Annotated in this window: 45 protein-coding genes (1 of these 45 running past the window's edge); 28 read left to right on the forward strand and 17 right to left on the reverse strand. The window is 65.1% G+C overall.

Features of this window, described 5'->3' with window-relative positions; all coding sequences use genetic code 11:
• Nucleotides 1-64: 64 nt before the first annotated feature.
• The gene (locus tag HGB10_03645) at nt 65-3,745 is read left to right on the forward strand and encodes a hypothetical protein (protein NTU70899.1); all 3,681 of its coding nucleotides are present in this window, start codon (nt 65-67) and stop codon (nt 3,743-3,745) included.
• Nucleotides 3,746-3,747: 2 nt separating this feature from the next.
• Here HGB10_03645 and HGB10_03650 read toward each other — a convergent pair whose 3' ends face one another.
• The 4 genes from HGB10_03650 to HGB10_03665 form a co-directional block, all read right to left on the reverse strand.
• Nucleotides 3,748-4,575, reverse strand: a complete 828-nt coding sequence (locus tag HGB10_03650; GenBank protein ID NTU70900.1) for an SDR family oxidoreductase — start codon at nt 4,573-4,575, stop codon at nt 3,748-3,750.
• 38 nt (nt 4,576-4,613) lie between these two features.
• Nucleotides 4,614-5,690 (reverse strand): UDP-N-acetylglucosamine 2-epimerase (non-hydrolyzing), encoded by a 1,077-nt coding sequence (wecB, locus tag HGB10_03655; protein NTU70901.1) that lies wholly within the window; start codon nt 5,688-5,690, stop codon nt 4,614-4,616.
• A gap of 74 nt (nt 5,691-5,764) precedes the next feature.
• On the reverse strand, nt 5,765-7,150 hold the full coding sequence (locus tag HGB10_03660) for a hypothetical protein (GenBank protein NTU70902.1): 1,386 nt from the start codon (nt 7,148-7,150) through the stop codon (nt 5,765-5,767).
• 7 nt (nt 7,151-7,157) lie between these two features.
• Nucleotides 7,158-8,210 carry a polysaccharide biosynthesis protein gene (locus HGB10_03665; protein NTU70903.1) on the reverse strand — a complete coding sequence of 351 codons (1,053 nt, stop codon included), beginning with the start codon at nt 8,208-8,210 and terminating at the stop codon, nt 7,158-7,160.
• Between the two features lie 78 nt (nt 8,211-8,288).
• On the opposite strand from HGB10_03665, the gene HGB10_03670 reads away from it, so the two are divergent.
• From HGB10_03670 to HGB10_03735, 14 genes are all read left to right on the forward strand, one after another.
• The gene (locus tag HGB10_03670; GenBank protein ID NTU70904.1) at nt 8,289-9,065 is read left to right on the forward strand and encodes a glycosyltransferase family 2 protein; all 777 of its coding nucleotides are present in this window, start codon (nt 8,289-8,291) and stop codon (nt 9,063-9,065) included.
• Nucleotides 9,066-9,449 carry a DUF2304 domain-containing protein gene (locus HGB10_03675; protein NTU70905.1) on the forward strand — a complete coding sequence of 128 codons (384 nt, stop codon included), beginning with the start codon at nt 9,066-9,068 and terminating at the stop codon, nt 9,447-9,449.
• Entirely contained in the window at nt 9,446-11,797 is a 2,352-nt protein-coding gene (locus HGB10_03680; GenBank protein NTU70906.1) for a glycosyltransferase, read from the forward strand. The genes HGB10_03675 and HGB10_03680 overlap by 4 nt, the downstream gene beginning before the upstream one ends.
• Nucleotides 11,794-12,549, forward strand: a complete 756-nt coding sequence (locus HGB10_03685) for a glycosyltransferase (protein ID NTU70907.1) — start codon at nt 11,794-11,796, stop codon at nt 12,547-12,549. The genes HGB10_03680 and HGB10_03685 overlap by 4 nt, the downstream gene beginning before the upstream one ends.
• An 80-nt stretch (nt 12,550-12,629) precedes the next feature.
• Entirely contained in the window at nt 12,630-13,904 is a 1,275-nt protein-coding gene (gene leuC / locus HGB10_03690) for a 3-isopropylmalate dehydratase large subunit (GenBank protein NTU70908.1), read from the forward strand.
• 4 nt (nt 13,905-13,908) lie between these two features.
• Entirely contained in the window at nt 13,909-14,871 is a 963-nt protein-coding gene (locus tag HGB10_03695) for a radical SAM protein (GenBank protein NTU70909.1), read from the forward strand.
• A gap of 3 nt (nt 14,872-14,874) precedes the next feature.
• Entirely contained in the window at nt 14,875-16,455 is a 1,581-nt protein-coding gene (locus HGB10_03700; GenBank protein NTU70910.1) for a flippase, read from the forward strand.
• Nucleotides 16,452-17,498, forward strand: coding sequence for a glycosyltransferase (locus HGB10_03705; protein ID NTU70911.1), 1,047 nt, complete (start codon nt 16,452-16,454; stop codon nt 17,496-17,498). The genes HGB10_03700 and HGB10_03705 overlap by 4 nt, the downstream gene beginning before the upstream one ends.
• Nucleotides 17,499-17,713: 215 nt before the next feature.
• Entirely contained in the window at nt 17,714-18,511 is a 798-nt protein-coding gene (locus tag HGB10_03710) for a tetratricopeptide repeat protein (protein NTU70912.1), read from the forward strand.
• Complete coding sequence (locus HGB10_03715) at nt 18,508-19,848, forward strand: PQQ-binding-like beta-propeller repeat protein (protein ID NTU70913.1); 1,341 nt, start codon at nt 18,508-18,510, stop codon at nt 19,846-19,848. Before HGB10_03710 ends, HGB10_03715 begins: the two co-directional genes overlap by 4 nt.
• A gap of 206 nt (nt 19,849-20,054) precedes the next feature.
• On the forward strand, nt 20,055-21,170 hold the full coding sequence (locus tag HGB10_03720; protein NTU70914.1) for a hypothetical protein: 1,116 nt from the start codon (nt 20,055-20,057) through the stop codon (nt 21,168-21,170).
• Nucleotides 21,171-21,379: 209 nt separating this feature from the next.
• Nucleotides 21,380-22,342: a hypothetical protein gene (locus tag HGB10_03725; protein NTU70915.1), complete on the forward strand. Its 963-nt coding sequence runs from the start codon at nt 21,380-21,382 to the stop codon at nt 22,340-22,342.
• A 2-nt stretch (nt 22,343-22,344) separates the two neighbouring features.
• Entirely contained in the window at nt 22,345-23,565 is a 1,221-nt protein-coding gene (locus HGB10_03730) for a hypothetical protein (GenBank protein ID NTU70916.1), read from the forward strand.
• Complete coding sequence (locus HGB10_03735) at nt 23,565-25,439, forward strand: O-antigen ligase family protein (protein ID NTU70917.1); 1,875 nt, start codon at nt 23,565-23,567, stop codon at nt 25,437-25,439. The genes HGB10_03730 and HGB10_03735 overlap by 1 nt, the downstream gene beginning before the upstream one ends.
• A gap of 21 nt (nt 25,440-25,460) precedes the next feature.
• On the opposite strand, the gene HGB10_03740 is transcribed toward HGB10_03735, so the two are convergent.
• A complete protein-coding gene (locus tag HGB10_03740) occupies nt 25,461-26,333 on the reverse strand; it encodes a glycosyltransferase (GenBank protein ID NTU70918.1) in 873 nt (290 codons plus the stop codon).
• Between the two features lie 198 nt (nt 26,334-26,531).
• On the opposite strand from HGB10_03740, the gene HGB10_03745 reads away from it, so the two are divergent.
• Nucleotides 26,532-27,542, forward strand: coding sequence for a radical SAM protein (locus HGB10_03745; protein NTU70919.1), 1,011 nt, complete (start codon nt 26,532-26,534; stop codon nt 27,540-27,542).
• 57 nt (nt 27,543-27,599) lie between these two features.
• On the opposite strand, the gene HGB10_03750 is transcribed toward HGB10_03745, so the two are convergent.
• From HGB10_03750 to HGB10_03765, 4 genes are read right to left on the reverse strand one after another with little or no spacing between them, the layout of a single operon-like run.
• Complete coding sequence (locus tag HGB10_03750) at nt 27,600-28,946, reverse strand: glycosyltransferase (protein NTU70920.1); 1,347 nt, start codon at nt 28,944-28,946, stop codon at nt 27,600-27,602.
• Nucleotides 28,943-30,289: a glycosyltransferase gene (locus tag HGB10_03755; protein NTU70921.1), complete on the reverse strand. Its 1,347-nt coding sequence runs from the start codon at nt 30,287-30,289 to the stop codon at nt 28,943-28,945. The genes HGB10_03750 and HGB10_03755 overlap by 4 nt, the downstream gene beginning before the upstream one ends.
• Complete coding sequence (locus HGB10_03760) at nt 30,279-31,334, reverse strand: polysaccharide deacetylase family protein (GenBank protein NTU70922.1); 1,056 nt, start codon at nt 31,332-31,334, stop codon at nt 30,279-30,281. The genes HGB10_03755 and HGB10_03760 overlap by 11 nt, the downstream gene beginning before the upstream one ends.
• 4 nt (nt 31,335-31,338) lie before the next feature.
• Nucleotides 31,339-32,037 carry a class I SAM-dependent methyltransferase gene (locus HGB10_03765; protein ID NTU70923.1) on the reverse strand — a complete coding sequence of 233 codons (699 nt, stop codon included), beginning with the start codon at nt 32,035-32,037 and terminating at the stop codon, nt 31,339-31,341.
• A gap of 126 nt (nt 32,038-32,163) precedes the next feature.
• Here HGB10_03765 and HGB10_03770 point away from each other — a divergent pair, with 126 nt between their 5' ends.
• The 3 genes from HGB10_03770 (at nt 32,164) to HGB10_03780 (ending at nt 37,715) form a co-directional block, all read left to right on the forward strand.
• Nucleotides 32,164-33,432 (forward strand): hypothetical protein, encoded by a 1,269-nt coding sequence (locus HGB10_03770; protein ID NTU70924.1) that lies wholly within the window; start codon nt 32,164-32,166, stop codon nt 33,430-33,432.
• A gap of 66 nt (nt 33,433-33,498) precedes the next feature.
• The gene (gene leuD, locus HGB10_03775; protein ID NTU70925.1) at nt 33,499-33,981 is read left to right on the forward strand and encodes a 3-isopropylmalate dehydratase small subunit; all 483 of its coding nucleotides are present in this window, start codon (nt 33,499-33,501) and stop codon (nt 33,979-33,981) included.
• A gap of 194 nt (nt 33,982-34,175) precedes the next feature.
• Nucleotides 34,176-37,715 (forward strand): hypothetical protein, encoded by a 3,540-nt coding sequence (locus HGB10_03780; protein NTU70926.1) that lies wholly within the window; start codon nt 34,176-34,178, stop codon nt 37,713-37,715.
• A gap of 85 nt (nt 37,716-37,800) precedes the next feature.
• On the opposite strand, the gene HGB10_03785 is transcribed toward HGB10_03780, so the two are convergent.
• Genes HGB10_03785 through HGB10_03805 form a run of 5 tightly spaced genes read right to left on the reverse strand, consistent with a single transcriptional unit; the run spans nt 37,801 to nt 43,308 of the window.
• Nucleotides 37,801-39,660, reverse strand: coding sequence for a polysaccharide biosynthesis protein (locus HGB10_03785; GenBank protein NTU70927.1), 1,860 nt, complete (start codon nt 39,658-39,660; stop codon nt 37,801-37,803).
• Entirely contained in the window at nt 39,657-40,868 is a 1,212-nt protein-coding gene (locus tag HGB10_03790) for a DegT/DnrJ/EryC1/StrS aminotransferase family protein (GenBank protein ID NTU70928.1), read from the reverse strand. The genes HGB10_03785 and HGB10_03790 overlap by 4 nt, the downstream gene beginning before the upstream one ends.
• 10 nt (nt 40,869-40,878) lie before the next feature.
• Nucleotides 40,879-41,490 carry an acetyltransferase gene (locus HGB10_03795; protein ID NTU70929.1) on the reverse strand — a complete coding sequence of 204 codons (612 nt, stop codon included), beginning with the start codon at nt 41,488-41,490 and terminating at the stop codon, nt 40,879-40,881.
• Nucleotides 41,487-42,113, reverse strand: a complete 627-nt coding sequence (locus HGB10_03800) for a sugar transferase (protein ID NTU70930.1) — start codon at nt 42,111-42,113, stop codon at nt 41,487-41,489. Before HGB10_03800 ends, HGB10_03795 begins: the two co-directional genes overlap by 4 nt.
• 4 nt (nt 42,114-42,117) lie before the next feature.
• Nucleotides 42,118-43,308: a glycosyltransferase family 4 protein gene (locus tag HGB10_03805; protein ID NTU70931.1), complete on the reverse strand. Its 1,191-nt coding sequence runs from the start codon at nt 43,306-43,308 to the stop codon at nt 42,118-42,120.
• Nucleotides 43,309-43,514: 206 nt separating this feature from the next.
• On the opposite strand from HGB10_03805, the gene HGB10_03810 reads away from it, so the two are divergent.
• The gene (locus HGB10_03810) at nt 43,515-44,432 is read left to right on the forward strand and encodes a GDP-L-fucose synthase (protein NTU70932.1); all 918 of its coding nucleotides are present in this window, start codon (nt 43,515-43,517) and stop codon (nt 44,430-44,432) included.
• On the forward strand, nt 44,425-45,390 hold the full coding sequence (locus HGB10_03815; protein NTU70933.1) for a radical SAM protein: 966 nt from the start codon (nt 44,425-44,427) through the stop codon (nt 45,388-45,390). The genes HGB10_03810 and HGB10_03815 overlap by 8 nt, the downstream gene beginning before the upstream one ends.
• Here HGB10_03815 and HGB10_03820 read toward each other — a convergent pair.
• Nucleotides 45,387-46,391, reverse strand: a complete 1,005-nt coding sequence (locus tag HGB10_03820) for a flippase-like domain-containing protein (GenBank protein NTU70934.1) — start codon at nt 46,389-46,391, stop codon at nt 45,387-45,389. The two genes, HGB10_03815 and HGB10_03820, sit on opposite strands and share 4 nt — an antisense overlap.
• A gap of 89 nt (nt 46,392-46,480) precedes the next feature.
• Between HGB10_03820 and HGB10_03825 the strand changes: the two genes are divergently transcribed.
• The 3 genes from HGB10_03825 (at nt 46,481) to leuB (ending at nt 49,640) form a co-directional block, all read left to right on the forward strand.
• Nucleotides 46,481-47,362, forward strand: coding sequence for a decaprenyl-phosphate phosphoribosyltransferase (locus HGB10_03825; protein ID NTU70935.1), 882 nt, complete (start codon nt 46,481-46,483; stop codon nt 47,360-47,362).
• 11 nt (nt 47,363-47,373) lie between these two features.
• Nucleotides 47,374-48,435 (forward strand): NAD(P)-dependent oxidoreductase, encoded by a 1,062-nt coding sequence (locus HGB10_03830; protein ID NTU70936.1) that lies wholly within the window; start codon nt 47,374-47,376, stop codon nt 48,433-48,435.
• A gap of 89 nt (nt 48,436-48,524) precedes the next feature.
• The gene (leuB, locus tag HGB10_03835; GenBank protein ID NTU70937.1) at nt 48,525-49,640 is read left to right on the forward strand and encodes a 3-isopropylmalate dehydrogenase; all 1,116 of its coding nucleotides are present in this window, start codon (nt 48,525-48,527) and stop codon (nt 49,638-49,640) included.
• On the opposite strand, the gene HGB10_03840 is transcribed toward leuB, so the two are convergent.
• Both HGB10_03840 and HGB10_03845 read right to left on the reverse strand, forming a co-directional pair.
• On the reverse strand, nt 49,637-51,013 hold the full coding sequence (locus HGB10_03840) for a glycosyltransferase family 39 protein (GenBank protein ID NTU70938.1): 1,377 nt from the start codon (nt 51,011-51,013) through the stop codon (nt 49,637-49,639). The genes leuB and HGB10_03840 overlap by 4 nt on opposite strands.
• A gap of 97 nt (nt 51,014-51,110) precedes the next feature.
• Nucleotides 51,111-52,466: a hypothetical protein gene (locus HGB10_03845; GenBank protein ID NTU70939.1), complete on the reverse strand. Its 1,356-nt coding sequence runs from the start codon at nt 52,464-52,466 to the stop codon at nt 51,111-51,113.
• A gap of 117 nt (nt 52,467-52,583) precedes the next feature.
• On the opposite strand from HGB10_03845, the gene HGB10_03850 reads away from it, so the two are divergent.
• From HGB10_03850 to HGB10_03865, 4 genes are all read left to right on the forward strand, one after another.
• Nucleotides 52,584-53,498 (forward strand): branched-chain amino acid transaminase, encoded by a 915-nt coding sequence (locus tag HGB10_03850; protein NTU70940.1) that lies wholly within the window; start codon nt 52,584-52,586, stop codon nt 53,496-53,498.
• Nucleotides 53,499-53,540: 42 nt separating this feature from the next.
• Nucleotides 53,541-55,109 carry a citramalate synthase gene (locus HGB10_03855; GenBank protein ID NTU70941.1) on the forward strand — a complete coding sequence of 523 codons (1,569 nt, stop codon included), beginning with the start codon at nt 53,541-53,543 and terminating at the stop codon, nt 55,107-55,109.
• Between the two features lie 79 nt (nt 55,110-55,188).
• Nucleotides 55,189-55,968: a fumarylacetoacetate hydrolase family protein gene (locus HGB10_03860; GenBank protein NTU70942.1), complete on the forward strand. Its 780-nt coding sequence runs from the start codon at nt 55,189-55,191 to the stop codon at nt 55,966-55,968.
• Between the two features lie 147 nt (nt 55,969-56,115).
• Nucleotides 56,116-57,671, forward strand: the beginning of a protein-coding gene (locus HGB10_03865; GenBank protein ID NTU70943.1) for a right-handed parallel beta-helix repeat-containing protein. It continues 2,440 nt past the right edge of the window; the window shows 1,556 of its 3,996 coding nt (coding positions 1-1,556); the start codon lies at nt 56,116-56,118; its stop codon lies beyond the right edge, outside the window.

Raw genomic sequence — 57,671 nt, forward strand, 5'->3', positions numbered from 1 at the left:
CTCAGATCCTGTCATCCCGCCGGCATCCCACACCATCACCGCCAGCTCGGGGGCGAACGGCTCCGTGAGCCCCGCCGGTGCCACGAGTGTCACCGAGGGCACGAGCCAGGCCTACACCATCACCCCTGCTGCCGGTTATCAGATCGCAAACGTCACCGTGGACGGCACGAGTGTGGGAGCGGTGTCGACCTACACCTTCTCAAACGTCACCGCACCCCACACCATCTCAGCGAGCTTCACACCGGTCACCGTCATCGGCTCTGAGATGCCTGTGACCTACGTCAACTGCGACAGCTGCCACATACCGGGCTCGGCACTCGACGAGCACGAGCACCCCTGCGCGAACTGCCATGAGGTCAGCTGGGGTCATGCGGGTACGCCTTCCGACATGCACACCAATGCGGTCGCCTCGACGTGCGTGCCGTGTCACAACGCTGAGATCACCATCGAGCACAACGGACGCACCATTTCCACTGGAGCTCTCATGACATGTGCTACCTGTCATGACACCACCGACCCACTGGTCCGCGCAGCTATCAACGCCGGCAACAGCGAGTGCGCGGCCTGCCACCCCGGTGCCGATCACGAGAGCCTGCACGCCTTCACCGGTGCATCTGATCTCAATGCCGCCGGTGACTCAGGCTGCACCAACTCGGGGGCGGGGTGTCACGGCACGGATGCAACCCATGCGTCGTTCACGCCCTATCACCCGACAGCGGGCTGCCTGTTCGGGGCCTGCCATGCATCGCCCTCCAAGCCCGGATACGCGGGTACCAAGGAGTGCGTCAGCTGCCACGACGGTAGCTACGTTGGCGCCCCGAACACCGCTAACCTCGGCTCACTGCACTACTCGGCCGGCGTGCACACGGCTATCGCGATGACCGCGACCGTGACGAGCGGCGGCAGCGCCTCCGCGACCTGCTCCAACTGTCATGACGCGGCGAGTGGGCTTGTCGGCCAGCACACGGGTGTCAGCGCTGTCGCGGGCTCGCCGTACGGCACGACGGTCTCCTGTGGCGAGTGTCACAGCGACACGCGTGCATCCGGCTCCGCGCAGGTTGTCGCGAACTGGACGAGCCGCCAGTGTGCCGCATGTCATGCGCCGGCAAGCTCTGCCCCGCAGCACGCCACGACGGCTCCGGTCGTCACGGCGACATCGACTGCGGGATGCGCGGCGTCCGGATCGGGCTGTCATGCGACGGCTGACCTGCATTCCCTGCACAAGAACGCGAGCGGGTGCGCTATCACCGGTTGCCACAACTACGGCGCGCAGGCTGAGAAGCCCACCATCAAGACGTGCGGACAGGCTGGCGGGTGCCACCTGGTCGACGGCACGGACTTCCATACAGGCATCGCGACTGCGCATACCTCACCGAGTGTGGGCAGCTGCTTCGGCTGCCACCCGGCCTCTCGTAGCCTGATCGACGCACATGCGCTCTATGCGGGCGCAGGCAGCGAGCGGCCGCAGTACGCGACGGTGTGCGCCCTGTGCCACAACAACGACAATCCATCCCGCATCAACTGGACGACCGCAACGGCACGGTGCACAACCTGTCACCCGGCATATCATGGCGCGCCGGCGGGCACTGAGAAGATCCACTCGAACCGGGACACCGCCCACACGCCCACTGCCGCGAGCACCGAGTGCACCGGCTGTCATGAGGGATGGCTCACCGAGATACACAGCGACCGTATGTACACGTCGCCCACGGATTGCGTGAGCTGCCATGCGGTTCACCCGGATCCGTCCTGTGCACGGTGCCATTCTCAGATCAGCAACTGGAACAAGACCGCTGACTGCGCGGGCTGCCACACCGCGGGCGGCTTCCATCCCGGTATCACGGGCGACGACGCGACGCACACGGCCACGCCGTTCACGGCCCTGGCGCAGGGCACCGGTGTCGACGGTCCGGTTCCCGCAGGCGGCAAGGAGTGCAGCGCGTGTCACTCGGCGACCCTCTTGACTGCTCACGCCACGACCACGGCTTCCGGCGGTTCGGTCACATGCGTCGAGTGCCACTCCGATACCACCCTCGGCTCCAAGGCGGTCATCGCCGCCGGATGGGCCAACTCACGCTGCACTGACTGTCATGACACGGGAACAGCGACGGCGCACAACGCGTACTCGACTGCTCACACGGTTTCGACAACGCGTGGATGTGCAGGTTCGACCGCGCGATGCCACGACTACACCGATCTTGCTCTGCTCCACGAGAAGAGCCAGTCCGGTGGCGCCTTCACCGCGAGCTCTTGCGCGAACACCGGCTGTCACACGACGATGGATGCTCGTCCCGCAACCGTGGGTGCTGACTCGTGTGGCACCGACAGTACCGGTGGCTGCCACGCAGACAAGACCACCACCAATCATGGCTACGATGCCGAGCAGCACGCCGGTTCGGTGACAGACACCATGACCGGCACGTGGACGATGGCGCTCCTGCCGACTCAGATGCACGCTGGTCAGCTCGTGAACCCGGCTTACGCGTACGGGACCGCCTGCTCAAGCTGCCACAGCGGGGATCTGGCGACCGAGCATGGCAAGACGACCTCGGCCCCCGATAACGCGCTCGTGTGTGCCGACTGCCACCCGTCGCCGAGAAGCGACGTCGTGGGAGTCTGGGACAAGTCGTGTGCGACAAGCGGGTGTCACTCGGTCGCCGGTAGGCAACAGCACTCTGCAGAGGCAACACTGGCGCCACATGCGGTCGACGAGACGCTCAAGGTCTCCGCGCCGACTGGGCTCGGCTGTTCCGTCACACCGGGCGGCGCAGGCTACGAGCGCACGACGTGCCACACCACCGACCTCGTCCAGGAGCACAACCGCAAGATCGGCGGATGGGACACGGCGCTCACGCCGCGTATCGAGCGTGCGCTCTCGGTCACTTGCGAGGAATGCCACACGAGTGCGAAGTTCGCCGCGCTCAGCGGGACATGGGACGGAACCTGCGGCAGCTGTCATGACGACAGCCACGCTGTCGTCGGTAGTGCTCGATACACCGCTGTCCGCGCCCGGCACGAGGCGTCACGTCCCTTTGATGCCGGCCGCGTGAGCAGGACCGGCACGCAGATCGCCGGAACCAATGCGATGGACGCCCACGGGCAGGTTCGTACCGCACCAGCAGGCACCGAGATCCCGTACGGTTGCGCGCTCCAGATGTGCCACATCCAGTTCTACGTTGAGGCCGGGCTCTCCAGCTACTACCCGGCGGGCAAGTGCGCAAACTGCCACGGCGCCAACACCATCCCTATGCCCGCGTATGAGGGTTCGTACATGTGGAAGTCCGGCATCGGCAACGACGGTGAGTACATCGAGACGAGCTTGACGCTCGCGGTACCGGGAACGTTGCCGGCCGCGTCCTATCTCGACTTCAAGACGCTTTACGACATCGAGCTCGGCTGGGACTACGGCTACGTTCAGGTTTCGACGGACAGCGGCCAGACATGGACGCCTCTCGCAAACGGCATGACCACGAATGAGAACCCCAGCGGACAGAATATTGGCAACGGGATCACCGGGGTGAGCGACGGCTGGGTCGATGCACGCTTCGACTTGGCCGCCTACGCTGGCCAGTCGATTCAGCTCAGGTTCGACTACGTCACCGACGCCTACACCTATGGCGAGGGCTGGTACATCGACAGCATCGCGGTCGGCCCTGAGGGAGCGCGCGTCTTCACCGACTATGTCGAGACGCTTGCACCCGAGTGGACGATCGGAGTCGGGCCAAGCGTCGGCTGGTCCCGCTAGGCCTAGCCCTCGTAGTCGGCTGCCAGCTCGGCGAGCATCTCGTTCCAGCTCGCCGGCTGCCAGCCGGTGCGGGCGCGGAAGCGCTCGCTGTCGAGCGACCGATCGATGGCCGGCTCGGCCACGGGCGTGATGTCCAGCGCCCAGCCGAGCTTCTCGGCGAGCTGCGTGAGCAGTGTGAACTTGTCGATCGGATCCGCCGAGACGTGCCACAGGCCTGAGAGGCTCGCATCCGGCATGACGACGTCGCGGATGAGCTCGGTGAGCGCGCGGGTCGTCAATCCCGAGAACACCGCCTTGGTGTAGCCGAGAAGCGGCTCGTCGTGGTGCTCGGCGAACCAGCCGACGAGGCCCGTCTGCGCGCCAAACTGCCAGCCGATGATCGACGTACGAAGGGTCACGGCGTTCTCGCGGTCGGCCACCTCGCCGAGTAGCTTCGAGCGACCGTAGAGGTCGAAGGCGTCGGGGACGTCGGCTTCTGTGTAGCCGCCGCGAGAGCCCGAGAAGACGCAGTCGGTGCTCACGTGCACCATCCGCGCACCGTGCTCCGCGCACGCGTCGGCGAGCACGTGCGGCCACAGCGCGTTGATCTCGATGGAGGGAATCGCGGCCTTGGCCTCGGCGCGCTGCTTGACGATGCCGACGGCGTTGATGACGAGGTCGGGCTTCACGCGCTCGATGAGCGTGTAGGCGGACTGCATGTCCGAGGCGTCGAGGCCGGAAAGCATCCGGCCACTCGGCACGCCGAGGTCGGGGAGGGCTGCCGGGTTGCGGCACGCGCCCCACACCTCGAAGTCGGGTGCGAGTACGCGCACGGCCTCATGGCCGAGCATGCCGCTCGCGCCAACGACGAGGATTCGAGCCGAGTCGCTCACGCGATGCCCAGCACGATGCGGGCGACGGTGTCGCTCACGTTGTCGGCGAGGTACTCGGCCGGGGGAGTCCAGGTGCCCTTCGACCGAACCGCGAGGTCGATGCCGGGCAGAATGCGGTCCGCCTCGACTCCGGCGAGCAGGTTGCTGCCGCACTCGATCGTCTCGGGGCGCTCGGTGACGTCACGCATGGTGACCGTCGGGACGCCGAAGATGCAGCACTCCTCCTGCACCGTGCCACTGTCCGAGAGGACGCAGAACGCTTCCTTCTCGAGGCGAACGAAGTCGAAGAGCCCCATCGGCGGCACGAACTTCACGGCGCCTTCGGCAACACCGAACGCCTTCATCTTGTCGGCGGTGCGTGGGTGCAGCGAGCAGACCGCCGGCATCCCATACTTCTCGACTGCGGCGTTGAGGGCCGCGACCAGTGAGGCGAGCCGCTCGGGCACGTCGGTCATCTCGGCACGGTGTGCGGTCACGAGGAAGTACTTGCCGGGCTCGACACCGAACTCGGTGAAGGGGTCGGCGGCGTCGATCTCGGGTGCGTAGAAGTCGAGGACTTCCTTGATGGGGTTGCCGGTGACGTAGATGCGCTGGCGCTCGATGCCCTCACGAACGAGGTTCTCGGCGGAGCGGTAGGTGTAGGGCATCAGCACGCTGCTCGAGTGGTCGATGACGCGGCGGTTGACCTCTTCGGGCACCCGGTCGTCAAAGCAGCGGTTGCCGGCTTCCATGTGGCAGACGCGGATACCCATGCGCTTGGCGACGAATGCGGCGATGCCGGTGTTCGTGTCGCCAAGAATGAGCACCGAGTCGGGCCTCTCGGCGGCGAGCAGCTCCTCGGACTTCGCGATGATCTGGCCGATCTGATCGGCGAAGCTGGTTCCGCGCACGCCCATGTGGACGTCGGGCTCGCGTACGCGCATCTCGCGGAAGAACATGCCCGAGAGGCGGTCGTCGTAGTTCTGGCCGGTGTGGGCCAGCACGTGGTCGCACGTGGCATCGAGCACGTCGATCACACGCGAGAGGCGAATGACTTCGGGACGCGTGCCGAGCAGGGTGAGGACCTTGGTCATGTGGTGGCTCCACAGGTTCGCGGCGAGTCTGTCAGCGGTCGCACCGAGTATAGCCAATCATGCCGAGCCGAGGCTCAGATGCTGGCTGTATCCGTCGTTGATTCGGGAGCATTGCGGCGCACAAGACGTCGCAGCAGGCCGGCAATGCCGGCGATCGTCACGGCGGCCAACAGGATCACCGCTGGCATCGTCGGGAAGAAGTAGCGTGGCTGGAACAAGATCGCCGTGTAGAGCGCAACGGAGTAGAAGACGAACGACCACACGAGAAGTAGCCGGGGGCGTCGCCAGACGAACGGAAGTCCGATCAGAGCGAGCCACACGAGCACTTGCTGGTAGATGACCGTCGAGTCGATCGACCATCGGAACGCTCGCGTGAGCTGAGCGGGCGGTGGCTGGAAGGCGACGCCCCCGGCGACAGAGGCAGCCTCAGGGCTATCGCGCTGCATCAAGAACTGGTCCACGGGGGCCGCGTGCGGGGTATGTAGCGAGGTCCAGCTGAACGACAGACGCCGGGCAATCAGGCCGACGGGGTCGCTCGCGATCTGCCGTCGCAGTCTGACTCGGAGAGCGGCAGCGTCGCCGTCCTCCCCGTGCGCGATCGCCGCTGCAGATGCGGCCTGCTCGTCTGAGCTTCGCTGCGGGTCGTCGCTGTCGAGGATGGCCCGCGCCATACTCAGACGTTTGCCTTCCCACTCGGCGGTCAGGGGGATGAAGCGGTTGAAGACCACTGCGTTTCGAATCGTCCAGGGCGCCAGCACGGCGAGAAGGCCGAGCAGGCAGATGCCCACCAGCTTGACCGTCGACCGCGGCGAGGCCTTGCGGCTCAATGCGAACAGTGCCAGCGGCACGAGGAGCCAGGGGAGGTAGACGGGCCGCACGATGGTGACCAGGCCGGTCACCACGCCAAGCGCTGCGAAGGAGCCAGAGTGAGGCTCGGGGTCGCGTAGTAGTCGAAGCGCCAGGAGCAGCTGCAGCGTGACCAGGAACACGGCAAGTGACTCGGTGAGTATCACCGAAGACGACCACGCAAGAGGCAGGTACAGCGCGGCCATGAACCCCGCGAGTGCGCCAAGGCTGCGCTTGCCGATCGCCATGCCGGCCGCGGCGACCAGCCCGACCGTGAGGACGGCGAGTAGCAGCTGACTTCCAAGCAGCCACGGGTGCCGATCGCGAACGACCTGGTGCATCGTGTCGGCACCCGGCGAAATATAGAACGCCGAGACGAACAACGGATACCCCGGCATGACGAGGGCGTCGGGCTGGCCCGAAGCGTTCGCGTAGGCGTAGAGGTGTTTCGTCACAAGGGTGTGGGCGGTACTCGCGTAGCCCACTGCATCGCTGATGACAGGGGGAGTCGGGTACGTCGAAACCGCCACCGAGAAGGTCGCGGTCGCGAGCAGCATCGAAGCCCACACTGGCCACCAGCGCTTTAGGAACCGCGCGAACAGCGAGGGGCTCACCGGGCTGTTACGCCTCCAGGTAGCCCGCGCCGATGACGTCGGGAATCTTCGCCTCAAGGAACGCGGCGAGCTCGGCGTGCGTCATCAAGGCGTTCTCCGAGCTGTAGTCGCCGACGAGCGCCGGCTCGGACACGGAGCCCGCGAGCTCGGGCAGCATCGGGCGCAGAGCGTAGTAGCCCTCGTGCCCGGAGATGGTGCGGGTCGACTCCTCCTCGGAGAGCAGGATCTCGTGGATCTTCTCGCCGGGGCGGATACCGGTGATGACCGTCTCGATGTCACGCTCGCCGATGAGATAGGCGGCAAGGTCGGTCATCTTCGCGCTCGGGCACTGCGGGATGTATGTCTCGCCCGGGGCGGCGGCGCGCACGGCGGCGAAGATCGTGTCGACGGCGTCCTCGAGTGTGAGCAGGAAGCGGGTCATGTCCTCGGTGGTGATGGTGACAGGTCCGCCCTTTGCGATCTGGTCGAGGAAGAGTGGCACGACCGAGCCGCGCGAGGCGAGCACGTTTCCGTAGCGAGCGCAGATGAAGCGGGTGTTGGGTGCGCGCAGGTTGCCGTTGATGTAGACGCGCTCCTGGATGGCCTTGGTCATGCCCATGACGTTGACCGGCTTGCACGCCTTGTCGGTGGTGATTCCCATGACGGTCTCGATGGGCAGGTCGTTCTCGGCGATCGCGCGCACGAGGTTCTCGGCGCCCTCGATGTTGGTGCGCACGGCCTCCCAGGGGAAGTATTCGCAGCTCGGGACCTGCTTCAGCGCCGCTGCGGCGAACACGATGTCGGCGTCCTTGGCGGCGCGCACGACGCTCGCGTAGTCGCGCACGTCGCCGATCATGAAGCGCAAGCGCTTGCGGGCGTTCTCGAAGATGACCTCATCGGTGGCCACGCTCTTGTGCATGAAGTCGAGGCGCATGTAGTGCTGCTTCGCCTCGTCGCGGGAGAACACGGTCACGCTCTCGGGCACGCCTTCAGCGCCGGACATGAGGCGACGAGTGAGCACCTGACCCAGGGATCCGGTACCGCCGGTGACGAGGATGCGCTTGCCTTCAAACAGCTTCACAAGGGGGCCTTTCGACATTCGCGGGCGTCCAACAGGTGAGTATAGCGGCAGATGCCCGCTCGCGGCTCATCTGCGATGATGAACCCGCCGCCGAGGCCCACTCATGCGCGGCATCCTGCAAGCATCACGGTTCGCGAGGCTGGTGTGCACCCGAACGTGGACAACTCGACGAGCAACTCCGACGTCGCCATCATCGTGCCCGTCTTCAACGAGGAGCGCGTGGTACGCGAGGTACTGGCCGACCTCCTGACGACCTTCCCACGCATCATCGCCGTCGACGACGGTTCGCTCGACGACTCGGCCACCGAGATCGTTGCTGCCGGCGCCGTGCTGGTGCGTCATCCCGTCAACCTCGGACAGGGTGCGGCTCTTCAGACCGGCATCGAGCGAGCGCTACTCTACCCCGAGGTCCGCTACCTTGTGACGTTCGACTCAGACGGGCAGCACGACCCCGCCGATGCGCTCGGCATGGTCGAGCTCATGCGAGCCGAACCCGTAGACATCGTGCTCGGCTCGCGCTTCCTCGACGACCGCTCGAACGTGCCGGCCAGCAAGCGTATCGCTCTCGCGCTCGCAAGATTCTCGGTCAACGCGTCCACCGGACTTCGGCTCACCGATGCGCACAACGGGCTGCGCGCGTTCAGCCGACGCTTCGCCGAGACGCTGCATCTGCGCGAGAACGGCATGGCGCACGCTTCCGAGATCGTGGGAGCCGTTGCTGCCAGTGGTCTGGCGTATCGGGAGTTCCCGGTCCACATCGCCTACACCGAATACTCGGTTGCCAAAGGGCAGTCCATCGTCAACGGTGTCAACATACTGTTCGACAGCTTCATCGGTGCGTTCAGGAGGAAGTAGATGCTCATCAAGTTCCTGCTCGTCGGGGTGTTCCTGGCGATCCTCATCTACGTGCTGCGCGCCGGCCGAACAACACTGGCCAGCGCGGGCAAGCGCATCCTGCTCATCCTGTTCGTTCTTGCCGCGATCCTCGCCGTGCTCTTCCCCGATGAGCTCACCGTCTTCGCGAACTTCCTCGGCGTCGGCCGTGGTGCCGACCTGCTCCTGTACGCCACCGTGGCCGGCCTCGTCGTCGCCTTGCTCGCCGTGTACGCGCGCTTCAAGGACGTGGAGGAGAAGCTCGCGACGCTGGCGCGGAGCATGGCGATTCTCGAGTCGCGCCTCGCAGAAGCGACGTCGAGCACGCGGGACGACTCCCACGCGCCGGGGGATGCGGACGAGTGACCGTCCCGGCACACACGGCCGCCGACGGTCTGCCCGCCAAGGTCGCCATCGTCATCACCGGCCTTGAGGTCGGAGGCGCCGAGACGTTCCTTGCCGAGCTGCTCACGCATGCGCCGGATGGTGTCGAGTTCCGCGTGTTCTCACTCATCGACGGCGGCCCCATCGCCGAGCGGATCGAGGCGATGGGCATCACCGTCACCGGTCTGCATATGCTCGCGGGCCGTCCGAGCCTGACGGCACTGCTCCGACTCACCTCGGAGCTTCGCGCGTATCGGCCCGACATCGTCCACACGTGGCTCTACCATGCCGACCTCATGGGCGGACTCGCGGCGCGCTTCGCCGGCGTCCGACGCGTCATCTGGCACCTGCACAACTCCGACCTGTCGCCGGACCGGGTGCGCCTGCAGACGCGCACCGTGGTCCGCGCCTGCGCGCTGCTCTCGCATGTTGTGCCTGATGTGATCGTGTCGTGCTCGGAGGCAGGAGCACGCAATCACGTGGCGCGTGGGTACGTCGCCCGCAAGGTCCGCGTCATCCCGAACGGCGTCGACACCGATCGCTTCACGCCCGACGACGACGCGGGTCGCGCCATCCGAGACGAACTCGGCGTGCCCCACGACCGCTTCCTGCTCGGCTTGGTCGCCCGAGTCGACTCGCAGAAGAACCACCCGGGCTTCTTCGACGCCGTGCGCGTGTTCTTCGAGCGGGGCGGGGATGCGCAGTTCGTGCTGGCCGGTCGCGACGTCACCGATGCAAACTGGCTGCTGCCGAAGCTGCGCGAGGCCACACCACACCCCGAGCGGGTCGTACTCATCGGACCGCGCAGTGACGTTCCCAGGGTCATGGCCGCGCTCGATGTCGCAACGTCCTCATCGCTGGGCGAGGCGTTCCCGCTCGTGCTCATCGAAGCGATGGCGTGTGGTACGCCATGCGCGGCGACCGACGTAGGCGATTCTGCGCTGATCGTCGGAGATACGGGGATCATCGTGCCGCCCAACGACGCGTCCGCGCTGGCCGACGCCTGGCTGCACCTCGCGGCCCTGTCCGCCGAGGAGCGCGCATCGATGGGCAGACGGGCGCGTGAGCGCGTGCTCGCGAACTACTCTATTGATCGCGTCGCGGATCAGGTCTGGGACCTCTATCGCGAAGTGGGGCGGTCACGCAGGGCCGCAGCGCCCTCGCCAACGTCGGCTTCGAAGCTCAGCGCCGCGGACTTCGAGCCGGGCGCGCGAATCGCCTACCTCAGCCTACAGGCGGTATCCGAAGGGCAGGACAGCTGGGCGGCGGTGCGCGAGATCATCGGCGGGTGGGAGCGCAGCGGCTGGGCGGTCGACACCTGGTTTCCGCGCTACCCATCGACCGGCGCGCCCGGTCCGTTCGGTCGCGCTCGCGAGATGTGGCGTGTGCAGCGTGCGCTCAAGGACGCGATAGGCACGTACGACGCGCTCTACGTGCGCGGCCATACGATGGCTTACCCAGCATCGCGCTGGGCACGGCGTGCGGGCATACCCGTCTTCCAGGAGTGCAACGGGACCTACGAGGACCTCTTCATCGCGTGGCCGGCTGCTCGGCTCGGACGACCTGTGTTCGAGCAGATGCAGCGGGCGCAGTATCGTGACGCAACGCTCGTCTTCTGCGGGACGGAGCCACAACGTATCTGGCTCGAGCACGAGACGCATCACGAGCGCATCTGCATCAGCCCTAACGGCGCGAACGTGTCGCTGTTCCGACCCGACGCCACGCCGCGCCCCGGCCTTCCCGACCGCTTCGTGCTCTTCTTCGGACAGTTCGCGCCGTGGCAAGGCCTGGAGTTCCTCGCCGAGGCCAAGCGCCATCCCGCATGGCCTGCGGGGGTCGACCTCGTCTTCGTTGGCGATGGCGAGCGGCGTCCCGTCGTCGAGCAGGCCGTGACCGATGCGACGGATGGCTCGGTGCACTACCTCGGCCGGTTGCCCTACGAGGAGCTGCCGGGCGTCATCTCGCAGTGTCTGGCGTCCACGTCGGTGCAGTACACCCCCGATCGCGGGGAGACCGGCTTCTCGGCGCTCAAGCTGTACGAGTCGATGTCGTGCGGCGTGCCGGTCATCGGCACCGACTATCCGGGCGTAGGCAACGTGATCCGCCGCTACGGCGCCGGAATCGTGGTGCCTCCGGGCGATGCCGGCGCGATCGCTCGTGCGGTCGCGCAGCTCGCGGCCGACACCGAGGCGGTCCGCGCGTTCGGCGCCGCCGGGCGCACCGCCATCGAGAACGAGGGCTCATGGGGCGCGCGCGCAGAGCAGCGCCGTCTCGCGATGGCCGAGCGGATGCCCGCGCGCTGTGTTTCCGGCCAGGGGAGCGCGCAATGAGGCTCACCGTCATCACGGCATGCCTGAATGCGGCGCCGGTCATCGGCGATGCCATCGAGTCGGTACTCGCTCAGGGTGACGCCCTGCACGAGTACATCGTGGTTGACGGCGGGTCGACCGACGGCACGGTTGCGCTGCTCGATGCCGCATCCGAGCGCTTCGGCGGTCGGCTCTCGCACACGTCTCAGCCGGATGACGGCATCTACGACGCGCTGAACGTCGGCGTCGCACGAGCCACCGGCACGCACGTGCTCGTGCTCGGCGCCGACGACCGGCTGCTCGATGGCTCGCTCGCGGCGCTTGCGGCTGCGCCCGGGGCCGACGGCGCCGATCTCGTGTACGGCGACGCGGTCGTGGTCGAACCCGACGGCCGCACCCGTCCACAGCCGGCGCTACTCGCTCCACGGCTCGTCGGCGGGATTCCACGCGAGCTACCCGTGTGCCACCAGGCCTGCGCCTTCTCGAAGGCCGCATTCGATCGCCTCGGTCCGTTCGACGAGACCTACCGCGTAGCTGCCGACTACGAGTTCTACCTGCGCTTCTTCGAGGCCGGCCTGCGCGCGGTGCACATCGCGCAGCCGCTCGTCGCCTACAGCCTCGGCGGTTCGAGTTCCCGCCAGCTCGCGGTGACCGCCGATGAGTACCGCCGGGCACGCATCCTGCACGGCGTCGCGCCGCTCGTGGCGCGGTTGGCGTGGGCGCGCTCGGTCGTCGCGGCCTCCCTGATGCGTGGCGTGCGTTCAATCCGCTGACTTGCACCGCCGAGACGGTCCCGACTCCGGTTCGTCCCTGCTAGAATCCCTCTACACGTTCTCGCTGTAAGGAGCCACGTATGACCCGTCCCATGACCATCACCGAGAAGATCCTCGCCGCGCACGCTGGTCTGCCCGAGGTCGAGCCCGGGCAGCTCATCAACTGTGCGCTCGATATCGTGCTCGCCAACGACGTGACCGCACCCATCGCGATCCGTGAGTTCGCGAAGACGGGAGCCGGCAGCGTCTGGGATGCGAACAAGGTGGTGCTCGTTCCCGATCACTACACACCCAACAAGGACATCAAGTCCGCCGAGCAGGCCAAGATCATGCGCGACTTCGTGCGCGCACAGGGAATCTCGCACTACTACGAGGTGGGCTGCATGGGAGTCGAGCACGCTCTGCTTCCCGAGCAGGGTGTCGTCGGCCCCGGTGACGTCATCATCGGCGCCGACTCGCACACGTGCACATACGGAGCGCTCGGCGCGTTCTCGACCGGCGTGGGCTCCACGGACGCCGCAGCCGGTATGGCGACCGGCTCGGCGTGGTTCAAGGTGCCGGCGTCCATCAAGTTCAACATCACCGGCAAGCTCGGCCCCTGGGTGTGCGGCAAGGACATCATCCTGCACATCATCGGCATGATCGGCGTCGACGGCGCGCTCTATCAGGCGATGGAGTTCACCGGCGACACCATCGAGTCGCTCGGTATGGATGACCGCATGACGATCTGCAACATGGCCATCGAGGCCGGCGGAAAGTCCGGAATCATCGCGGTCGATGACACGACTCGCGCCTACGTCGAGGGCCGATTCGAGCGCACCGCGGTCGAGTACTTCAGCGATCCCGATGCGGTCTACGCGCAGGTCATCGAGATCGACGCGTCCACAATCGTTCCCACGGTCGCCTTCCCGCACCTCCCCAGCAACACGCGCCCGGCCGCAGACGCCCGTGACATCTGGGTCGACCAGGTCGTCATCGGCAGCTGTACGAACGGCCGCATCGAAGACATGCGCATCGCCGCGTCGATTCTCAAGGGCCGCGTCGTCCACGAGAACATCCGCTGCATCATCATCCCCGCCACGCAGGAGATCTACCGCCAGGCGATGCACGAGGGCCTGTTCGACATATTCCTCGACGCCAACGCTGCGGTGTCAACGCCCACCTGCGGACCGTGCCTCGGTGGCCACATGGGCATCCTGGCTGCAGGGGAGCGCGCGCTCGCAACCACCAACCGCAACTTCGTCGGCCGCATGGGCGACCCTACCAGCGAGGTCTACCTCGCATCGCCTGCCGTAGCCGCCGCCACCGCCGTCGCAGGCCACATCGCGCTGCCGGAGGACCTGGGCGCGGTTTAGTCGCGTGAGCATCTTCACCTCGATACCGGCGCCGTTGCGCCGAGCAGTGCGCGCGGTGCTTCCTGCGTCGTTTGTCGACGGCGTCAAGGACTCCATCATGCGGCGGCACTATGTGCCGGGCTTCGTGTCGCGCAGCGGGCCATTCGAGTTCGCGTGGCGCCGCTACGTCCTGCGCCGGCCTCCGGTCCTGCATCGGCTGCTCTACCACGTGACCGATCACTGCAACCTCAACTGCCGCGGATGCACACACTTCAGCAACATCTCCGAGAAGCACTTCAGCGACATCGGGCAGTATCGTGGCGAACTCGACCGCCTCACGCACGTGTTCTCCGACATCACCGAGATCTACCTGCTCGGCGGCGAACCGCTGCTCCATCCCGAACTGCCGGCGTTCATCGAGACAACGCGCGATCACTTCCCCAACTCGCGCATCAACCTCATGACCAACGGCGTGATGGTCAACCGGATGGGCGAGGAGTTCTGGGACGCCATGCGCGTAACGGGTGCGTGGTTGCTGTGCGATGACTACCCCGTGGGCGCTTCGCGCGAGGAGATTGACAGGCTTGCTAACGACCACGGCGTGCTCATCGAGTGGACCGAGCCGCGAGAGGAGTTCTTCAAACTCCCAATCGACCTGACCGGTTCGCAGGACGCGGCCGTTTCATTCAGGCAGTGTCGCGGCGTGATGAACTGTCCGGTGATGAAGGATGGGCGTCTCTATCCCTGCGCGTACATCGCATTCATCGACATCTTCCAGAACAAGTACGACGTGCCGGACATAGAGGCCGGGCCGGCGGATTCGATCTCGATCGATGAGGATCCCTACGAGATCATGCGGTTCCTCATGGAGCCCGTACCGTGGTGCCGTCACTGCGACTTCGACCACCGCGAGGCCTACGTCTGGGACCGCTCCAAGCGCACGATCGACGAGTGGGTCGCCTGTCAGCCGCCCACCCCGGGCGAGTGACGCATGGTCGCCGCGGACTCTGCGCCTGACACCGCTGCATCCCAAGACCCCGCCGCCCCGCCGCCCCGCCGGAGCATCGTCGCCAACACCGCGGTAAACGGAGTCGCTCAGTTCGCATCACTCGTGTCGACGCTCGTATTCTTCCCGCTGCTCGTCAAGGCGTTCGGTATCGAGCAGTACGGCGTGTACGTCATCGCGATGACCGTGACCGGGATCGCTGTCATGTTCGACCTCGGCGTCGGCGCCTCGACCGTGCGACTCGTGGCGCGACGGGTCTCGCTCGATGACGCCGATGGGTTCGCCCGTGTCGTCGTCACCTCCGTGGCGGTCATGCTCGCGCTCGGTGTGGTCGTCGCAGGCGTGATCGCCGCCATTGCGCTAGCCGCTGGCTCGCTCTTCAACGTCAGCGCCGAGCAAGCCGAGCTGCTCCGCACGCTGCTGCTCATCGGGGCGGCCCTGCAGCTCTGGACGTGGCCTGCATCGGTCGCCGCCCAGGTGCTCCAGGGACTGGAGCGCTACGACCTCGTCGCACGCACCTCGCTGATCTCCACACTCGCCACGCTGGCCGCCATCGGCACGGTACTCGTGCTGCACCGGGGCCCGGTCGTCCTTATGCTGCTCGGCGTCACGATCTCGCTCGTCGCATCGGTCATCAACATGTTCGCCCTTGCCGCGGTTCGGCCCGCGGGCCGCATGGCGGTCATGCCTCAGCGTTCCGTCGCCGAGGAGATCGTCTCGGGCGGCATCCCCATCTTCGCCGTGAGTTTCACTCAGTTCGTGAATCGTGAGCAGACGGACCGGCTCGTCGTGGCGATCATGCTCGGCCCGCTAGCCGTCGCGCTCTACGAGGTCGCGGCCAAGCTCAGCATGCTCGTCTCGCAGGTGATCGGCCTGCCGATCTCGGCCGTGCTGCCTGTGGCGTCGCGCATGGCCGCCGCGCACGACGATGAGGGCCTGCGCGACCTGTTTGTGCGGGGGAGCCGAAACGTCGTGCTCGCGGTTCTGCCGATCATCTGCGTACTCGTCGTGCTCGCCGGCCCGTTCATCAGGCTCTGGTTCGGTCCGGGCTTCGAGAGCAGCATCATGCTCGCGCGGCTGCTCGTGGTCGCCCAGGTGTTCGTGCCGCTCTATCTCATCGGCGATCTCGTGCTGATGGGGAAGGGGCGCATCGCACTCTGGGTGCCGCCCGGTCTCGCGCTCGCACTTCTCAACGTCATCTTGAGCGTTATGCTCGTGCCGCGGTTCGGCCTGGTTGGGGTGTCGTTCGGGACGGTGCTGGCAGGGTTCCTCGAACTACCGGTGTACGCGTGGCTCATTCTGCCCGAGCTGGGAGTCGGCTTCAGCCGATGGATCGGGGTTTCAGCTGCCGGCTACTTGCTTGCACCGGTCGCTGTCGGTGTCGCCGCGTTGGGTACCTTGACGCCGCTCGCGGGCAGCATGCTCGGAGTCGGCGTCATCGCCGTCGTGGCGGTGGGCGCGTACTGGGCTTGCGCATACGCGCTCCTGCTCTCGCCTCGTGACCGGTTGCAGCTGCGGGCGCGCATCGCCGTACCGCTTGAGATGCTGCGCGGAGGCTCCCGATGAATGCTGAGCTCGCACCCGTGATCTCGGTGATCGTGCCGGCCTACAACGTTGAGGACTATCTTCCGGAGTGCCTGGACTCGGTGCTCGCACAGACGTTTCGGGACTTCGAGATCGTGCTCATTGATGACGGGTCCACCGACACCACTCCCGCAATCGCCGATCGCTATGCATCGGCACATCCCGGCGTCATCCGTTCGCTTCACAAGCCCAACGGAGGCCTCTCGGACGCGCGCAATCACGGAATCGATCTGGCGCGGGGGGAGTTCCTCGCGTTCGTGGACGGCGATGACCTCATCACGGTCGACATGCTCGAGAAGCTTCATGCGCGAGCGATCGCAACCGGCGCCGACCTGGTCTTGTGCGGCATGGAGAACTTCATCGACCATCAGGCCGCTGGCGATTTCTATCCCGAGCCCGACATGCGGGTGTTCGGCCACTCGCTTGCCGAAGAGCCGCGGCTCATCTACCGCGTCGATGCGAGTGCATGCGACAAGCTCTATGCCCGCGAGCTGTTTGCCGATGCGGGCATGCGGTTCCCCGTGGGGCGCTACTTCGAAGATGTTCCGGTCACGTACCGGCTTGTGGCCGGGTCGAAGCGGATCGAGAAGGTCGACGAACCACTGTATCGGTACCGCAGGCAGCGCTCGGACTCGATATCAGGCGACTACGGCGCCAGATATCTCGACCTCATTGAGAGCTTCAGGGATGTACTCGACGCGTACATCGCCGAGGGACGTTTCGCGGGTAACCGTGACGGCCTGCTGCGACTCTCGCTCACGCACCTCATTGCCGGACGATATCCGGACCTGTTCGCGCGCGCGAGTGGGCGCGACGTGGGGCGCTTCATGGATGCCGCATTCTCGCTACTGCGGGATCGATTCGGAGCATGGGAGCGGTCTGCGGTGTGCCGGGATCTGTGGCGTAACCCGGTGCTGCGGTTCGTGAGTACCCACCGATGGGCGCTCGAGGCGTTCTGTTCTCTGCCCGACAGGCTGTATCAAGCCGCTCTTGTCCGACTCGGTGCTTTTGACCCATGGCGTTGAACAAGAACCTCTGCCGCGGGAGAGTGCGGTAGGCGCAGTCGCGTCCTGCCCTAATCGGCATACATCTTGCTTAAAGCTCTCTCATAATTGCCTGGTCGTCGATCACCCAAACGTCGTGGAGATTTCGTGCAGGCTCGCGAGCCTGTAGTACAGTAACGCGCGGTCTCCCTACTGATGACCACACGATGAGCGAGTTCCAACAACAGGAGGATCACATGTCTGACGCGGGACCCCCCGTCGAAGAGCCGATCGAAGAGATCGCTTCCGAGAAGCCCGCTGCGCCCCGCAGCAAGCCCAGCATGATGGCCGATCCGGCTGTCAAGTTCATGACATTCGCCGCGTTCGGAATCTCGGTGCTGATGCTCCTTATCGGCATCGGCGTGCTGCTTTCAGGCGTTGCATCGCCCACGGGACCGCGGACGCTCGATGAGAAGGAGCTCGCCGTCACAGGCGAAGCCGTGCGTGACGGCAAGGCCGACCCGGGCATGTGGGGTAAGTACATCGCCGCGCTCATCGCGAACGAGCGCTACACCCAGGCCCAAACGGTCCTCGATCGTTTCAAGGCGAGCGTTGACACATCGCTCACCGGAGATGCGGCACTTGCGGAGGCGCGCCTCGCATACGCCCGCGAGGACTACAAGAAGGTCATCGTCGTCGCTAACGCGTCGCAGAAGGTGATCAGGGTCGACTGGGATAAGCGAATGGGCCTCGGCGGGATGACCCGCGCCGAAGCGTTCAGCGATGGACTCGGCGAGAACTGGTACGCCATGGCGCTCGTCAAGGCCGATGCCTACCGGGCGCAGGGCGACTGGAAGAACGCGGTCAAGGAGTACGACACCTACATCAAGGAATTCCCAACTGCTGCGGACATCTTGGTCGATCGCGGCCTTGCAAAGATCGAAGCAGGCGACAAGAAGGGGGCGGCGGCCGACTTCAAGAAGGCCCTGAAGTTCATCCCCAGTGACAAGGAAGCACTCGCCGGGCTCGAAAAGATCGGAGAGTCGAAGCAATGAGCGATACCGCAGACGCGGCAGTACAGAACAAGCCTGCAAAGACCAAGTCCCGCAAAGGACGCCGCATTGTCGCGGTCATCCTCATATTCCTGCTCCTGCTCTTGTGTGGTGAGGCCTTCTTGCTCTTCCGGCTGATCAAGCCGTCGGGTGGCGCAGCCCAGGAGACGGCAGGTCTCGCCTGGGTTAGGTCCATCTATGGAATCAACAAGTTGCCCACGGGTGCACTTGAGCGTGCACAGTCTGCAGTTACGGCGTCCGATGGCACCATCTGGGTCATTGACGGAGCTCACCGAGCGCTGTTTCATTTCTCATCCGATGGGCGGTTCTTGGGCCAGATGAAGGGGCCTAAGGACTCGCCGTTGATCAACCCCGGCCGATTCACGATAGGGCCTGACGGCCGGTTCTACGTGTGTGAGACCGCGCTCGACACCGTTCGAGTTCTTGACGCCAGTGGGCAAGATGTCGGGTCCTTCAAGATTCCGACGCCGGTGTCCATCGACGTGAGCGAGGATCAGATCGTGGTCGGATCCATCTCCGGTTTCGCGATTCTGGAGAAGGACGGCAAGCCTATTCGGGTAGTGGGCGCACGTGGCCAGGGTGACGACCAGTTCGACTACGTCCACGGTGTTGCGATCGCAGACGATGGCAAGATCTACGTCTCCGACTCCTTCAACAACCGTCTCAGCGCCTACGATGCTACGGGCGAGCGGCTGTGGATTCATCGTGTGGGCAACGCAGCCAACACCGCCAAGAGCGATGGTGTCGAGAAGAACTTGGATCCCGCTATCGCCGACGATGCGGTTCTGAAGGGTGACCAGGCTCTGCAGCTTCCGCTGGAACTCACGCTGGACGCTGCGGGTCGGATCGTGGTCATCGATATGTTTGATTGCTCGCTTGCGGTGTTCAAGAGCCAGGACGGCGCATTTGTCGGCAAGTACGGTTCATCGGGTGTCGAGGATGGGCAGTTCTTCTACCCGCAGGGAGTGAGTTATGACGCTGCGCACGACTGGTTCACCGTAGCCGACTCTCTGAACAATCGCGTACAGATCATCAGGCTGCCCGATACCGGCGGTAGTGCATTGGCAGGCATTCGCCGCAGCCTCGCCGGCCCGCTGCGCGCCTGCCTGTTCCCGTTCTTGCTGCTGTTGCTCGCCATCATCATCTGGCTTGTGGTCAGGGCGATCCAGAAGCGTCGCGCGAAGTCCGCCCAGGATTCGGCCGCGATCGAGCCCGGAGACTCGGCCTCCAGCGGGGTAGAATCAGACTCGCAGCTTGCAGGATCTGCCGACCCAGACGGTGCCGTCAGCGCTGCAAACGATGACTCGACCCAAGCGTGAGAAAACCCAAAGATTAATCCCCATTAGGGATTGCGAAGGCACCCTCAAGCGAGTACAGTTTGGTTAAGTCAACTACCTAGGTACAGCACCGCGAGGCTCTGCGCTCAAGCTCAAAGTCATCGCGTTCTGTGAAAATCCAGCTTCGGGAAGGAGGTGCGCATATGAAAGAAGCTCGTTTCCCCGTAACTCACACTCAAGGAGTATCCATGAAGAAGAGCATCATCCTCGTCGCCCTTGCGGTCGTCCTCGTCCTCGCCTTCGCGACCGCCGCATCCGCGACCTCTGCCAAGACTTGGAACTACCAGGCTGACTACTACAGCTGGGGCTCGACCTCCGGTAGCGGCCTTTCCGCCGTTGCTTCCGAGACGCTCGGCCAGGGCGGCAGCGCCGCTGAGTCCAGTGGCTTCGCGAACACCAACGCGACCGCCGGTGGTGGCGTTCACTCGAACTACGCCAGCACGACCGCCAAGTGCGGCATCTGTCACTCGGTCCACCGCGCCAAGGCCAATGGCGTTCACCTGCTGAACACCGCTGACGCCACCTGCGCCGGTTGCCATATCTCCGGTACGTCGACGGTCACCAACGTCGTCATCGCCTGGGGTACGCCTGCTGCTGCACTCGCCGGTCCTCACGGCTCCACCAACGGTTCTTGCACGAGCCGTGCATGCCACGCCACCAGCCCCCACGGTGTTGGCGGTTCGCAGTACGGCCTGTTCAACGCCAAGCTGCTCAACGCTGAGGTCGACAACGCTATCGCGCCGGCCATCGCCGCTGAGACCGCCACTCCTGGTAGCTCGGGCGTCACCGCTGCCCTGCTGACCGGTGCTGGCGCCAGCACCAACTTCACCGGTGAAGCCGACGCCATCCGCGTTGGTTACACCTGCAACCAGTTCGAGTGCCATGGCCAGACCCTGCTCGCCGTCATCCGCTCGGGCTACTCCGAGGTTCGCGGCACGCAGTACCCGAACTGGGAAGGTACCGACCCGGTCACGGATCCGTACGCCGCTGGTTTCTCGGTCGCCAAGACCGGTCACCTTTCGGTCTCCGCCGTTGGTTCGACCGCTTACACCGCGGCCACCAGCTGCACCGGCTGCCACGATCAGGCCGACCTGACCACCCGTTCGGACTTCACCTTCCCGCACGCCCAGCGTGCAACGGCTGCCGGTACTGGTACCCAGACCTACCTGTGGTACAACATCGCGTCTGATTCCACGGGCGCCGGTTCTGCCGCTATGACCAACTCGAACATGAAGTCGTTCGACGGTGCTTGCCTCAAGTGCCACCGCAACGGTGCCGGTTCTGGCGTTGGTGTTTCCTACTAGTACTTCTTCTTGAGAGAGTCTCGACTCTCGAAAGTGGCTTCGGAGCCGGTCCCGCAAGGGGCCGGCTCCTTCGCTTCTGGACACGCTGTATTGCCAGCTACACGCCCGTGTGGTGATTGTGCGGAGCCGTCGTTCAGATGCGTTCAGACAGGGGTGTCGTATGGTAGAGTTGAAGCCCGCGCACCTACTCCTCACGAGGCTCATCTGCAGTGAAGACCCCCTCAAATCAGACCTATCGCAAGCTTGTCGTCTGGCTCGTAGCAGCGCTTCCGATGGCCGTGGTGCTTCTCGGCGTCTACTACGCTGTCGCCCAGCCGGGTTGCGCATCGTGCCACGCAAAGGACACTGAGTTCGCTCAAGCGACACGAGACGCCTCGCACGCGAGCGTGGAGTGCGTCGCGTGTCACGTGTCGCCGAAGCGGATCGACCGATTGAGTTACGGCTTTCGGCAGCTGTTCCACATGGTGCTGCCGATAATGGAAGCGCCCGGCCGCGAGTGGGCCGCGGTGGCCGACGAGCGTTGCCTCGCGTGTCACAAGGCCATAGAGAAGGCTCCGAGTTCGGCGAATGGGCTGCGCATTCAGCACATCACGTGCGCGGAGCGTGCGGCCTGTACCGACTGTCACTCGACCACTGCTCACGGTGCTGCAACCAAATGGGTGCGCGAGTACAGCATGGACGGCTGCCTCAAATGCCACGTTGAGCTCGGTTCGACCAAGTGCGACACCTGTCACGACGACAAGAGCGAAGACAAGCGAATACAGACGAGCGTGTTCGCGGTGACCCACGGCAAGGACTGGCTGAAGAATCATGGAATGGGTGACTCGGCCAGTTGCATCGTGTGCCACCAGTCCGATAAGTGCGCCAAGTGCCATGGACCCGGTCTGCCGCACGACAAGGAGTTTCTGGAGAAGCACTCGACCATCTCCAAGGACCCCGCGGCAAAGTGCTCGATGTGCCACATGGACTCATTCTGCGCGGACTGTCACGGCCTCGAGATGCCGCACACGCGGACATTCACGCGGAATCACGCAACGAGGGCCAAGATAGCCGAGTCGCTGTGTAAGCGGTGCCATGAGGCCAGTGACTGCCAGACCTGCCACATCAAGCACATCCATCCCGGCGGCGCCATCGATCTGAACACCACCGCCACCGTGAGTGGGGGTGAGTGAGCGTGGATGATCTGCAGGCGCTCGACCCAGGACGTATCGCCGATCTACTCATGACGCTGCTCACCGACCCGACGTCGAATCTGCGTGCTGCGCTAATCCTCTACGGCATCATCGGTGTGGCGGTCCTGATTCTGCTGGTCGCAGGCATCGGGCTGCTTCTGAGCCTTCCCGAAGATGATGAAGAGGAACTGGATGACGGCGTTGCCGCAGCCTCAGGGGGCGGCGCGTCGTCCCAAACGGCCCCAGCCGCCCACAGCGAGCCGGTCGAGGAGGCTGCGCCGAGCAGGTTCTGGGGCGTTTCGCTCGTCATGGGTGTCGCGGTGGTCATGGCCGTATGGGCCCTCACCGGCTTCACCACGTCGCCTGACGAGGTGTGCCGTGCGTGTCATGTGGACACGTCGCACGAAATGGCAGCCAAGGACACCAACCCTCACACGAAGACCGCGTGCGTCAGCTGTCACGAGTCTGGTGGCACGCTCGGCCGATTCGTGGGCGATGTGCCGGAGCGCTTGGTCCACTTCGCCAGCGGCGCTGTCGGCATGGAGTTTCAGGCCAGCTACGGTGTCACAAATTCAGGCGCTTGTCTGAGTTGCCATTACGATGACGTGTCTCAGACCACCATGGATGACGCAACGGGTGTCAAGATGTCGCACAAAGAGCCGATGGCGGCATCCGCTGCGTGCAAGGACTGCCACAAGTTGGCGGATGGTGTTGTTTCGAACCGTACCGTCGGGATGAGTATCTGCCTTCGGTGCCACGATGCTGTGACGGCATCGAGCGACTGCGCCATGTGTCACGACAGCGGCGTGGCTGCAGCAGCCCGTGCGAGGACCGCGCCTCTGGCGAAGGCCCAGGTCGAGGACATCAAGTGCGGCGCCTGCCATGAGGAGAAGATTGAATGTGATCCGTGCCACGGCGTGCGTATGCCGCACACGATCGCCTTCAGGTCCGGGCTGCATGCGAGGGCGGGTGCGGTCAGCTTCTGGTATGCAGGTGGGAAGACCTGTCAGCGCTGTCATACCGACGCACGACGCCCCTGTTCGAAGTGTCATACGCCGCTCTTGGGTCGCGGACATCAGCAGTCGATGTCCTACTCGCATCAGAAGGCCAAGGACGACGAAGGGTGCAAGTGCCACTCGTCGATGGTCGCTGGTGCGGTGACCGGGCGTGACTTCTGCGAGTTGTGCCATAACCCGGTCGCCGAGCAGGAGAGTCCACGGTAGTGGCTCGGGCGAAGTCACCGACTCAGGGCCATGGGCGGTTGCGCGACGCCGTCCCTGTGGCACTTGTGCTCATCGCATTCACCTCATCCGGGGCGTGGCTCGTTTCCACCCTGCCACCACCTCCAATCTCGAAGGCGTTGAACCTGGCGACGGTCGGCCTCTGGCTGATTGCGGCTGCTCTTGGGCTGATGCGGATCGAGCGGCCCGATCGGCGCCTGCTGATCGGGCTTGCCGCCGTTGCGGGCTCCGTGCTGGTCTCATTGCTTGCGGGAGGATCGATCTTCGCGACGATCTTCTACGACTTGTTCGGCGACATGCCCCTGATTCAATGGCTCGCGTTCCCGGTGATGTTCGTGCTGGCTCTCGGCTTTGGCGCAACGAGAGAGCGTGTGGAGGACGCGCTGTCGGCCGTGGTCGCACTGGGCGCGCTCCTTTCGATCTCGATCGGCTACCAGCAGCTCACAACCGCCGGCGGCAACTCCGTCTTCGGAAGCACCGCCTATAGCGTCGTGGCGTTGGCGGCGCTCATTCCGATCGCCATCGGTCTGACCGACTCCGGCCCGCAGTGGCGCCGGCTCGCGGCGTACGCCTGTGCCGGCTCGCTCGCTGTGGGCGTTGGCGTGGTGAGCCGCTCCACGATGGGCTCGCTCGCTGTCGTTTTCGCGCTGGTGGTCTCCGTGCTGGTTCACCCGCTCGTCTTCGGATCGAGCGCACCATCGCGCGCATGGATACGCAGCGCCGCGTTGGTGGTGGCGGGCCTGATGGTCGCAGGTCTGACGATCGCGCAGATTCCCTCGCTGGGCGGGCGGTGGGTAAACCCCGAGGCCTTCGCTGCGCAGAAGAACCTCGTGACGCGCGTGTACCTGTGGCAGGGCGCAGAGAAGATGCTTGCAGAGCGCCCGGTGGTTGGATTCGGACCCTCGGGGTACCGGGTGCATGCGGTCGACTACCTCGCGCCTGAGGCCCTGCTGTACGGACCCGATCAGGCGGGCAACAGCGATCCGACCGTCTATAGCCCGCAGTCACCGCACTCGATCCTGTGGGAGGTCGCCACAAGGCTTGGCGTCGTGGGACTGCTCGCCTTCGCGATCCTGTTCGGGGCATGGCTGCTGGTGGTCCGTGATCGCGTGCAGGTGCGAGACGGGACGGGTGCCCTACGGATGGCGCTGGCGGCCGGTTTCGTGTCCTCGCTCTTCGCACTTCTCGTGAACCCCGTTGTCTTCCCGCTCGGCCTCTTCCTGCCCGTTGCCGCCGGACTCGCCGCGGGCACAATCGCCACGTCCGGTCAGCCTGCTCGCAGTGTGGATCGCACCGATGCACCCTCACGAACCGCGCAGTGGGCACTGGGTGTCTCAGGCGCCGCCGTCATCGTACTTTCGGTGTGGCTGTTCGCCGGAGAGTGGAAGGCGTTCACGCTTCGCTTTGAGGAGCCGAGGGTCGCCAACGTCGGTTACGAGGCCGCGCTGCGCATCACGCCCGGTCATCCGCTCACGATGCGCCGGCTGCTAGAGAATCGCCTCTTGATCGCCACCGACGCGGGTATCGCTGCTGCTCAGGGCAACGTCGACACCGCCCCTGGCTTCATCCGGGAGTTCACCCCCAACCTCGCGAACTTCGCCGCATACTCATTGACGCAGGCTCAGTTGACGGGCCGCAAGGACCTGTCGTGGGAGCGCGAGATGCTTACCCGGACGGCGAGTTCGCTGCCGTTCCTGCCGTCCACCGTCTCTGAGCAGCTTCATCTGGCGGTTCTGTCTGGTGACGCGGACGCCATTCGTGCTGCTTTGCCGCCGGTCAGGCAGTGGGGGATGTCGTACCCGTATGCCGAGCAGTACATCGCGGCCGCTGAGGCCGTGGTCGGCACTCAGCCGTAGCTGTCGCCACGGCGGACCGTCCTAGCGGTACTCGGCTGGCCAGTTCGACCTGCGCGTGAATGCCTGTCGGCGCAGCAGGCCGCGCTTCGCATCGGGCGGTGCCGTGAAGGCGAGATCGCCTCGGATGCGCCCGATGAGGGTCGCCCCCATCAGCCTCTGGCGGCGGTACCACGCCGTGCGGACCCCCTCGAACTCGGAGCCGAATCGGGTGTCATAACGCTCTGCCAGGCGCTCCAGATCCGCCGCGTGCACGTCCTTGATGGTCGTGGACTTGCGCTGGGCCTGATGGCGGTCGATAGCGGTGAATCGGTCGATGCGCGCGAAGCGCGAACCGCCGCGCAGCAGGCGCAGCCACAACTCGTAATCGAGCGCGAAGTGAAACGAGCGGTCGAGCATGGGCTCACTGAGCGCTGAGCGGCGTACGAAAGCAGTTGGCTGGGTGATGAAGTCGACCGCCGAGAGCAGTTCGGGGTCGAACGGGGGAGACCACAGCACTTGAATCGCTGCGCCGTCCGCGGTGGTCTGCAGTCCGTGCCCGTACACCACGTCCACATCCGGATTCGCGCCGAAGAACTCCACGACGTCTTCGATAACCTCGCGGTCGAAGTAGGCGTCGTCGGAGTTTATCCAGCCGACTATCTCGCCGGACGACGCCGTGAATGCCTTGTTGATCGCATCGGCTTGACCCTCATCGGGCTCGCTGCGCCAGATGACAGAAGTCCCCGCTGCCTCGAGGAGCCCGACGGTGCCATCTGTCGAGCCGCCGTCCATGATCACGTGCTCGATCGCCGGGTACGTCTGGCACGCGACCGATCGGAGGTTGTCTGCGAGCCACTGCGCCTGGTTGTACGACGGCGTGAGCACGGATACGAGCGGTTTTGTGGTGGCGGGCATTGTGCTGGGCGCTCCCTGCGATGAACGTTGGGCTTCGTGTGGCGAAGTGGAGGCATGGTCCCGTGGGCGCATGACTTGCTGCAGCGTAGCAAACAAGCACCGACAACCGCGCGTCGCGGCAGCACCTCACGGCGCAGGGAAGCGGTACTATGCTGCAGGCATGTCATCGATGCCGTCCACTTACGCTGAAGGCACAACGTGACCCAGACTCCCGAACCAGAATCCGGTATGCGTGCGGCCGCCAAGGCCCTCGTTCCTGCATCCCTGCGTGACGCGCTGCGCACTGCTGCTTTGCGCCCCTACGACCTCACGCTGGTCACCAAACGGCAAAGCGCATTCGCCTACTGGTTCTCCAAGCACGTGCTCCGGCTCTATTACCCTCCGAGTGTGGTCTCCCGCGAAACCGCGCTTCAGCGTTGGTCCGCGGTTCATGTACGTCACGAGAAGCCGACGCTCTTCCACTTCGACGTCCACATCACTGACCACTGCAACCTTAACTGCAAGGGTTGTGGTCACTTCTCAAACCTCTGCAAGCCCAACTACCTCGACCTCGAAGCCTTTGTGTCCGACGTCGAGGCCATCGCCGAGAAGCTGCACATGGAGCAGATCTACCTGCTCGGCGGGGAACCCCTTCTGCACCCGCGCGTAGCCGAGTTCATCCGAGAAGCGCGCCGCATTCTTCCCGACACCCGCATCTACGTGGTTACCAACGGCTCCATCGTGATGCGGCAGGATGACGAGTTCTGGCATGCGATGGCCGAGACCAAGACGATCCTGATGTGCGACGCGTACCCAATCGGCCTGCCGGTTGATGAGATCGACGCGAAGGCAGCCGATAGTGGCGTAGCAGTGGAGTGGACCGACGAGCGCAGCCTGTTCTTCAAGGTCCCGATCGACATCGAGGGCCGACAGGACGCTGCGGATTCGTACCGTCGTTGCAGCGGCATCAACAACTGCCCTATGTACAAGGACGGGCGGCTCTACCCGTGCGCCTACACCTCCTATATCGAGGTGTTCAAGGAGCGATTCGAGATCACGGATGCGCTCGAGGTCACCGAGGCCGACTCGATTGCCGTGCGCGAGCACACCGGCGAGGAACTGATGCGGTTCATGACGCGCCCGGTGCCGTTCTGCCGCCACTGCGATTTCGACCGGTTCGTGATGTATGAGTGGGGGCGCACGGAGCGCACGATCGAGGAGTGGACCTAGGCGGAAAAGTCCGCGTTCAGTGCGTGCGGCTCAGCTCCCAGACATCGTCTTGCAGGCTCAGCTTCCGAGGATGTCTTCGTACCAACTGAGGTAGGCGTCCGCTTGGCGCGCGAAGTCGAGTTCACGTGTCGCGCGGTCGCGTCCGGCGAGGCCCATCGTCGCTCGAAGTTCCCGGTCGCCGAGTAGCGCGATGACCGCGCGCGAAAGACCGGCCGCATCGCCCACTGGGAACAGCAAGCCGGTCTCGTGGTCGCGTACGACCTCGGGGATTCCCCCCACATCGCTTGCGACCACCGCGAGGCCGCACGCCATGGCCTCAGCGATGGCCAGCCCGAAGCTCTCTGCGAGGGCGGGGTGCACGTAGAGATCGGCCGCCCGGTAGTAACGCGCAACAGTCTGCGGGTCTCGGGCGAAAGGCACGAAATGGACGGGGACCCCGCCAATCACACCTTCAGGCGCCTGCTCGCCCAAGGCCACCATGACGACGCCGTCCGCAGTCTGTGCCCGCACAACACCCGAAAGGGCCTCAGCGAGCGTCTCAAAGCCCTTGAAGGGGCTAGATTTCGCGGCATTCGCGGCAAAGAGCACGATTGTGGCGTCCTGCGGGAGTCCGAGTGCCTGGCGTGCCTTTGCTTTGTCGCCCGGCGAGAAGACGTCCGTGTCGACGCCGTTGGGGATCGTACGCGTCTCGGCGAGCTTGTCGGACAGCCCCGACTCCTCGACCATGCGGGTGAGCCACCGTGACGGCGTGGCGACTCGCAGGCTGCTGCTGGTCGAGAGCGCGATGCGCTTGATGCGGCAGTTCTGCGCGCTCGCGTCGCGTCGGATGGCGACGGGCAGAGTGAGATCGGGACACTGCCCACATCCGACACGCCAGCGCTCGCACGTGAGCGGGTATGCGCAGTGGCCCGTGAGCGTCCAGACGTCATGCATGGTCAGAATCGTCGGTCGAGCCGCCGACAGGGCCGGAAGAGCTCGAATGTCGAAGTAGTCCCCGTGCAGATTGTGCAGATGAATCAGGTCGGGAGCCGGCGTCACAAGTGACGGAATCGTCGCGGTGCCTGGGTGGTCGAAGTCCTCGAGGCCCTTCTGCACGCGCGACATGTGCCTTGGGTCGGCCAGAGTGCGCAGCCCGCGGTCGAGCGCCCATCTCGCACCCGACGGAGTAGACTGCCCGTTCGCGAGTCCGTCCGCGTACGCAAGCAGCCGTCTGGTCCACGCCGACTGCGCCGGACGCGGAAGCTCGATCACACCTGGGTCGTCACCCGATCGGGTACCCACAGCGAGGTGGGCATCGAGCCCGGCAGCGATGTAGGCATGGTGGAGCTCGAGCGCGACCTTCTCGGCGCCACCGCCCACGTCGCGCGGAGATACCTGCAGGATCCTGCGTGGACGCGCGCTCACGAGGCTTCTCCCTGCTCCTGCAGCTCGGCGTACCAGCCGAGATACGCGGCGGACTGGCGCTCGACGGTGAACTCCGCAGCGCGGGCGACGCCGGCGCGGGCGAAGTCGGCCCGGCGTGCATCGTCGGATGCGAGTGCGATCGTCTCGCGGGCCAGCGCCTCGACATCATCAACGGTAATCAGCGTTCCGGTGCTGCCGTCCACGACCACTTCGGGGATGCCGCCGACGCGGCTGGCGACGACCGGCGTCCCGCACGCCATCGCCTCTAAGACGGTGAGACCGAAGCTCTCGGCGCGCGCCGGGTGCAGGTAGAGGTCGGCGGCGCGATAGTAGTCGGCCAGCTTGGTGTGATCGGTGACGAACGGCACGTGGACGACTCGGGCACCGCCGAGCACCTCATCAGCACCGCCATCGCCGATGGCCAGCAGCACCACATCGCGCCCGGCGAGCGCTGCAACGATCTGAGGGAGGGCTTCGGCCACAACGCGGAAGCCCTTGTACGCGTTGGTCGTCGCCCTCGTTGCTGCAAATGCGACCACTAGGGCGGTAACGGAGATGTTCAGACGATCTCGAGCCGCAGCGCGATCACCGGGCGTGAAGACGCGAGTGTCGATCCCGTTGGGGACCACGCGCACCTCCGCGGCGAGGTCGCCAAACCCGCTCGCCTTCACGAGGTCGGCGAGCCATCGGGACGGCGCTGCAATCCGCACCATGCCCCCGGCAAGCGCCGCGCGCTTTGTCTGCAGGTTCTCGGCAGCGGCATCGGTGCGCAGTGGCACGTACCAGTCCAGGTGTGGGCACTCGGCGCAACCGGAGAGGTACTCGGAGCAGTCGAGGGGATGCGCGCAGTGGCCGGTGAGCAGCCAGGCGTCGTGCAAGGTAAGGATAGTAGGCACGGCGGCGGACAGCCGGGGAAGTTGCCGGATGTCGAAGTACGAACCATGGAGGTTGTGCAGGTGCAGTACATCGGGCCGCTTTGGCGTCAGCTCGAGCAGGTGCTCGGTGCCCGGGGCGTCGAAGTCCTCATGGCCCGCCAGTACGCTGCGGTATCGCCCCGGCTCAGCGAGCATGCGTGCACCACGACGCAGCGGGGCAGAGAGCGCGGCCTCATGCGCGGGGTCGGCGAGTCCGGTCGCGCCGAGTACGGCGCGCGCCCATCCCGAACGGTAGCGGGTGTTGGGGATCTGCAGGCTGTTGGCAACGGTGCCGCGTTTGGCTCCCAGTGCGAGCCATGCATCGAGCCCTCGCTGCAGGTACGCGGCGTGCAGCGCGAGCGCGATCTGCTCGGCGCCTCCACCGGAGTCGCTCGGGCTGACCTGAAGGATGGTGGGCTCAGCGGCCAAGGTCGAACCACCTCGTCGTCAGCGCTCGGAACTCGTCGCCGCCGATGTTCTCGGTGTGGCAACGCGGCACCGCGTACCGGTTGAGCCAAGGAACGACCACGCCGTAGTCGGTCGTGCACGCGCCGTCGAAGCCGGCTTCGCGCGCAAGTCGAACCGACGTCTCGTCGAAGCGGTCGCGTGCTCCGTGTGGGTAACAGAACGACCGCACCGAGTGACCGAGCACGCCCTCAAGCGCTGCCTTGTCGGCGAATATCTCCTCGCGCTGCTCGGCTTCGGTACGCGCCGAGAGCACCTGATGGGTGACGGTGTGCGCGCCGATCTCGAATACCCCCGAGCGATCGAGCTCGCGGACCTCTTCAGCGCTCAGCGTGCGGTTGTGTTCGCGCACCGCTTCGCTCGCGCCCAGTTCGGCACGCAGCTGTGCGAGTGCAGCCTCGCGCCCCGCACCGGTGAGCGGGCGCACAAATGTGCAAAGCGCGAGGAACAGCTCATGGCGCGGCGTGGGAGCGGGTCGTGTGATGTCCCAATCCGCCCAGCGCGTGGCGTCCGCGTCGGTCCACGGCCGCTCAGCCCTGAGTGAGTGGGAGAACGCGGTTTCATCCACGCGGATGTCGATGCGCTGGGGCAGTTCGCCGGAAGTCAGCACGAGCCGCTCGAGCTCATCCCACCAGAACTCGCGCGGCGCACCGATGAAGCCGCTGCTCAAGAACGCCGTGGCCGGCACTCCGTACTGGCGCAGGACAGGCAGGGCGTGGGTGAGGTTGTCGACGTAGCCATCGTCGATCGTCACGACCATCGCGCGGTGGGGGAGGCGGCCGCCGTCGCGCATGATCCCCAACAGCTCTCCGCAGGTCATCGTCTCGTGCTCCTTGGCGACGATGGCAATCTGCTCGGCGAAGCGCTCGGGCGTCAGGCAGATACGCTGCGGGTCGCAGGGGAGTTCGGCGATGCGGTGGTACGCGAGTACCATCGCTGTACCGCGGAAGCGGGCGCGCGCCGCCCGCCAGCGGTCACCGAGTGCGGTCTTGAGCGGCAGCGGGTTCACCGCATCACTTCACAGCAGCGATGGTGACGATGAGTTCGTAGTCGGGATGACTCGCCTCGAGGTCACGGGGGCGCAGGTGCTCCTGGGTGATCCCCTCCATGAAGCAGATGGTACTCAGCGTGTTGCCGTGGCCCGTGACCTCGGTATTCTCGGGGTCGAACGTGGTTGCGAACAGTTCGCGGGCGGCTAGTGTGGTCAGACGCCAGCGGTCCCCCCAGTGATCCATGTCGTATCGGCTGACGGGACTGATGCCCGGCACGGAGACCAGGAGCATGCCGCCCGGCGCGAGGATGCGATGAAGTGATCGCAGGGCGCGCTCCATGTCATAGATGTAGTGCAGTGTCTGCACGAGAATGATGCAGTCGTAGGTGTTATCGGCGATCTCGGGGCAGTCGGAGAGGTCGCCTACGATGGTTGCCTCAGGGTTGCCCTCCTCGAAATGCAGCACGTCGCTTTGCGTCACGCCGGTGCCGAACTGCGTCGTCGATACCCGGTCTCCTATCTCGAGAACCCGGCCTCGTATGGCGTTGGAGTGCTGACCGATGAAGCGGTCGATGTAGTAGCGATCCACCGAGGTCCCCACTTCGATCCCGAAGCCGGGATGGATTGGGAAGGGCTTCCTGAGCGTGCCAAGCAGAATCAGGCTCGTGCGGATGGAGGCCTTGAGGGCTTGCATACGGTTCGTGGCCGGAGGGGATGCCATAGCGCTCCCTGTAGCGTGATCGTGGGTGTCGTACACTGCGATAGCACCCGAATGATAGCACCAGCACACCGCGTTTCGTGCTTGCAGCGAGCGTCGGAGTCGCAGGTAGAGAGGCAGCGTAGAGGCTTGACCGGATGGCGCCGATGGTTCGCGGAGGAACACCTCATCTGGTGGCTTCTCGGCGTTGCGGCGCTGATTCGGATCGCTGCGCTGCTGACCAAGGGCGTCACCTACGACAGCAACTTCGACGACGCGATCGGATACATGGACTCGGCCCGTGTGCTCGTGCAGTCGGGACGGTTCTCCTTCTACGACGTCGCGGTGTCCGCCAGGGTCATGCCCGGCCTCGTGCTCTACATGGCGGCGTTCCACGCGTTCCTGCGCGACAACTACACCGTGCTCTTGGCGGCGAAACTGTCATTCGTCGCCATGTGGACGGCCTCTATTTATCTCACGTATCTCATCGGCCGACGTATCGGCGGCGTGTGGGTAGGGCTCGCCTCGGCGGCCATGCTCACGGTATCGCTTCCGAGCATCTACACGGGCACGGTGGTGCTTACCGAGAACCCGTTCACGGCGTGCGTGCTGCTCGCGATCTACGCGACGATTCGCGTCGCCGATGAGCCCGGGTGGCGCTGGTTCTTCATCGCGCTCGGTGCGATTCTTGTCGGCATGTACGTGAAGCAAGGGGCGCTCGGTATGCTTCTCCCGGTGCTCGTCTACTTGCTGGTGAAGCGTTATCCGCCGCACCTACTGGTCAAGCAGATGATCGTCGCAGTGCTGTTAATTGTCGTGGCGCTCGCGCCGTGGGCGCTTCGCAACTACCTCGCGCTGGGGCACTTCGTGCCGTTCACGAGCTACGAGTCGGCGGCGCTCTTCCACGGCGCCTATCAGCGGTTCCAGCCGTACGGCAATGGTGAGGCGGAGGCGCTCGAGCAACTGCTCGACGGCCGCGGATACACCGAGCTCGAGACCAACGACGTTGTCGAGGCCGCCGCGAAGCATCGCCTGGCCGAGCAGTGGGCGGCCGATCCTCTCGGCGAGGTGAGGCGCTACCTCATCATGAAGCCGGCTGCCGCGTGGCTCATTCCGTTCTACTGGGACAGCATCTTCGGAATCAACGGCTACTGGGTGCTGAGGATTCAAGCCATCTCGGCGGCGCTTGGGCTGGGCTTGCTCGTGCTGTTCAGCGTCCGGTCCCGCGCGCGCGCGGAGTTCCTGTTCCTCCTTCTCAACGTGCTCGTCATCACTGTGGGAGTCAGCTACTACCTCGGGCTCTCCCGATACGTGCTGCCGTTCATGTCGTGCGTTTACGTGGCACTCGCCTACGGCGGCGCGGTCGTCGTTCGCCGCATGCTCGGGGCCCCTCGGGGGCGCGTCGAGCCGGGAGTCTGAGCCCGCGCGTTCGGCTGGTACAATCCGCAGATAGACGTTCGAGCATTCGCTGAGGGAGCCAACCGCATGAAGTTCACCGGAACCGCCCACAAGTACGGCAGGGACATCGACACCGACGTCATCATCCCGGCCCGCTACCTGAACACGAGCGATCCCGCGGAGCTCGCCAAGCACTGCATGGAGGATCTCGACACCGGGTTTGTCGCGAAGGTCGCTTCCGGCGACATCCTCGTCGCAGACGAGAACTTCGGCTGCGGCTCAAGCCGCGAGCATGCGCCCATCTCCATCAAGGCCGCGGGCGTCTCAGTGGTCATCGCGAAGAGCTTCGCGCGCATCTTCTACCGCAACGCCATCAACACCGGGCTGCCCATCATGGAAGCCCCCGAGGCCGTTGACGGCATCTCGAACGGCGACAGTGTGACGGTCAATGCGGACACCGGCGTGATCGTGAACGAGACGACAGGTGAGACGTATCAGGCGCAGCCGTTCCCGCCGTTCATCAAGGACATCATTGAGAAGGGTGGACTCATCGAGTCCATCAAGCGCTAGTTCGGTTCTCTGCGCGTCGCCCTGCACGGCTCCGCTCTAGCGGCCCGGTCTCTTTACCCACTTTGTTGAGAGGGCGATAATCTGGGTACAGAAACAAAGTAGGCGGTTCGTCCGCTCGCAATTGTTTGTGTTACCGCAATTGGGGGCGGTGAGCCTGCGGGGGTGTGTGATGTCTCTTGGGGGGGATGGTCACCATGGCTCGACTGTTCATGCCGACCCGTCGACTTCTGGTCGTGGCGGTGCTTGCCGCGATGATCGGGCTGGTAGCTCCGGCGAGTAGGGCGGCGGCGCTGGATACAGCGGTGTTCTCGAATCCGGTGCCTGCTGCCGGTGCAACCGTGCTAGCCAAGCCCATTCAGATCAAGGTCGACGTCGACGACGTGGCCATGATCACGGGCGCCACGGTCACGCTCAACGGGGTTCCGGCCTTGTTCGTGGCCCGGGACCACTACGTCGGGCACAGCGAGTACGACGAAGAGTCGGAGTCGGACTACTGGGCGGTTGACGACTGGTCGGTCGCGAGGGTGACGGGGTCGTTCTCGGCGAACAACGTCGCCCTGGGCGTCAACACCGTCGTTACCAGGGTGACGAGTTCGGCGGGTGTCTCGACGTACACGCGCACGTTCAGCTACGGAAACATGACCACGATCAGCACCGTGTCGCCGTCTCCGAGTTCCGTCCTGCCTGCTTCGCCCGCTTCCGTCACGGTTGGCGTGATCACGGGAAGCACCGGCTTCTCAACGTACTCGCTCAAGATCGACGGCACCACGGTTCCCATGACGTATACCGCCGGCACCAAGACGTTTCGCGCCGTGCTGGGCTCGGCCCTGAGTCCCGGGCTGCGGACGTGCGTCTTCACGGCGAGGGATCTTCAGGGAACCAACGTATCGAGAACTTGGAGTTTCACGGTCTCACCGCCGATGTCTAACGGTGACCAATGCACCGTGTGCCACACCACCTATCCCGCCGCGCACGCTGTATCGGGCTGCGAGGCGTGTCACGACCATGGTTACGACTACCCCTACGGCGACCACGGGGAAGAGACGCCCACGGCGGCCGGATGCACCGGGGGCGGAATCGATGGCGCGAGCGATTCGTGCCACAAGTTCGATCACGGCGGGGCCGACTTCCAGGGCTCCGGGCCGTTTGCCTGTGCCACGTGTCATCGCGAAGCGAACAGCGCGGTTCCTCAGCACACGAGCGCAGAGGTTGACGCGGCCCACGCGAGCATCGGGAACCCCAATGGGTGCGAGAGCTGTCATATCGAGTCTCTGATCGATGAGCACTCGCAGTATCCGGAGTCTGCCACGGTCAAGTACCAGTGCGACCTGTGTCATGGCGCGAATGCGCCGCAGCAGGTCAAGGATGCAGTCGCCGCAGGCAACACGAGTTGCTCGGCGTGTCACACGACCGTCACGCACGGTGACCATGCGTCCACCGTTGCGGACACGGCGCTCGGGCTCACGGGGTCGGTGTGCGGTGACTGCCACGCAACGGACCTGGTCGATGAGCACTTCAAGTTGAGCTCGTCGACATTCACCAATGGGTGCTATTCCTGCCACCCCACTCCTCGGAGCACGTTTGTGGACTGGGGACGGGCATGCACGCAGGGTGGCTGCCACACCGTGGGTACATCGAACGAGATGCACTCGGGTGCAGCGAGCGCTCACGGCGTACCGGCACCAGGCTGCACGAAGGATGGGTGCCACGACGGCGGTACCGACGTGTCCCTCATCCATGCAACGCAAGGGTGCCTCACCTGCCATGAAGACGACAGCCCTCTGACCGATTGCACCGGCTGTCACGACATGGATTCGCCCCATGGTGATATCGCGCCGCAGCACCTTGCGACAATGACCTACTCGAGCGTCACGATCAGCGGCGTCTCGTTCGGTGACCACACGTGCTCGGAGTGCCACGGAGAATCGGGACTGACAACCATTCACGGCAGTGCCGATGAGGACTGCATGAAGTGCCATCCCACACCCAAGAGCACCTTGACGCCGACGTGGGGCAAGTCCTGCGCGCAGGCTGACTGCCACACCGGCAGCACCGCCACGATGCATACCAGCATCGACGCCGACCATCAGCCCAACACGAACGATGCGAACTGCGTCAAGGCTGGCTGTCATGCGAGCTCGAGTGTCGCGAAGATTCACGAGAACGCAGAGGGAGTCGTTGACGGCTTCGAGCGCGCCGGGTGTCAGGTCTGCCATGCGGCCGGTACCCCGACGGGCGGAGACTGCGTGAGCTGTCATCCGGACCGGGTGGACGCTCATGGTTACGTCGTCTACCGCCACGAGGGCACTCCGGCAACCGAGACCGTCACAATCGACAGTGTCGTCTACACGGCACCCGGGTGTGCGGCTTGCCATGAAACAGAGCTTGGCCCTGAGCATGAAAAGGCGACCTCGAGCTCGTCAGCCGATGGCTGCGGGGCATGCCACCCCAGCCCATGGAATACGCTCGCGCCTGCGTGGGACAAGACCACATGTGTTCAGGGCGGCTGTCACACTGAGTCGTCCGCCGCACCGATGCACGCCTCGGCTACGTCGGGCCATGTGACCTCAGCGACAAATGACCCGTGTTTCGCGAGTGGCTGTCACGCAGCCAGCAACCTGGCTGCACTGCACGCCAATGCAACAAACACCGTGGCTGAGCCGGCTCGCTTCTCCTGCATGATCTGCCACTCTGAGGGAGTTCCGACCATCGACGACTGCACCAACGTCGCGTGCCACGCCGACAAGGCCGAGAGCCATTACGTCGCGGCAGACCACCTCGCTTCACCGGTCGCCGAGACGATCTCGATCCTGGGCAACTCGTACGGCTCGCACGCGTGCGCCGACTGCCATGATCTGTACCTCGGAGCAGTGCACTCGGAGCCCACAGCCAGTTCGAGCGACGACGGATGTGCCGCGTGCCATCCAAGTGCCGCTGCAAGTCTCGCGGGTGGCTGGACAGGCACCTGCGTGCAGGCCGACTGCCACGTTGTCTCTACATCCAACGCCAAGCACGCCGGTATCGATCCAGCGCATGAGACCCTCTCGGCCAACAGCACCTGCTTCTCGGCTGTGTGTCACGCGTCGAGCAACCTGGCCGCGCTACACAGCCTGGCGACCACCATGGTCGCTGGCCAGACGCGGACGTCGTGCGAGATCTGCCATGCCGACGGCTCTCCCACGAACAAGGACTGCACCGCGCCAGCCTGCCATGGCTCCTTCGAGCCCCCACATCGCGACCCGGCGACGGATGCCGCGCACACGACCAGCACGACTGGTTGCGACACCTGCCACAGTGCCGTACTGCCGACCGAGCATGAGCTACATCCCGCGAGTGGAACCAAGTACGACTGCACCATCTGCCATGGTTCTGGGGCGCGTCCCGACGCACAGGCCGCGGTTACTGCCGGGGATACCGCTTGCACAGCGTGCCACGCAGCACCGGAAGACATCCCGGCACACGCTGACATCGCCAATAGCTGCACATCGTGTCACGACACCTTCCCGGCCGAGCACCCAATCACGGGTTGCGAATACTGTCACACGAGCGGATGGGACAACCCGAGGGGCGATCACGGTGAGGAGACGCCCAACCCGAGCTGCACGGGTGACGACAACCCGTACAACAACGAGTCGGGGGTGTGTCACTCCTACGACCACGGCAGATTCACCTGCTTCAGCTGCCACAACACAAGCAACCCGCAGTTGCCTCAGCACTGGACGCCGGTCCAGTAGCCGCGGGTTATCATTGCAGCGCAGGAAGGGCCGCCATCTGGCGGCCCTTCTCGTATGCGCAACAGGCTGCGGTGACGTCGTGCTGCTACGCGCGCTCCCGCTGCGCGAATCCCGGCTCGAGCCGCTCAATCGCCTCGGAGGCGCAGCTCACATCGCCGTGCAGCGCGCATTCGATGAGCGCTCGGATCTCCGCGTCGAAACCGGTGTCCGGCGTCGCTGCGCGTTCGACGCGCAGAATCTTGTCGCGCTCGGTGGGTAGCAGCGTCTCGGACTCGGTGACGAGCGTCTCATGCAGCTTCTCGCCGGGCCGCAGGCCGCTGAACTCAACGTCGGCGGGCACGCCGGAGAGCGCGATCATCTTGCGGGCGAGGTCGACGATCTTGACCGGTTCGCCCATCTCCAGCACAAAGATGTCGCCCGGTTCACCGATGGCCTGCGCTTGCAGGACGAGGCGCGAAGCCTCGGGGATGGTCATGAAGTATCGCGTGACGTCGGGGTGGGTCACGGTAAGCGGACCGCCGTGACGCAACTGCTCCTGGAAGATCGGCACTACGGACCCGCGACTTGCGAGCACGTTGCCGAAGCGCACGGCGACCGCGTGCAGTTTGCCTCGGCGGGTGGCGTCGAGCATCTCGCGTTCCGCCAGCGACTTCGTCAGCCCCATGATGTTGGCGGGTGCGACCGCCTTGTCGGTCGAGATGAGCACGAATCGCTCGGTGTCGTGGCGTTCACACGCCTCGATGACCTGCAGCGTGCCGAGGACGTTGGTCTTGATGGCCTCGGCGGGGGCGATCTCCATCAGCGGTACGTGCTTGTAGGCGGCCGCGTGCAGCACGACGTCCGGGCGGTGCTCGCCGAAGACCGCATCGAGCCGCTCGACGTCTCGGATGTCGCACACGCACATCACCGGTGGCTGCGGGTCGATGAGCCGCAGCTCAAGCCACAACTCGTAGAGTCGCGTTTCGTCGATCTCGATAAGCAGGAGCTTGGCCGGCGACATCGCCATGATCTGCCGGCACAGTTCGCTGCCGATCGAGCCGGCGGCGCCGGTGACGGCGACCACCTTATCGGCGAGCGTCGATCGGACTTGGTCCACGTCGATGCGCGTGGGCTCCCTGCCGAGAAGATCCTCGACGTCGACTCCACGCAGGTCGCGCAGGCTGACGGAGCCCTTCGCGATGACCAGTGCGGGCATGATCCGCGTCTGTACGTCGGAGTCGGCGGCTTCGTTCAGGATGCGTCGCACCGTTTCGCGCGGCGCCGACGGCATCGCGACCATGATCTCCTGGACGTCGCGCTCGGCCACGATGCGTTCGAGTTCACTCGTCGCCCCGAGCACGTGCACGCCACCGATTGTTCGCCCGCGCAACACGGGTCGGTCGTCGAGGAAGCCGATGACGGTCAGGCCGAGGTCCGGTCGGCTCTGTATCTCGCGCAGTAGCAACGATCCCGCGCTCCCTCCGCCCACGATCAGGACCCTGCGCCCCGAGCCGAAGCGCGACGAGCGCACGTACATGAAGATGCGCGCAGCCATCCGCACCGCAGACGCGCCGAGAAAGACGAGGAGTGCCTGAATCATCAGCACGCCGAGAGGCACCGGGCGTATCACGCTCTCGCGCACGAGGAGCGCATCCGCGAGCACGAGAATGCCGGCTCCTACCGTGACGGCGCCGGAGAGTTTGAGGAGCGTGTCGACGCCGACGTAGCGCAGCACCAGCCGATACAGGCCGAACAGCGCGAAGAGGCCGACGTAGACCACGATGGCCGCGAGCGCGAGCGGGGTGGTCCACTGCGCGAACTCGGGAGGCACGATGCCCTCAAAGCGCGCGTAGTAGCCGCCGACTGTGGCGATGACGATGACGGCGATGTCGAGGATGACGAGCACGCCGTTCCAGAGGCGGCCGGTCGCCCTCACGCGTGCGAACGCGCTCTGCCGATCGCTCATGCGGACGCCACCTCGAGGACTTTGCGAACTGCCGTGATCGTATCGTCGATATCGGCGTCTGCGAGTGTGGGGTGGAGAAGGAACGCGAGTGATGTCTCGTGTACCTGCGCAGCGTTGGGGAGGCGTGTCGCGGGCGCGAGTCCTGCCGCAATGAATGCCTGCTCGCGGTAGATCTCGGCGCACCCGCCGTAGTGGGCGGGGATGCCCTCCGCCGAGATTGCGGCAGCGACGCGGTCGCGATCCCATCCGGGCGCAAGCGACTCGGGCACCACGTATGCGTAGAGCCGATACCACGCGTGCTCGCAGTCGAGCTCGGGGATCGGGATGTGGAGCGACTTGATGCCGCTGAGACCCGCCGCCAGCCTGGTGGCGTTGCGCGTGCGCACCGCATGCCAGTCGGGCAGCTTCGAAAGTCCGACGCGACCGATGGCGGCAGCGAGCTCATCCATCCGCCAGTTGGAGCCAAACGAATCGACCATCCACTTGAACATGCCCGGCTCGGACATGAAGGCCGCATCGTTGACCTTTTCGTACGACTTGCCGTGGTCCTTGTACGACCACGCGCGCCGATGCGCTTGCTCGTCGTCGAGCAGCAGCATGCCGCCCTCGCCGGTCGGAAGCACCTTCTCCTGACAGAATGAGAACGCCGCCGCGTGGGTGCCGAGCGAGCCAATCGGTCGCCCACGATAGAGGGCGCCATGTGCCTGTGCGCAGTCCTCGATAACGACGAGACCGCGTTCCTCGGCGAGAGCGAGTATCGGGTCCATGTCGACCGGCCGCCCGCCGAGATGCACGGGGATGATCGCGCGTGTTCGGTCGGACAGTACGGCCCGCACGGTCTGCGCCGTCAGGCATGAGCTGTCGGGGTCGATGTCTGCGCACACCGGTCGCGCGCCCACAGCCACGACGGCGCTGGCGGTTGCGATGAATGTGCGTGCCGGCACCACAACCTCATCGCCGGGACCGATTTCGAAGGCTCGCAGCGCAAGCTCGAGCGCGAGCGTGCCGTTCGCGACGGCGATGCCGTGGGCACGGCCGAGGGTCTGGGCGTACTCGGCCTCGAAACGCCGGCACTGCTCGCCGGTCCAGTAGCTGAGCTTGCCCGAGCGCAGGACGGCTGTGACCGCAGCGACCTCCTCGTCACCCGGTGCGGGCCACGAGGGGAGCGGTGTGGTGCGGACGGGGGTTCCGCCGTCGATTGCGAGCATTTCGGTCACGTCAGCTCTCCGAGCCGTGCAGTGGTTTCGCGGGCACGCCGGCGTACGTGGCGCTCGCGGGCACGTCGTCGACGACCGTAGCCCCCGCACCCACCGTCGCCCAGTCTCCCACCGAGCGCAGAGGAATCACCGAGCAGCCCACTCCGAGCAAGACGCCCTCGCCCAAACGAACGCCGCCGCACAGCGCGCTTCCCGGACCCACGTGGGCGTGGGCGCCGATCGCGCAGTCGTGGTCGACAGAGCAGCCCGTGTTCAGTATCGAGTTGACGCCGACCGTGGCATCGACATTGACGATGACGCCAGGCGCGATGAAGGCGCCTGCGCCGATGGTGACGTCGGTTCCGATGATCGCCGAGGGGTGGACCACCGCGGCCGGGGTCCTGCCCGCTGCGACGTTCTCGGCAAAGAGGGCAGCGCGCTGACGGTTGTCACCCACGGCTACGATGAACGCGTCGGCGTCGATACCGTCGGCTGTTGCGCTGATGGGCACGCCGAGCACGTCGGGACGCTCGCGCGGCGCACCGATCACGCCAACGACGTCCCATCCCGCATCGCGGGCGGCGTCGATGACGACCTTTGCGTGGCCTCCGGCACCTACGACGAGCAGCTTCACGAGCCCTCCCGATCGCCCTGTCGCGGCTCGCTGCCCGCGAAGGGCTCCATGGTCGCATGGCCTTTCGCCGATACTCCCTCGCGTGCGAAGACCGTCGTGACGGTCATGGCGAGGATCCGGCAGTCGAGCGCGAACGACCGATTGTCCACATACCAGACATCCATCTCGAAACGCTCATCCCACGAGACCGCGTTTCGCCCGTTGACCTGCGCCCATCCCGTGATTCCCGGGCGGACTTCGTGCCTGCGGGCCTGCCGGTCATTGTAGCGCGTGAGGTACTCGGTCAGTAGCGGGCGGGGGCCCACGATGCTCATATCTCCGAGAAGCACGTTGGCGAGCTCCGGCAGCTCGTCGAGCGATGTCGCGCGAAGTGCTCGGCCGAAGCCCGTGAGGCGCTCGGCATCGCTCGCCACGGCATCGACATCGCCCTGTGCGTTCGGCACATCTCGCATCGTGCGGAACTTGTACAGCGTGAAGACGCGGCCATTCTGACCCGGGCGTTGCTGGGCGAAGAGGACCGGCGACCCGAGCTTCGCGCGGACGAGAACTGCCAGCACCAGCAGCACCGGGCTGAGTACGATGAGCAGCACTCCCGATGCGATCGCATCAAGGGCGCTCTTCACGGTGTCATACACGCGATGCGAGCGCTTCACGGTACAGCTCCTCGTAGGCGTCGATGATGCGGGGGAGTGCGTACTCAGCAACGGCGCGCTCGCGACCTGCGTGACCGCGGCGCGCGGCTTCGTGCGGATCTCGCACGGCCGCCGAGATTGCGGCAGCGAGTGATGCCGGGTCGTTCTTGTCGGCGAGCCAGCCGGTGTCAGGTGTGATCGCATCGGCGATGCCCCGCGTGTCGGTGCCGATGACGGGCTTGCCCGCAGCCATGGCCTCAAGCACGCTGCGGTTGAGTCCCTCACGCTCGGAGCAGAGCATGAGCGCGTCGCTCGCGGCCAGGAGCGTCGGGACGTCTCGGCGGTATCCGATCCAGCGGATCCGCGTCTCGATGCCGAGCGCCATCGCCTGCTCGCGCAGCCGTGACTCGAGAGGGCCGTCACCGGCGAGCACGAGCACCACGCGCGGATCGTCGACGAGCGAGAGCGCCTTGAAGGCGTGCTCATGCCGCTTCACCGCACCGAACTCGGCGATCATCGTGAGCACGAACGCATCGGCGGGCAGGTCGAGCTTCTCTCGAAGCGCGGCGATCTCCGCGTCGCTTGCCGCGGTCGGACCGTACGCGTCGACGTCGACACCGATGCCGGGAATGAGCCGAACGCGCTCAGGATCGATGGTGCCGAAGTCGCGTGCAGCGGAGAAGTCCTCGGCGTTGATGGTCACGAGGTAGTCGGTCCACGCCGCTGCGGCACGTTCAAGCCGCTCGTACACCGCGTTGCTTGTCGGTGCACCGCCGCGGTAGAAGTGGAAGCCGTGTGCCGTGTAGATCACGGCGGGTCGCTCGGCGCGCGGGCGACCGCGTAGCGCATAACGCGTTACGAACGCCGCAATGGGCGTGTGTACGTGCACGATGTCGTAGTCGCCCGCCTCGACGACGCGGCGTATTGCTGCCGCGGTGCCGCTGACGTTGCCCAAAGCGAGCGGGTTGCGACTCCATCCGATGTCGAAGTGCTGGTCGTATTCCGTGGCGATGGTCTCGGCGCGCGTCGCACCGTTCGCGAGCGCGTCGATGCGCCAGCCCTGCGCGCGAAGGTGTTTGGCGAACGGCACGAGGAACGCCTCGAGCGTGATCGGGACCGTCGTGACGAACAGAGCCGCTCGGCCGCGGTCGCACAGGTGCTCGTCGCTGCTCAAGCGGGTCGTCACCTCTCAGGCTCGTCGGTGGATAGCAGTGGGCGCGAAGATGCACCGCCGCCATTCTAGCGCGTGCGTGGCACGCTGGTCGCAGTGTTGTAGCCTGTTGGCGCAGCACATAGAGTGGGTGCGATACAGACGCTTAACACGATCTTCGCCTGACGCATCCCGCACGACACGGAGGACTCTTGACTATCGATCTCGCAACCAAGCGCGTCATGGTCACCGGTGGCGGTGGCTTCCTCGGCTCGTTCGTCCTCGAGGCGCTGGCCGCCAGAGGCTGCACCGGCGTCTTCGCCCCGAGAAAGAGCGACTACGACCTTACCCGCGAGAGCGAGATCATCGCAGCGCTCGCCGAGGGACGCCCCGACGTCATCATCCATCTCGCCGCCGTGGTCGGCGGCATCGGCGCGAATCGTGCCGAGCCCGGTCGCTTCTTCTACGAGAACGCGATGATGGGTATCCAGCTCATCGAGCAGGCGCGCCTCGCGGGAGTTGGCAAGTTCGTGTGCCTGGGCACTGTGTGCGCCTATCCCAAGTTCACCCCGGTTCCGTTTCACGAGGAAGACCTCTGGAACGGCTATCCCGAGGAGACCAACGCACCGTACGGTCTGGCGAAGAAGGCGCTGCTCGTGCAGCTGCAGGCGTATCGGCAGCAGTACGGCATGGACGGCGTGTTCCTGCTCCCGGTCAACCTGTACGGGCCGCGCGACAACTTCGATCCGTTCTCAAGCCACGTCATACCGGCGATCATCCGCAAGTGCGTGGAGGCCCGTGATGCCGGGGCCGACTCGATCACGCTCTGGGGCACCGGAACCGCGAGCCGCGAGTTCCTCTACGCGGCCGATGCCGCCGAGGCGATCTGCCTGGCCGCCGAGCGCTACGACGAGCCTGAGCCAATCAACGTCGGTGCGGGCTTCGAGATCACCATCAAGGACCTCGCCGAGAAGATCGCAGCGCTCACCGGATTCACCGGCGAGCTGATCTGGGATGCGAGCCAGCCCGACGGCCAGCCGCGTCGAAAGCTCGACACTGCACGCGCGATGGACAGGTTCGGCTTCGAGGCGACGACCGACTTCGACACGGGGCTTGCGAGGACCATCGAGTGGTTTGAGGCGAACAGCGCAGATGCCTGAGATGCCTGATACCCGCTACGCGCAACTGCCCGGCCTCGAGCAGCCGCCTCCCGCCAGCGAACGCATCGCCTCGGCCGGTGGAGCGATCAAGCGCAAGGCGACGTTCAGGTCGTTCGTGACGCGCGATCCCGAGTGGCTGATCTGGTTTCGTCGGGTGGTCCTCAAGCGCAAACCGGTGCTGTTCCAGATTGAAGTGCCTATCGTCGACCACTGCACCCTTGACTGCGCCGCCTGTCCGAGCTTCGCGAACCTATGCGAGCCGAGTCTTGCCGATATCGACCAGTTCGAGTCGGACCTTCGGCTCTTGTCGGCGGCGTTCTCGAACGTGCGTCGTGTACAGATCGTCGGCGGTGAGCCGATGCTGCACCCCAAGGTTCTCGAGTTCCTCGCCCGTGCGCGCGCCATCTTCCCTCGTTCGCGAATCTATCTGCGCACCAACGGCACCCTGCTGATGCAGCAGGACGAGCCCTTCTGGGACGCTCTGCGCGCCAGCAAGGTCACGTTGCTCGTGGGGTCCCGGCCGGTCGGGCTGCCGGCGGTAGAGATCGACCTCGCGGGCAAGCAGCGCGGCGTGAAGGTCGAGTGGACGCGCCCCGATCGCGAGCAGGTGCGCGTGCCGATCGACCCGCTTGGGTCGCAAGACGCTTCGGATTCTTTCTCCCGGTGTCGCGGCGTGAACAACCGGCCGATCTTGCGCGACGGCCGCCTCTATCCGTGCGCGTTCGTCGCGTACTCCGAGGTGTTCCGCAGCACGTTCGGGATTCGAGGACTCCAGATCTACCCGACCGACTGGATCAGCATCCGAGACGAGCACGATCCCGAGGAGATATTCGAGTTTCTTCGCGGGCCTGTGCACTGGTGCTCGAACTGTGATCAGAAGGAGCGCGAAGTGGAGGAGTGGCGTGCCTCGAAGCACGTGCTCACGGAGTGGCTGACGAAGCCGCCGACCCGCCGCTAGTCGTTTGCGGTGTTCGTCGTCGAATCCTCGGCGGCGTCGTCCTCGTCGGTGGCAGACAGTAGTCGTGCGAACAGTGACGGTCGCGTCGCGATTGCGATCCATCCCACGCCGACCCCCCACCACAGGGTTGTGATGCGGGTGATGAGCGTCGCAGCTGCGGCATCCGAGGCGTTCATGCCCAGCGCGATGAGGATGCCTGCCATCGACGCTTCGGTCAGACCGATGCCCCCCGGCAGGAAAGTGAACGCGCCCACAAGCGTGGCGATGGCGTAGATGGAGACGGCTGTGACCATCGACAGTTTGAAGAAGCCGAGCGCGGACAGGCAGAGCCCGAATCCGACCCCTTCCAGGCCCCAGGCGACGATTGATGACGGGACGGACCACAGCAGCGTTCGCCAGGTGAGTGCGGTGCGGATGGTCTGTGAGATCGCAGACGCTGACGCGTGATGTTTGCGGGACCATTCCTGCTTCTCGACAACGCCCAGGGCCAGCGCATGAAACCAGGGTGAACTCGCTATCCCTGTCGCGATCAGGATCACCGCAAGCACAGCCACAAGCACCCAGAGGTTCCCTCCGATGGCCCCGAGCCCACCCAGTGCCAGGCAGCAGACGGCGATGAGGTCGGCGAGCCGCTCAGAGAACACGAGCGCGACTCCGCGCGTCATCGGCAGGCCTGAGGTGTTGCTCGCGAGCCACGGCTTGAGAATCTCGCCCACCCGGCCCGGTGTGACCGACATGGTCTGCCCCGAAAGCTGCAGGTATAGTGCGTCCACAAACGAGACGGGGCGCCCCACGACACGCATCAGCGCACCCCAGCGCACGGCGCGAACGACGAAGCTGGCGAACGCCAGAGCGAGCATGTAGACCAACGTGGTGATAGGAAACGCCGCGAGCGCCCGCGCCATCGCCGGCGCGTCGGTGAGGAAGGCCATCGCCGCGTAGACCAAGACGCTGCCAAGGCCGGCCAGCACGATCCCACTCATGATGCGCTTCGAGTTCATGGTCTCCACAGCGGGCGTAGGGCTACAATGTCGAGGCTCAAGCGACCGATTCGAGAGTCGCGGCAGCACCGCCGAGGATTATCGCATTCATGGACTTCAGAGACGTCATACGGTTGATGCGGCCCCGCCAGTGGACCAAGAACCTCGTGGTCGCAGCGGGTCTTGTCTTCTCGGGCAAGCTGCTCGATACCGCGCTACTGGGCGAGACGGCTGTCGCGTTCGTGGTCTTCTGCCTTGGGACGAGCGCACTGTATGCGCTCAACGATGTTCTTGATGCAGATCGAGATCGCGCCCATCCCGTGAAATGTGACCGCCCGGTGGCATCCGGTCGGTTGGGCAAGCCGGCTGCCCTGGGCGTCTCGGCCGTACTGGCGATTGCGGCTTTCGCACTGGCGTTCTTCGTCGGTCCCGACTTCACCGCGGTGTTCGCGGCGTACGTCGTCCTTCAGTTGCTCTACACCTTCGCGCTCAAGAGCGTCTCAATCGTCGACATGCTGGTCATCGCCACCGGGTTCGTACTGCGCGCCGTCGCAGGCGCGGTCGCCATCGAGGTGCCGGTCTCGCCGTGGCTGGTTCTGTGCACGGGGCTGCTCATGCTCTTTCTCGCAGCAGCGAAGCGGCGTCATGAGATCGTGTTGTTGCGGGAGCGATCCGTCGCTCACCGTCCGGTGCTCTCCGAGTACTCAGCCGAACTGCTCGACAGCTTCATGGTGACGCTGTCGGCTGCCACGATCACCTCGTACGCGCTGTACACGTTCTTCGAGGAGCTCGCTCCTGACTATCTGCTCATGCTCACGATCCCGTTCGTGATATACGGCGTGCTCCGCTACCAGTACCTGGTGTTGAGCAAGGACGGCGGCGGTCGGCCCGAGGAGATACTCCTCTCGGACGGGCCCATCATCATCGACGTCGCGCTGTGGGTGACCGCTTCGGTCGCCGTCTTGTACATCGCCCCCCGATTCTTGAGCTAGGAGAGTTGCCCATGACCGACAGTCCGACGGCTCCCGCCAGATTCCTTGTCACCGGAGGCTCCGGATTCCTCGGCATCAACCTCATCCGTTCGCTGCTGGAGCGCGGGCATTCTGTGCGCTCACTCGACCTGCTCGAGTTCGACTACGAGGACTGTCGCGACCGCGTCGACTGGATCGTGGGCGACATCCGCAACGCGGACACAGCTGATCGATGCTGTCGCGATATCGACTTCGTCGTGCACTGCGCCGCAGCGTTGCCGCTCTACTCGCCAGACGACATTCGCACCACCGACGTCGATGGCACGCGACGGATGCTCGAGGCTGCCAAGAAGAACGGGGTGGCGCGCTTCGTCATGATCTCGTCCACGGCGGTCTACGGCATTCCGGATCATCATCCGCTCTACGAGGACGACCCGATGATCGGCGTCGGTCCGTACGGCGAGGCCAAGATCGCGGCGGAGGGCGTCTGCCGCGAGTTTCGCGAGAAGGGGATGTGTATCCCGATCATCCGTCCGAAGAGTTTCGTCGGTCCTGAGCGCCTGGGCGTCTTCGCGCTGTTCTACGACTGGGCTAGAACCGGGCACGGTTTTCCGATGATCGGCAGTGGGAAGAACCGATACCAGCTCCTTGACGTCGATGACCTCTGCGATGCCATCAGGTTGTGCTGCACTCTCGATGAGGCGGTCGTCAACGACACCTTTAACATCGGCGCCGCTGAGTTCACCACGATGGGTGAGGACTACCAGGCGGTGCTCGATCTCGCCGGCTTCGGGAAGAAGATTCACGGGTTCCCCGCAGCGCCCATGATCTGGACGCTTCGCGTACTCGAGGCGCTGCACCTGTCACCCCTTTACAAGTGGGTCTACGAGACGGCGTCGAAGGACTCTTTCGTCTCCATAGACAAGGCGCAGCAAGTGCTGGGATTCGCACCGAAGTACTCCAACAAGGACGCGCTGCTTCGAAACTACGAGTGGTACTGCGCTCATCTAGAGGAGTTCGAGGGTACGGGCGGGGTCTCGCATCGGGTGCCGTGGAAACAGGGGATTCTCTCGGTGGCGAAGCTGTTCTTCTAGGCGAGGCCGTTTGGGGTCGACCGGGGCGCGCCTCCGCTCACTCGCGTATACTCGCGCGTCACAAGACCATGCACGAGCGGGGAGCGAACATGAGCGAGAACACCTACCGAATCTGTCTGCTGCCGGGCGATGGCATCGGTCCCGAGATCACCGCTGAAGCCGTCAAGGTACTGGGCGCCATCGGTGCGTCCAACGGCGTCACGTTCGAGTTCGAGGAAGCGCTACTGGGCGGCGCGGCGATCGATGCGACCGGATCGGCGCTTCCCGACGCCACCCTGGAAGTCGCATATCGCTCGGACGCGGTGCTGCTTGCCGCAATCGGCGGCCCGAAGTGGGACACGACCGACCCTGCCAGGCCGCGCCCCGAGCAGGGGCTGCTCGGCATCCGAAAGGCGCTCGGACTGTTCGCGAATCTGCGCCCGGTCAAGATCTTCGACGCGCTTCGTGATGCATCCTCACTTAAGCCCGAGTACCTCGAAGGCGTCGATATGCTCATCGTGCGCGAGCTGACCGGGGGCTTGTACTTCGGCGACCGTGCTCGCGAAACGGGCGTCGAGGGAGCGGCCACTGGTGGCGGCGAGGGCATGCGTGCCTACGACACCATGCTGTACGCTGAGTACGAGATCGAGCGCATCGCACGCCTCGCGTTCCAGACCGCGCGCACGCGTCGCAATCGCGTCCACAGCGTCGATAAGGCCAACGTCCTCGAGTCCTCGCGCCTGTGGCGTGAGGTCGTGCACCGCCTGCACGCTGCGGAGTTCTCCGACGTCGAGCTCTTCGACCAGCTCGTCGACAACTCGGCCATGCAGCTCATCCGCACGCCCAACCAGTTCGACGTCATGGTCACCGAGAACATGTTCGGCGACATTCTCTCCGACGAGGCGTCGATGCTCACTGGGTCGCTCGGCATGCTTGCGAGCGCGTCGCTCGGCGACGGCACCGCGCTCTACGAGCCGAGCCACGGCTCCGCGCCAGATATCGCAGGTCAGGGCGTCGCGAACCCACTTGCGATGCTGCTCTCCGTCGAGCTGATGCTCCGTTACAGCTTCGATATGCATGCCGCCGCCGATGCGCTCGCAGCAGCGATCGAGGGCGTTCTCGCCGATGGCTGGCGCACGCGCGATATCGCGGATGCCGACACGCCCGCCGACAAGATCGTGGGTACCGTAGCGATGGGCGACCTCGTGCTGGTGGCGCTGGGCTAGGACTCAGTTACGGCCGACTGCGAGCGCTTGAGCGCCACATCGATTCCCACCGCCGCAATGACCACCACCAACGGCATCACCGGAAAGTGGTAGCGGTGGTACGAGATGACGATCGCGTGGATAGTGAGTGAGTAGAGCGGCAGCGAGATCAGTAACAGCGTATCGAGGCGTCGTGGGGCGAGCGCGACCCCGAGCGCGAATGCGGCGAGCAGTACGAGTTGCATCGCCCACGCGAGCGTGAACGGCACACCTCTGAGCGCCGTCGGCGAGACGGCATGCGGCCGAAGCACCGACATCAGTACCGCACGAGCGCGCGCCCCGACAAGGGACGGCAGTAGCCCTTCGGCTCGTACCCTGGCAACCAGCGCATCGGTCTCCTGTGCGAAGTAGCTCGCGAGTTGCGACTCATCGCGGACCACCGCTTGTCCGCCCGACAGGATCTGGCGCGTGTAGACCGCGATCCGCTGTTGCTCCACAGTGGGCTTCGGTGCGCTCGAGCGCCATGGTAGCGGGAGTGGTTCATCGACGTCCATCCGAATCGCCTCGATGGTGGTGACCGCCGCACCAGTCGTGAACGGAACGAACCTGTCGTAGATCGACCCATTACGCAGCCACCACGGTGTGATGACCGCGATAACGACAAGCCCGAGCAGGGCGCTCTGCAGAAGGACCTTCTTCACTTGCGACCGTCGCGCCACCACCACGCAAAGCGCGGCGAAAGGGATCCACAGCGCCATGGTTGGCCGGATGTACAGCGACACGCCGAACAGCGCGCCCGCCGCGAGCGCCCATCGCGTATCCAGGTCGTCGCTCCAGCGCACGACGGCGTACACGCTTGCTATCAACACCGCCGTGAAGACCACCTCGGTCAGCAGGTAGGAGTTGGCGAGGGTGAACGGGGGGTACAGGGCGCAGCCGAGCAGCGCGAGCAGCCCGGCGCGCTCCGAGAATCGCCGCCCGAGCAGGTACGCGACCCATGCGACAAGGGTGCTGAGCAGCGCTTGGAGCAAGCGTGTTGCGATTCTGGCCGGCCCGTCGCTAGGGGTCGCCGCCATCACCGCTGCTCGCACAATCGGGTAGCCCGGCATCGTGTAGGCGTTGCGCTCGATTCCGCCGAGAAGTGCGTGTCCGGCTTGTGAGACTCGAAGGACGCCGTCAGAAGTCGTCTCCCAGTAGGACGAAGTCATCGGAGGATAAGCGAACGAGCCGGTCTCAAACACCCGGATCGCGGCCGCCTCGTAGCCTTCTGCGTCGGCGGTCACCGTCGGGATGATGAACAACGCGGCGAGCAGACGTATCGCGAGAACGACGACGAGAATGCCGATCGCGGTGCGAGATGTGCGGTAGGAAGACGCTTGCGGTCCTTGCTGCACGGCACCCCCTCGGCTGTGAACGTCGCGATTCTAGCACCCTCGAACGACTGTCGTCGCAGGTCAACACGTTACGCATGTACGTCGCATGGACCGTCGACTACAAGCCGAAGCGCCCTCCGAAACGAGCGATCGCGGCACGAGGTCCGTCGATGAACATCCAGGCGAGGATGTTGTGCGGCTGATCGTACGGCCACAGCCATACGTGGATGAATGTCAGGTACAGGCCGGCCAGCATACTGGCGACGAACACGGTCACCGCAATCCGTGGCGCAGCGCGCAGCGCCTTCTCGGCAGCGAAGCCCAGCCCGATAGTGAACAAAGGCAGCGAGCCGAGCAGTCTGCGCTGTCCAAACGAGTCGCCTGCCCACCAGTCGGCTGTCACGGAGTTCACGTACGCCTGACCGGCGAATGCGAGCAGCATGACGGCGAGGATCGCAACGGTGTCGTAGTCACGATTGCGGTATCGGTCGGCGATCAGCGCGAGCACCCCCACGAGCCCGACCAGCAGAATCGGGTGGTGCGAGAAGAGGCCGTTGCGACCCGAGAACAGCACCTCCCACACATACGGATGGGCCCAATCGAGGAAGCCCTCGCCTTGCGGCACCGTGCCTGGCGAACCGTAGAGGTAGGTGTTCACCAGCGCCACCGGCGATGCCGTGATCGCCAGGGCCGCAAAGTACGCCAGCAGAGACTTCGCCTGACGGGGTTCATGCCGTCGCAGCCAGAGCCAGCCGAGCAGCACAGAGAAGAGGGCGATGGTGATCACATTCTGAGTCCGTACCAGAATGCACAGTCCGCCCAGCACACCGAGCGCGCCAAGTCGCAGGGGATCCGCCTGCTTGGACCACGTGACGAAGGCGAGCAGGAACGCTGAGTAGGCGAACACGTCGTAGGTGTGGCTCATGGACGGCTCGAAGATCACGTAATACAGCAGGTTCGTCGCGAGCAGTGCCAGTGCGGTCGCCCACGCGGCGGCCCTCGGATCGACGAACCGACGTGTGAGTCTGTAGAGGCACCACAACGCAGCGGTTCCGTACACGACGGCGCTCCACATGACGCCGTACTGGAAGAAGCGGCCCCACGGACTCGGATCGACCCGGACGCCGATCGCAATCAGAATGCTGGCCGCCACTTTGGTTATGAGCGCGAAGGGCAGCCACAGGATTGCGGGCCCCACGGAGAACGGGTTCGACGGCCGCCCCGACACGGGGCTCAGCTCATAGCGCAGGAGGTAGTGGTCGACATCCTGCTCCATCCATGGATACCGGGGAGCTCGATAGTCGTCGGTGAAGTCCAGGTCACCGTCGCCAACCGCGGAGACCAAGAACTGGTAGTAGTACTTTCCGTCGCTCTCGATCTTGTAATGCAGGTTGCGAATCGTACCGGTGCTCGCAAAGAGCGCTGTCAGCGTTGCAAGTACCAGGAGAAATCCCACAATCGGTTTGCGGTACATGGCGACGGGCTCTCCCTCGGCTGTGAACGTCGCGATTCTATCACCCTGCCCTGCACGCTCGAATCCACTCGCGTACAATGGCACGACTATCAGACGCTGCCGAGAGGGGTGCGCACGATGACTCTGCCCGCCGTGGACAAGATCTGGATGGACGGCGAACTTGTCGATTGGGACAAGGCGCAGGTACACGTCCTGACGCACGCCCTTCACTACGGCTCCGGAGTATTCGAGGGCATCCGCTGCTACGCGACCCCCGACGGCCCCGCCGTGTTCAGGCTCACCGAGCACATGGAGCGTTTCGAGCGCTCGGCGAAGATGCTGTTCATGGAACTGGGCTACTCGGTCGACCAGATGGTCGAGGTCGTCAAGGACACCATCCGAGTGAACGACCTTCCGTCCTGCTACATCCGCCCGATTGCATTTCGGGGCTACGGCATCATGGGCCTCGATCCGATTCCCGCCCCCGTCAGCGTCTCGGTCGCGTGCTGGCCGTGGGAGACCTACATGGGCGAGGAGGCGCTGCGTGAGGGCGTCGATGTGGGAATCAGCTCGTGGCGCCAGCGCGGCATCAACTCGATGCCGCCCGCGATCAAGGCGACGGGCAACTACCTGAACTCATCGTTCGCCCGCATCGAGGCGAACCAGCACGGCTACAACGAGGCGATCCTTCTCAACGAGCAGGGTAAGGTCACTGAGGGCACCGGCGAGAACCTCTTCATCGTGCGCGACGGCGTGATCTCGACGCCGCCGGTCTCAGACGGGCTGCTCGAGGGCATCACGCGCGACACGATCATGCAGCTTGCGGTCGATCTCGACTACGACATCGTCGAGGAGTCGCTCGTGCGCACCGACCTCTACACCTGTGACGAGATGTTCATGACGGGCTCGGCGGCCGAAGTCGTGCCGGTGCGCTCGGTCGACCATCGAGTCATCGGTCCGGCGGGCCCCGTCACGTTGGAGCTGCAGTCCACCTACTTCCGCGTGGTGCATGGCGAAGAGCCGGGCTACGAGGAGTGGCTCGAGCGCGTCTAGCGCTCACACCGCCAACCAACCGCCGAGGAGACGCCCGTGGTCATGCTCTACGACACCACGCTTCGGGACGGCACGCAGCGAGAGGGAATGTCGCTGTCGGTCGAGGATAAGCTGCGCATAGCGGCCAAGCTCGACCTGCTCGGCGTGCACTACATCGAGGGCGGCTTTCCCGGCTCGAACCCCAAGGACATCGAGTTCTTTGAGCGCGCCAAGTCGCTCAAGCTGGAGCAAGCGGTGATCTCGGCGTTCGGGTCGACGCGGCGCAAAGGCGTCTCGGCGGCTGAGGACCCCGGGCTGGCGGCGCTGCTCGACACCGGGTGTCAGGCGATATGCATCGTCGGCAAGGCGTGGGACCTGCAGGTCACCGAGGCGCTCGGTGCGAGCCTTGACGAGGGCATCGAAATGGCGCGCGATTCGGTCGCATACCTCAAGTCGCAGGGCCGTACTGTCTTCTTCGACGCCGAGCACTTCTTCGACGGGTATCTGGCCAACGCCGACTACGCGGTCGCCGTGTGCGCCGCCGCCGCCGATGCTGGCGCTGACACGATCGTGCTCTGCGACACCAACGGCGGCATGTTGCCGGCTGACATCGCGCGCATCGTCACCGACGTCGCGAGTCGCGTCGCCGCGCCGCTGGGGATTCACACCCACAACGACTCAGGCTGCGCTATCGCGAACTCGCTCGTCGCGGTCGACTCCGGCTGCGTTCAGGTGCAGGGCACCGTCAACGGTTACGGCGAGCGCACCGGCAACGCGGATCTTATCGCCATCATCGGCGCGCTCGTGCTCAAGATGGGCGACGACTGCATCTCGCGCGAACAGCTTCGCCTGCTCACCGAGGTCAGCCACTTCGTCGCCGAGACCGCGAACCTCGCGCCCAACGCGCAGGCGCCGTACGTCGGCGTAAGCGCGTTCGCACACAAGGGCGGCCTGCACGCGAGCGCCACGGGCAAACTCGCCGGCGCCTACGAGCACGTCGATCCTGCGGCGGTGGGTAACCTCGCGCGCGTGGTCGTGAGTGAACTCGCGGGTCGCGCATCGTTGACGATGAAAGCCGCCGAACTCGGCATCGACCTTTCGGGTGAGCAGGCTGCAGCCGTTCTCGACGACATCAAGGAGCTCGAGCACGGTGGCTACAGCTTCGAGGCCGCCGACGCGTCGCTCGCGATCCTGCTCCGTAAGCGCCTCGGTACGTACGAGCCCGCGTTCACGCTCGAGTCGTTCCGAGTCATCGCCGACAAGCGCGACGACGGCCGCGTCGCCACCGAGGCGACCATCAAGATTCACGTCGGCGGACACCGCTACATCGCGACCGCCGAGGGCAACGGCCCGGTCAACGCACTCGATAAGGCGCTGCGCATCGCAATCGGGCGCTTCTACCCGCAGCTGGCCGGAATCACGCTCGACGACTACAAGGTGCGCGTGCTCGAGGACAAGAAGGGCACCGGAGCGGTGACCCGCGTTCTCATCGAGACGAAGAACGCCGAGACGAGCTGGGGCACCGTGGGCGTCTCGGAGAACATCATCGAGGCATCGTGGGAAGCGCTGGTCGACTCAGTCGAGTACGGCCTGGCTACGGCACCTGACGACGCCGCGCCAGCGGCCGAATAAGAGAGTTCGCAGGACATCGCCCGTGCGCATGGAACCTCACAACGGGGAGGAATCAATCGCGCTAATCCGGGGGAGTGGAATGCGAGTCGTGCGTCTCATGCACGAAGGCGACTGCCGATACGGCCTTGCCGACGATTCCATGATCACGCTGATCAGCGACGAACCGTTCGCAGCGTGGGAGCCCGAGGGCGTCATCGCGCTTAACGAGGCGCACCTGCTCGCCCCCGTCTCGCCCACGAAGGTGGTTTGCGTGGGGCTCAACTACAAGAATCACATCGCCGAGATGGGGCATGAGACCCCGGCTCAGCCGGTCATCTTCGTGAAGCCCTCCACCGCAGTCATCGGCCCCGGCCACCCTATAGCGATTCCGGACGGGGTCGGGCGCGTCGATTACGAGGGGGAGCTCGGTATCGTCATTGGTCGCAGAACACACCGAGCCAGCGCGTCCCAGGCGGCCGACAACGTGCTCGGTCTGTGTTGCGGCAACGATGTGACCGCGCGCGACATCCAGAAGACCGATGGGCAGTGGACGCGCGCGAAGGGTTTCGATGGGTTCTGTCCTATCGGCCCGTGGGTCGCAACCGATGTCAGCCCGGACGATCTGCTCCTTGAGACGCTCGTCAACGGCCGGGTGGTGCAATCCGCTCGCACGAGCGACATGCTGTTCCACCCCTTCGAACTCGTGAGTTTTGTGAGCAACGTGATGACGCTTGTGCCCGGGGACGTAGTGCTCACCGGAACGCCCGGCGGGATTGGGCCGATCGTGCCGGGAGACACCGTTGAGGTGCGTATCGAGGGCGTCGGAGTGCTCAGCAACCCTGTCGTGGACAGCGCGCACGAGACCGCGGACGGATCGTAGGCACGCGCTCAAACGTGGGGGCGAGAACCGCTCGGCGTATTCGATACTGCGATTCGCGTGACAGTTTTGTCGCGAAGGGGGAGTATTGAGCAGGTCCAGTGGGAGGACGGATGGGATTCGTGTTTTCGATTTTGGGAGGGGAACCACATGAGAAGAGCACGTAGTCGGTGGCTGTCGCTCGTGGCGACAGCCGCTCTCGTTGTTTCGATGATGCCGGTAACGCCGGCCTCCGCGGCGATTGTCGCAGGGAGCGGCGCTGGTGCCGTTCCGGCGAAAGCCGCAGGTGTAGCCACTCACGCCACCCCGGACGGGATCCAAGTCCGTGCGCGTGGGTTCGCTTCCGATGCGCAACTCGACTTCTTCCGCAGCGAGTCCAAGGACGGCGAGGGCGTCAAGCTCAACGATGCCCCCATCAAGGGAAACACCTTCCTCGACTCGACGGCGAAGGTGGGCATCCAGTACTACTACGCGGTCAAGGTCGCGGTCCTCGCCGCACCGGCGTCGCTGCGCTTCGCGGCGGTCGGCACGGGCTATGAGCCGGCTCGTGTCATGAAGGCTGCGAATGCGCCTCACACAGCGGCGGCATCGCTCGGCGCACAGACCCAGGGTCCGCAGCCGCCGACGAATTCGGGCTCGGCTGAGAAGCCGCTGCCCGCAGCGCTGGCTCGCGACCTCGCTGCGACGACGTTCTCGACCATCTCGACGATCACGGCCAACACCACGTGGACCAAGGCGAAGAGCCCGTACTACGTCGACGCCGACCTGATCGTGAAGAAGGGCGTCACGCTGACCATCGAGCCGGGCGTCAAGGTGTACTTCGGCACCGGTCTCTCGGGTCGCGATGCTCCGGCTGTGAACCCGTCGATGGGCGTAGACCTCATCGTTCACGGCAAGCTCATCGCTGACGGTACCGCCGACAAGAACATCCTGTTCTCATCGGTTGGCGTCGCTGCCGAGAAGGCCGGCGGATTCGTGCCTAACGATGGTGACTGGGGTTACCTCTACTTCGATAGCATGGCCGCCTCCGTCATGGACCGCACGGACGTCGAGTACGGTATGGGTCTGTGGCTTGAGGACACCAGCCGACCGTACGTCACCTACAGCACCATCCACGACATGGGTTGGGGCGGCATCTACGTGGGCGACGGCGCAGTCGACGCCACGACGCCACGCGCCCGGTTCGTGGGCAACCGCATCGATGTGAGCTCGAGCCAGGACGGCATCTACCTGTACTCCGGCAACACGGGCGCGGGCAACATCACGCTCGATCCCTACATCTCGGGCAACACCATCAGGGCCGGCTACCCGATCGCCCTTGAGGTGGAGGACACCGGTGGCGGCACCGGGGGCAACCACACGGTCCTGGGCAACCTGCGGCAGAACACCTTGCAGTCGAACTACGGCGAGGCGTTCTGGCTTGAGAGCTACACGCGTCGGGGCAAGTCCGCGAAGGTTCTTACGACGCTGACAAGCAACCGGATCGTGTCCCAGGAAGACGATGGAATCTACGCGTGGGCCGAGAACTACGACTACGGCCCCGCAATCTGCTCACCGGAGGTCTCCGGCAGCCATATCATGGCGAGCGACTACGCGGTCTACATGGGCGCGCAGTCCGACGAGTCGACCGACTCGGTTCTCGGGAACGTCACCGTCTCGCCGACGTTCGACAAGATCGCGATGACCGGGCAGTGGGAAGACGCGGT

This window comes from Coriobacteriia bacterium, from assembly GCA_013334745.1.
In the GTDB taxonomy this organism is placed as follows: Bacteria; Actinomycetota; Coriobacteriia; order Anaerosomatales; family JAAXUF01; genus JAAXWY01.

Bases quoted from the DNA above. Each gene is read 5' to 3' on its own strand.
- HGB10_03810 (NTU70932.1), top strand. From the start codon at position 43,515: ATGGTCACCGGTGGCGGTGGCTTCCTCGGCTCGTTCGTCCTCGAGGCG.
- HGB10_03785 (NTU70927.1), bottom strand. From the start codon at position 39,660: ATGAGCGATCGGCAGAGCGCGTTCGCACGCGTGAGGGCGACCGGCCGC.
- HGB10_03825 (NTU70935.1), top strand. From the start codon at position 46,481: ATGGACTTCAGAGACGTCATACGGTTGATGCGGCCCCGCCAGTGGACC.
- leuD (NTU70925.1), top strand. From the start codon at position 33,499: ATGAAGTTCACCGGAACCGCCCACAAGTACGGCAGGGACATCGACACC.
- HGB10_03790 (NTU70928.1), bottom strand. From the start codon at position 40,868: ATGCTCGCAATCGACGGCGGAACCCCCGTCCGCACCACACCGCTCCCC.
- HGB10_03765 (NTU70923.1), bottom strand. From the start codon at position 32,037: ATGGCATCCCCTCCGGCCACGAACCGTATGCAAGCCCTCAAGGCCTCC.
- HGB10_03705 (NTU70911.1), top strand. From the start codon at position 16,452: ATGAATGCTGAGCTCGCACCCGTGATCTCGGTGATCGTGCCGGCCTAC.
- HGB10_03650 (NTU70900.1), bottom strand. From the start codon at position 4,575: ATGCTCGGCCATGAGGCCGTGCGCGTACTCGCACCCGACTTCGAGGTG.
- HGB10_03685 (NTU70907.1), top strand. From the start codon at position 11,794: ATGAGGCTCACCGTCATCACGGCATGCCTGAATGCGGCGCCGGTCATC.
- HGB10_03740 (NTU70918.1), bottom strand. From the start codon at position 26,333: ATGCCCGCCACCACAAAACCGCTCGTATCCGTGCTCACGCCGTCGTAC.
- HGB10_03815 (NTU70933.1), top strand. From the start codon at position 44,425: ATGCCTGAGATGCCTGATACCCGCTACGCGCAACTGCCCGGCCTCGAG.
- leuB (NTU70937.1), top strand. From the start codon at position 48,525: ATGAGCGAGAACACCTACCGAATCTGTCTGCTGCCGGGCGATGGCATC.
- HGB10_03675 (NTU70905.1), top strand. From the start codon at position 9,066: ATGCTCATCAAGTTCCTGCTCGTCGGGGTGTTCCTGGCGATCCTCATC.
- leuC (NTU70908.1), top strand. From the start codon at position 12,630: ATGACCCGTCCCATGACCATCACCGAGAAGATCCTCGCCGCGCACGCT.
- wecB (NTU70901.1), bottom strand. From the start codon at position 5,690: ATGACCAAGGTCCTCACCCTGCTCGGCACGCGTCCCGAAGTCATTCGC.
- HGB10_03715 (NTU70913.1), top strand. From the start codon at position 18,508: ATGAGCGATACCGCAGACGCGGCAGTACAGAACAAGCCTGCAAAGACC.
- HGB10_03780 (NTU70926.1), top strand. From the start codon at position 34,176: ATGGCTCGACTGTTCATGCCGACCCGTCGACTTCTGGTCGTGGCGGTG.
- HGB10_03855 (NTU70941.1), top strand. From the start codon at position 53,541: ATGCTCTACGACACCACGCTTCGGGACGGCACGCAGCGAGAGGGAATG.
- HGB10_03720 (NTU70914.1), top strand. From the start codon at position 20,055: ATGAAGAAGAGCATCATCCTCGTCGCCCTTGCGGTCGTCCTCGTCCTC.
- HGB10_03820 (NTU70934.1), bottom strand. From the start codon at position 46,391: ATGAACTCGAAGCGCATCATGAGTGGGATCGTGCTGGCCGGCCTTGGC.
- HGB10_03850 (NTU70940.1), top strand. From the start codon at position 52,584: ATGACTCTGCCCGCCGTGGACAAGATCTGGATGGACGGCGAACTTGTC.
- HGB10_03860 (NTU70942.1), top strand. From the start codon at position 55,189: ATGCGAGTCGTGCGTCTCATGCACGAAGGCGACTGCCGATACGGCCTT.
- HGB10_03710 (NTU70912.1), top strand. From the start codon at position 17,714: ATGTCTGACGCGGGACCCCCCGTCGAAGAGCCGATCGAAGAGATCGCT.
- HGB10_03670 (NTU70904.1), top strand. From the start codon at position 8,289: ATGAACCCGCCGCCGAGGCCCACTCATGCGCGGCATCCTGCAAGCATC.
- HGB10_03830 (NTU70936.1), top strand. From the start codon at position 47,374: ATGACCGACAGTCCGACGGCTCCCGCCAGATTCCTTGTCACCGGAGGC.
- HGB10_03700 (NTU70910.1), top strand. From the start codon at position 14,875: ATGGTCGCCGCGGACTCTGCGCCTGACACCGCTGCATCCCAAGACCCC.
- HGB10_03845 (NTU70939.1), bottom strand. From the start codon at position 52,466: ATGTACCGCAAACCGATTGTGGGATTTCTCCTGGTACTTGCAACGCTG.